The sequence below is a fragment of the Streptomyces sp. NPDC025273 genome (assembly GCF_040638585.1).
GTDB classification, from domain to species: domain Bacteria; phylum Actinomycetota; class Actinomycetes; order Streptomycetales; family Streptomycetaceae; genus Streptomyces; species Streptomyces cinereorectus.
In genome coordinates this window covers 284608-340414 of record NZ_JBEZYP010000004.1, presented here as the reverse complement: position 1 = coordinate 340414, position 55807 = coordinate 284608, and the positions used below count along the sequence as shown (strand labels likewise).

Here is a 55807-nt window from a genome sequence, read left to right as displayed (position 1 = left end):
CAGCACGACCGGGTCGGAGGGCCGGGCGGAGCGCTCCGTCTCCTGCTCGCCGACGGGCCGGTGCAGCGCGATCCGCACGGCGTCGCGCGCCTCCGATGCGCTGCGGGTGCGATGCGCCCTCCGGGGTACGGGCAGCCCGCAGCCCGCCCGTACGAGGTCCTTGAGCGTGAGGCCGTACCTCCCCGCGAACGTCTCTCCCGGACTCTGGCCGTGGTCGGACAGCAGCACGATCCGGTAGGTGCGCGGGGCCTGCGCCGCGACCTTCGCGATGAGGCCGAGCGAGCGGTCGAGCCGGGTGAGGACCTTGGCCGCGTCCTTGCTGTGCGGCCCGGAGTGGTGCGCGACCTCGTCGTACGCCACGAGGTCGGCGTAGACGGCGGTCCGCCCGGCGAACATGTCGCCGATGACCGCCGCGACGACCACATCGCGCTCTACGACGGTCGCGAACGCCCGGATGAAGGGGTACAGCCCGCCGCGCTTGACCCGGGGCGACTCCTTCCGCATCCGGGCCAGGGTGGACTGGCCCATCTCGCGGCCCACCTCGGCGACGAAGGACAGGGCGGTGCGGACGGCGTTGGCCGGGTCGGAGAAGTAGGCGAAGTACCCGGCGCGCGACCGTCGCCCCTTGCCGCGCCGCGCGGCCATCGACAGGACGAGCGCGAGCTGGTCGGCGCCACCGCTGAAGAGGTTGCCCCGGCTCGCCCCGTCGACGGTGAGCAGGCCGCCGTCACGGGTGCGGGCGATGGCCCTGCGCTGCAGTTCCAGTGCGCTGGCCGGGCGGCTGGAGACCATGACGGTGCCGGTCTCCTTCTCGTACCAGCGGAACGCGGGCACGTCGAAGTTGCTGCCGTGCAGGATGCCGAGCTGGCTGGCACCGGTCTGGCTGGACCAGTCGGTGCTCCAGGGGGTGAGCCGGTGGCCGGCCTCGTCGGCGAGCAGGCCGGCCACGGTCGGCATGACGCCGTCGGCCGCCGCCTGCCGGAGCACGTCGTGACCCACCCCGTCGAGCTGCACGAACACGATGCCCGGCGGGCCGCCGCGGCCGCGGTCCGGGCCGCCGGGTGTGCCGCTGCGGCGGCGCCGCCGGTCGGCGAGGCGGGAGAGCCTGCGCCGGTAGGCGTCGTCGTCGCGGACGGCGAGGGCGGTGGAGGTGGCGGAGGCCACGGCGGACATGACGGCGGCGACCACGACGGCGGTCCGCGGGTCGGCCGCCCCGCGTCCGTCCGGGATGAGCCGCAGCGCGATCAGCAGCAGCGAGCCGTTGAGGAAGAAGACCAGCGCGCCCAGCACCAGCGCGGGCACGACGAGCAGCGCCCGTACGAGGACGGGCCACACCAGTGCCGAGAGCAGACCGAAGGCCCCCGCGCCCCAGGCCGCGGTGAACGCGGTCCGGGTGACGGTGTCACCGTCGTCGGACTGGAGCTGGAAGTCGGGCAGGATCCCGGCGAGCGCCAGCATGGTGAGGGTGGAGACCGCCCACACCGCGACCACGCGCATCAGGGCGCGTCCTGCCGTACGCCATCGCCCGTCGCCCACGCCGTCCCACCTCGCGTCCGGCCCGGTGTCCTCGTGGGCCCGCGTCCAGCCTTTCACAGCCGGTCCGCGCCCCTGCCGGAGGTCAGCAGCCGTCGTACCCGGCGGTAGGCATGGAGAGCCTGCGGTGCACGCTCGCCTTGGTGCGCGCGGTGTACACGGGCTCCTCCAGACCGGCGAGCTCCAGCCGTACGCCGCGCCGCTCGCACTCCGCGGCGAAGTCCGGCACCGAGACGACGGCGCGGGCGAGCACCCGGTCGTTGGGCGCCACGAACAGCTCGACCTGCCCGCACTCCACGTCGGACCACAGGGCGCGGTGGTCGGGACGCAGCCCGTAGACGCGCAGCTGCCGCGTGACGACGTACCCCTGGTCGGCGGCCCAGCGGGCGCACATGGCGTGCTGACTGCGGGTGTCGACGAGGAACGGGTCACCGTCGAGCTCTTCCAGCGGTGTGAGACTGGCGATGGCCGCCACCCGTACGTCGCCGATGACGTCCCCCATGAACGGATCCCCCCGCACTCGGATGCTGCGCCCGACCCTACCCCGGCCGTAGCCCTGTGTAGCCGTCCGTACCCGTGCGGAGACCGGCGGACGGGAGCACACCGGCGTGGGAACGGAGCGCGGCGCCTACGCTCGTACGGGTGAGCGCGCACGGGTGCGCCGGCCGACGGAGCGAGGAGGCGGAGCGGTGGAGGTCACCTGGTGGGGTCATGCCACCTGCACGATCGAGGACGCGGGCGTCAGGGTGCTCACCGATCCGCTGTTCGTACGGCGCTTCGCTCATCTGCGGCGTCGCCGGGGCGAGGTGCCGCCGCCGGAGGCCGCGGTCGCGGACGCGGTCCTGATCTCCCATCTGCACTCCGACCATCTGCACCTTCCCTCCCTGGTCCGCCTCTCCCCGGGCACCCTGCTGATCGTGCCGCTGGGCACGGAGGCGGCCGTCCCGGGTCTGCGGAGGCTGCGCCGGGCGCGTGGGCTGCGGATCGCCGAGGTGGCGCCGGGCGACGGGGTCCGCGTGGGTGAGGTGCTGGTCCGGGCGGTTCCGGCACTGCACGACGGCCGCCGGCTGCCGGTCGGCCCGCACCGCGTCCCCGCCCTGGGGTATGTCGTGGAGGGCGCGGCGCGCACCTATTTCGCCGGGGACACCGGGCTGTTCGACGGCATGGCCGATGCGGTGGGGCCGGTGGACGTGGCGCTGCTGCCGGTCGGTGGCTGGGGTCCGCGTCTGGGACACCACCATCTGAACGCGGCACGCGCGGCGCAGGCCCTGGCGATGCTGGGTCCGCGGTCCGCGGTGCCGGTGCACTACGGCACGTACTGGCCGATCGGGATGGACGGGATCAGGCCGCACGAGTTCTACGCGCCGGGCGACGAGTTCGTACGCCAGGCGGCACGGCTGGCACCGGAGGTGTCAGTGCACCGGCTGGGGCACGGCGAGCATGTGCGGCCGGAGGCCCGTAGATGATCCAGGAAGTGGTGCGGCAGCTGCCGGCGGAGTCGACGCAGCAGGTTGTCGGCTATCCGTCGCTGTTCCTGCTGGTGACCCTGGGTTCGCTGGTGCCTGTGGTGCCGACGGGGGCGCTGGTGAGCTCGGCCGCCGTGGTGGCGTTCCATCAGACGTCACCGTTCGCCCTGCTCGTGGTGTTCGCCGTGGCCTCGGCCGCCGCGTTCCTCGGGGACGTATGCCTGTACTGGCTGGGGCAGCGCGGGGTGCGGTCCAGGAACGGCTCGAAGTGGCTGGAGGCGATCAGCGGCCGGGCTGCTCCGGAACGGCTCGCTCAGGCGCAGCGGAAGCTGGACGAGCAGAGCGGGACGGTGCTGGTGCTGTCCCGGCTGGTACCGGCCGGACGGATACCCGTGATGCTGGCCTGTCTGCTGGGCGGGATGCCGCTGCGGCGGTTCGCCCGCGGTGACGTGCCCGCGTGTCTGGCGTGGGCTGCGACGTATCAGCTGATCGGGATCCTGGGCGGTTCGCTGTTCCCCGAGCCGTGGCAGGGGGTGGTCGCGGCGGTCGCCCTGACACTGCTGATCAGCGGGGCGCCGGCCCTGTGGCGGCGTCTCCGGGCGCCTCGGAGCAGCTGACCCGTCCGCCCAGGACACGTGAGCCGCCGACCGGCAGGTCCCAGAGGTCGCCGCGCGGGTATCCGGCCCGCTGCCAGGCGGTACGGAGCCGGGTGAGCGGTTCGAGGACCGGTTCGGCGGAGAGCAGGAACGTCGCCCAGTGCATCGGCGCCATCGCGCGCGCGCCGAGGTCCGCGTACGCCTGCACGGCCTCCTCGGGGTCGGTGTGCACGTCCGAGAGCCACCAGCGCGGCTCGTACGCCCCGATCGGCAGCATGGCCAGGTCGAGCCCCGGGTAGCGGCGTCCGATCTCCTCGAACCAGTGCCCGTACCCGGTGTCCCCGGCGAAGTAGATCCGCGCCGCCCGCGCGCCGAGCACCCAGCCGCCCCACAGGGACCGGCAAGTGTCGAGAAGGGTGCGCTTGGACCAGTGGTGCGAGGGCACGAAGTCGAAGCGGACACCGCCCAGTTCAGCCGATTCCCACCAGTCGAGCTCGGTGACGCAGCTGAACCGGCGGCGCCGGCACCAGCGGCCGAGTCCGGCGGGGACGAACAGCGGGGTGTCCCTCGGCAGTCTGCGGAGTGTAGGGGCGTCCAGATGGTCGTAGTGGTTGTGGCTGATGAGGACCGCGTCGATCTTCGGCAGCTCCTCCCATCGGACGCCGACCGGGGTGATCCGGGCCGGGGTGCCGAGGATGCGACGGGACCAGACCGGGTCGGTGAGGACCGTGAGCCCACCGATGCGCACGATCCAGCTGGCGTGTCCGGCCCAGGTGACGGCCAGGGTGTCCGCGCCCGCGGCGGGCAGCGGCGCGGGTGCGTACGGCAGCCGGAGGAGGCCCCGCAGCCCCTCGGCGTTGGGCCGCAGGGCGCGCTCCCTGGCCAGGCGGGTCATGCCCCTGACACCAGGGAGTGGTGCGGTGAGCCGGTCCGCGAAGCTGCGCGGCCAGACCCGGACCTCACCGAGCGGACGCGCCGCCGCCACGGGGTGGCCCGCGGGCGCGCGGCCGGCGTGCGGTCGCTCGGTCTGTTCCGTCATCGAGAGGCTCCTGTCATCGGAGTTCATCGAGGGCTGCTGCGAACATGCTCAGCGCTTGGGCGACATGGGGCAATTCCAGGGGCTCCACCGCGGTGAGGGACCGCAGCTGCTCCTCCGGGGTCGATCCGAGCAGCGGGCCGGTGCTCAGCCGGACCCTCAGCGCGCCCAGCTCGTCCCCGAAGCGGTGGCCTCCGGGAGCGGGCGCGCCGAGACGTCGTGTCAGGTACTCCTCCAGTTCCATGGAGTCCGTGACCCCCCGGGCGGCCAGCCGGGTGCGGAGCGGGCCGAGGTCGGCGTAGAGATGCCGTCCGGCCTGCGGTGGTCTGGCCAGAGCGCCCACGGTGAGTACGGCGCGGTGGGCGGCGGAGGCGACCTGGGCCTGGAGGCCGGCGGCCTGCCGGATCCTGTCCGTGACGGCCTCCGGTTCGTGCAGCGCGTGGGCGGCGGCCCGGGCTACGGGTTCCGCGACGAAGGCACCGAGGGCGGTGAGGATGTCGAGCACCCTGGCCCGGCGGGCGGCGGCCCGCGCGGTGGCCGGGAACCGTGCGACGGCCACCGGCCAGGCGGACGGGGTCAGCGCTCCGGCCAGGTCGCCGATCACGGTGACGTCGTCCGGGCACATCTCGGCGGGGCTGAGCAGGACCGTGTCGTGGGGGCGGTGCAGGGTGTCGCGCCAGGTCTCGTCGCTGACGATGTGCAGCCCTTCGTCGACCGCCGCCTCACAGGCCTCACGGACCAGCTCCGGCGGGGCGACGGTGGCGGTCGGGTCGTCGGCCACGGAGATCAGCAGCAGCCGGGGCCTGCCGCCCTCGGCACGCACCCTGCGCACGGTCTCCAGCAGGGCGTACGGGTCGGGGATGCCGCCGCACTCGGCGGGGGTCGGCACGAGGTAGGCGGGCCGGCCCAGCAGCCGTGCCTGCGGCATCCAGGTGGCGGGGCAGGGCCGCGGCATGAGCACGTCGCCGCCGTACGCCGCGATCAGGGCCAGCAGCAGGGGCTGGGTGCCCGGGGCCGCGGCGATGTCCTGCGGGCCCCCGTGCAGGCCCCGCCGCCGCCAGTAGGCACAGGCGGCCTCGCGCAGGATCGTTCCGCCACCGGGTGGCTCGGGCAGCGTCCGGGCGGCCGAGGCGGCCAGGACGCCGGCGAGCTCGGGCAGCACGGGAAGACCGGGGTCCGGGGCGGGCGGGCCGTACCGGACCGGGCCGTGGTCCTCCCGGGCGGGGCGGGGCCGCTTACGCTCGCTCCAGTGCATCCCGGGGCCTCCTCCGCTGCGTCACCCTCAGGCCCCTTTATACGGAGGTTCCCCGGGGCCCGCCCCCGCACCGGGTCCGGCAGGGGCGGCCGCCGGACCGGAAGCGGGCGCTCCGGCCGGTGCCGGGGACAGCTCCGCGCTCACCCCGCGAACGGCACGCCCGGCAGCCCTCTCCCCGCGTCCGGCAGGACCAGCAGGGATCCCGACAGCGGGTGCGGCGCGTCCAGCCCCGTGCGGGCGGTGGTGATGTACAGGTCACGCAGGTCCGCCCCGCCGAACGCGCACGCCGTGGGCCGGCCGACCGGCAGGGCCACGACGCGGTCCACCCGGCCGTCCGGGGTGTAGCGGCGCACCGCGGCACCGTCCCAGAAGGCGACCCACACACAGCCGTCGGCGTCCACCGTCAGCCCGTCGGGCCATCCCGAGCCCGGCTCGACGACGGCGAACGGCCGTCGGTTCAGGACGCGCTCACCGTCCACGTCGAAGACGTCGATCCGCAGCGTGGGGGTGTCGACGTAGTACATGAGCCGGCCGTCCGGACTCCATCCGGTGCCGTTGCTGACCGTCACGGCGTCCAGCACGCCCGTCACCGTGCCGTCCGGTCCGACCCGGGACAGGCTGCCGCCGCCCTCGGCCTCGTCGTACCGCATGGTGCCCGCCCACAGGGCCCCGTCCGGCGCCACGGCCGCGTCGTTGCCCCGCCGCCCGGGAACGGGTTCCCGGGCCTGCCACGAGAAGGCGCCGTCGGCGTCGTACAGGCCGATGCCGTCCCGCAGGTTGACCACGAGCCCGCCGCCCGCGCGCGGCTTCGCCGCGCCGACGTGCTGCTCGGTGGCCAGGACCGTGCGGCGGCCGCTGGACGGATCGTAGGTGTGCACCCGGCAGGAGAGGATGTCGACCCAGATCAGCCGTCCGGCCGACGCGTCCCAGGTCGGGCCCTCCCCGAGCTCGGCCTGTTCCCGGACGGCGGCCTGCGGGGCGTACCTCATCCCTGGCTCCGGTGGTGCCCGAGCCGGCCGGACAAGGCGTCCGCACCGCCCGCGGCGAGCCGCGCGAGCTCCGCCTCGCGCTCCTCGCTCCAGCGGATCATCGGCACGGAGATGGAGAGCGCGGCGACGACCCGTCCGGACCGGTCCCGGACCGGTGCGGCCACACAGCTCACGTCGGGGTTCGACTCCCGGTGCTCGACCGCGATCCCCCGCTTGCGCACGACGGCGAGCGCGGCCCGCAGTTCCGCCGCGTCGGTGACGCTGTTGTCGGTCATCGCGACGAGTTCGCGGCCGTCGAGCCGGGCGTCGAGCTCCGCCTCCGGCAGGGCGGCGAGCAGCAGCTTGCCGACGGAGGTGCAGTGGGCGGGCAGTTTGCGGCCGGCGGCGGAGACCATGCGGACCGCGTGCGTGGAGTCCACCTTGGCGATGTAGATGACCTCGGTGTCCTCCAGGATCGCGACATGGACGGTTTCGCCGCAGGTCTCGGCCACCTCGCGGGCCACCTGCTGGCCCTCGGCCGCCAGGTCGAGCTTCTCCGCGTACCGGCTGCCGAGCTGGTAGGTGCGCACGCCGAGCCGGTAGCGGCCCGGCTGCTCGGGGACCGTGACCAGGTAGGAGCGTGCGGCAAGGGTGGTGAGCAGTTCGTGGACGGTGGTCCGTGGCAGTTGGAGCTTGCGGGTGACTTCGGGCGCGGAGAGCGTTCCCTCGCCCTGGAGGAAGAGCTCGAGTACGTCCAGCGCCCTGGTCACCGCGGGGACGAGTCGTCCCATGATCGCCCACCCATTCGTTCGACACTCCGGTCAATGACCGGAATCACGAACGCAGGCTAACGTCAGGGGACTTGTCCGGGCAACGCCGGGGAGGGGGCAGAGAGGCCGGAGCGGGGGGAAATCCACCGGATTCTCCGCGTCTCGGCGGATTTCAGGCAGAGCTCTGTGCGCGCGCCTCCTGGTTCACCGGCCACCGGCAGGGTAGTCGCTGTGCCATGTCGACATCGAGCCCTCTCCCCTCCCCCGACCGCTGGCGGACCTGGTTCCGCCGGCGCGACCTCGCCGCGTTCCAGAGCGTGGCGAGAAGACACTGGCCGGGCGCCGAGCCCGTACTGCCCCGGCTGAGCCGCAGCGCCAACCACGGGCTGCTGTGGTTCGGGGCGGCGGCGGGCATGGCGGCGCTGGGCACCAGTGCCCGCTCACGCCGCGCCGCACTGCGCGGCATCGCCTCCCTCGCCGTCGCCTCCGCCGCGATCAACACCGTGGGCAAGGGCGCGGTCCGCAGGGAGCGTCCGCTCCTGGACATGGTCCCGGTGATGCGTCAGCTCAAGCGGCAGCCGTTCACCACGTCCTTCCCGTCCGGGCACGCGGCGTCCGCCGCCGCGTTCGCGACGGGCGTCGCCATGGAGTCCAAGGGCTGGGGCGCCGCCGTCGCCCCCGTCGCGGCGGCCGTGGCAGCGTCCCGCGTCTACACCGGCGTCCACTATCCGAGCGATGTGCTGGCCGGTGCGGCGCTCGGCATAGGGGCGGCGTTCGCGCTGCGGGGCGTCGTACCCACCCGTGGCCAATTGCCCGCACCGGGCAGACCGCGGACCGGCGCCCCGGCGCTGCCCTCCGGACAGGACCTGGTGGTCATCGTGAACCGGGAGTCCGGTTCCGCGGCCGCGGCGGCCGGCCTGGTGCGCGACGCGCTGCCGCTCGCCGAGGTGCTGGAGTGCGCGCCCGCCGACCTGTCGGGCGCGCTGGACAAGGCGGCGCGACGGGGCAAGGCCCTGGGCGTCTGCGGGGGCGACGGCACGGTCAACATGGCGGCGGCCGTGGCGGCGACCCACAGCCTGCCGCTCGCGGTGTTCCCCGGCGGGACGCTCAACCACTTCGCGTACGACCTCGGCATCGAGACGGTGCACGACACGATCACCGCTCTCGCCGTGGGAGACGCGGTCCGGGTCGACCTGGGCCGTTTCCGGCCCGGACCGCAGGGGCCGGGCGGTGCCCACGGCTACTTCCTCAACGCCTTCAGCCTCGGGGTCTATCCGGAGCTCGTACGGACGCGGGAGCACTGGGCGCCGAGGATCGGCGGCTGGCCCGCGGGAGTGCTGGCGGCCTTCCACGCGCTGCGCGGCGAACGCCCACTCACCGCCGAACTGCAGGGCCGGAAGCGGCCGTTGTGGCTGCTCTTCGTGGGCAACGGACTGTTCCAGCGGGTGGGCCCCGCGCCCGGCCGCCGGCACAACCTGGCCGACGGCCTGCTGGACGTACGGGTGGTGCACGGCGGTCGCACCCCGGGGCTGCGGCTGCTCGCGGCGGCGATCGCCGGACCTCTGAGCCGCTCACCCGTCCATGCGGCGGTCCGGCGCCGCCAGGTCCGGATCTCCGGCCTCACCCCGGGCACTCCGTACGCCTACGACGGTGAAGTGGCTCACTCCGGAAGCGAGTTGATGATCGACAAGCTGCCGGAGGCGCTCACGGTCTACTGCCCGATGCCGGTCTAGTGGTTCCACATAGCAAGACGCGTGTCTCAGGATGCGACATCTCGGCGTACCGTGGCGTCACCGCTCACTGGAGCCCGAGCAGTCCGAAAGTCCGGGGAGGACACACGGCCATGCCGAAAGAGACCGCGACCTACACCCACGGCCACCACGAGTCGGTGCTGCGCTCGCACCGTTGGCGGACCGCCGCCAACTCGGCGGCGTATCTGATCGACCGGCTCGCCCCCGGCCAGCGGGTGCTCGACGTCGGCTGCGGTCCGGGCACCATCACGGCCGACCTCGCGGCGCTGGTCGCACCGGGCCGGGTGACGGCGGTCGACACGAACCAGGGGATCCTCGACCGGGCGGCCGAGACAGCGGCCGGACGCGGCCTGGAGAACGTCGACTTCGCCACCGCCGATGTGCACGCGCTGGACTTCGCCGACGACTCCTTCGACGTGGTCCACGCCCATCAGGTGCTCCAGCACGTGGGGGACCCGGTGCGGGCACTGCTCGAGATGCGGCGGGTGTGCAGGCCGGACGGCGTCGTCGCGGTACGCGACAGCGACTACGCGGCGATGGCCTGGTACCCGGAGGTACCGGGGATGACGGAGTGGCAGGAGCTGTACGGACGGGTGGCCCGCGCCAACGGGGGCGAGCCCGACGCCGGACGCCGACTGCTGTCCTGGGCCAGGCAGGCCGGCTTCGCCGACATCACGCCGACCGCGGGGGCCTGGTGCTTCGCCGGGGAGAACCGCGCCTGGTGGAGCGGTCTGTGGGCGGACCGTACGACGGCGTCGGTGTACGCGAAGCTGGCGGTGGACGGCGGGCACGCGCGCCCCGAGCAGCTGACGGCGATCGCGGACGCCTGGCGCGCCTGGGGCGAGGAGGCCGACGCGTGGTTCCTGGTCCCGCACGGCGAGCTGCTCTGCCGGGGGTGAGCGACCGGCCGGAAGGCGCCCGCAGGCCGGGATTCTCTGCGAAGATCAGGGGATGGAGATCCTGGGAACCACGCTGCGCATCTGCGTCGACGACCTGGAGGCCTCGGTGGCCTTCTACGAGGGCCTGACCAGCACTCAGGCGCTGCGCTTCGAGCGCGGCGGGGTCTCGGCCGCCGCGATCGGCTGCTTTCTGCTGATGAGCGGCCCCGAGTCGGAGCTGGAGGTGCTGCGCAAGGTGTCGGCGACGATCGCGGTCAAGGACGTCGACGAGGCGAACGCGGCACTGACCCGGGTGGGCGCGAAGGTCATCGCCGGCCCGGTGCCCACCCCGGCGGGCCGTAACCTGATCGCCCTCCACCCGGACGGCTCGGTCTTCGAGTACGTCGACCGGAAGGCCGCCGCCTGACGGAGTCCGGCGGACGGCGCCCGGCCGCGATATTCCGCATGCGTCCGGGCCCCGTCGTCGTAGCCTCGCCTCGGTTGTTGTCGAGCAGAGGGCGAGCAGGACGATGGGCACGCAGCACACGTACCGGGTGATCGTGCGGGGCACCTGGGAGGGACTGACGGACGGGTGCAGGGAGCGGCTGCTGGCCGAGGTGGAGGAACACGGCCTGGCGGCCATGCAGTTCACCGAGGAGGGCACGCTCACGTACGACACCGCGCTGAAGCACTTCAGTTTCCGGTACGTGCTGGCCTCGGACCCCGCGGACGGGGACGAGATGGCCGCGGCGATCGCCGAGGACCGCGCGGAGACGGCCCTCGCGGCGCGAGGCCTCGGACACGGCGGACTGCGCTGTTCCGTGACGGACATGGACACCATGAAGATCAACTACAAGGGACGGCGGGGACCGGCGGCATGACGCCGGACCACGGGCCGGCACAGAGGCGCCGACCGGCCCGCTCCCACCGTTTCCCGCACGACTTCCCAGGAGCAGCGCGATGAACCGACGCACCCGTCTGGCACTCGTGCTGGCGATGGGCGGACTGCTGAGCGGATGCGGCTCCGCTCCGGCGGACACGCACGCTCCCCCGGCCGGGGAGAAGCCCTTCTGGCGGGCCGAGTTCGACGGGGCGGCGGCCACCCGCCCGTCGGAAGGGTCCTGGAACACCGAAACCGGGAACCGGGATGCCGAGGGATGGGGCAACAACGAACTGCAGTACTACACGGACGACGTGGCCAACTCCTCCCTCGACGGTGCGGGGCACCTCGCGATCTCGGCGCGCCCCGCCCCGTCCGGGTCCGAACTCCCCTGTCACACGCAGCGGTTCTGCCCCTGGACGTCCGCCCGCCTGACCACTGAGGGAAAGGTCGCGCTCACCCGCGGACGCGTGGAGGTCCGCGCCAGGCTACCCACCGGCACGGGGCTGCTGCCGGCGATCTGGATGCTGGGCGACAACGGGGCGCAATGGCCCGGGCAGGGTGAGATCGACATCTGCGAGGTGGTCGGCGCGGAACCGCGAACGGTGTACGGCACCGCGCACGGGCCGACCTACTTCAACGAGGAGGGCATCGGTGGCTCCACCACTCTTCCGGCCGACGCGTCGCGGGCGTTCCACACCTACTCCGTCGACAAGCAGCCGCGCCGCATCACCTGGTCCGTCGACGGGAAGCCGTACTTCACCCTGACTCCGTCGAAGCTGCCCGCACCAGGCGACTGGGTCTTCGAACAGGACATGCACCTGCTGCTCAACGTCGCCGTCGGGGGCGACTGGCCCGGCCCTCCCGACACCTCGACGCCGTCCCCCGCGACGATGACGGTCGACTACGTGCGGTTCTACGGCACGGGCCGCGCCTGACGGCCCGCGGCGCGCCCGAACCGGCTCCGGCCGCTACCTGACGCGGCGGCGGTGCATCGCGTAGCCCCCGCAGAGGAGTCCGGCCACGAACACTCCCAGCAGCGCCGCCCAGAGCGGCATCGTGACCTTCGGGATGATGACGCGGATGGTGACCTCGGCGGTGTTGACGCAGATGAAGACGATCGCGAGGACCGCCAGGATGATGACGGCGATCCGCGCGGGGCTGAAGGCGCCCGTGGAACCGCTGTGTACGTCCTTGGGGCTCATGTGCCGCCCTTTCCGCTGGGTCCTGTTACCGGGGGCCGGGAACGGCCGTCCCCGGACCTCAGGTTCCCTCCGTTCCGGGCCCGGGGGCAGTGGAGTGCGGCCGTTCGGGTGACGGTCGGCCGACGACGGGGAGCATCAGGACCCCGGTGTCCCGCGGGGCGCTGACGACCGTGACGGGCTTGACGCCCCGGTTGCCGAAGTACGCCGTGTCGCCGGCGGCGATCACGAACCGCAGCCGGTGCCCTGCCTCGTACCGGTGCACGATGCCCGGAAGCTCCACGGTGAAGGGGCGGGCGACGTCGGGGACGCGAACCGGTGCGACCAGGCGGTTGACCAGCCGCTGCGTCCCGTCGGGGGCCACGTCGTACACCTTCGCGAACAGGACCAGCTTGTCCGCGGCGTCACCGCTGTTCTGGACGCGCTCCGCCGCGGGCGAGTTCACCTTCAGGGTGGCCCTCGGCGCGCCGACGACGTCCACCGGTGCGGTCAGCGGGGCGCTGGTCCAGCCGAGGTGGGTGCCCCTGGTGTCGTACGGTGCCGGATCCGTGAGGCCGATGAGTCCGGCCAGGGAGCTCTCGGAGTGGCTGGTCGGCAGGAGCCGGTTGGTGTACCGGCGGCTGCCGTGGGTGACCTCCGCGCGGCTGTCCACCAGGGTGCCGTCGCCGGAGAGGTACATCGTCCGGGAGAGGGCGGGCACGGCGGGCGCGGTGCCGTAGCCGCTCGTCCAGTCCCGGTAGTACGCGAACGCGGGCCCGGTGTCGGTGTCCTCCTCGTGCCGGAGGTAGCGGTCGAACCAGGCGAGGATCCGCTGCCCGACGTAGCTGGTCTCCAGATTGCCCGTGGCGAGGTCGAGTTCACCCGGCGCCTGGCCGCCGCTGTGGCCCCAGGCCTGCCAGATCATCTTCGTGGTGGTGCCCTGCGCCCGGAGTGTCCGGTAGGTGGCGGTGGCCTCGTTGAGGTTGAACAGGCTGTCGGCCTGCCCCTGGACGAGCAGCGTGGGTGCGGTGACCGCGGGCAGGTAGGCGGCGGGCGAGACGCTGCGGGCGTACGCCAGCATCGCTTCGGTCCGGTCGGCCGGATAGCGGCCGGAGTTCAGGAGGCGGATGGTGTCGCAGGCCCGCGGCGCGAAGTGCAGGCAGGTGAGGCTGCCGGACCGGGACGGGTCGAGGCCGGGGACGAGGAGCGGCTGCACCTCGCCCATCAGGTAGAACCCGTTGGTCCACTGCCACTTGAAGACACCGGGCGTGTCGGAGGAGACGCCCCGGACGGCTCCGGTCGCGTTGGGCGAGAGCGCGTAGGCCAGGTCGTTCCAGGTGACGAGCGGGACGAGCGCGTCGACCCGGTGGTCGACGGAGGCGGTGGCCAGCTGGACGGCTCCGCCGTAGGACCCGCCGATCATGCCGACGCGCGGGTCGCCCGGACCGTCACCGGTGACGAAGTCCGCCTCGGTGCCGTCGTCCGCGGCGCGCGTCCCGGCGAGGAAGTCGACGAGCCCGGAGGCCGCCCTGCCGTCGACGGCGGGGTCGTCGAGCGTGATGAGGCAGCCGGACTCGCCGAAGCCGAGGCCGGAGTAGACCAGGCCCACGTAGCCCCGGGCGGCGAAGGCCTTGCCCATCGCGGCGGTGGAGCCGTCGGACTTGCTGCCGCCGAAGCCGTTGGTCACGAGGACCGCGGAGGCGGGGTGCTCCGCGTCGACACCGGCCGGCCGGTAGAGGTCGGCGTCCACGGTGCAGGTACCGTCGCCCGCGGGCACGGTGAACTCCAGCGGGGTCACGGTGAATTCGAGGGCCGCGGAAGCGGGACCCGCGCCGAGCAGGGCGAGCGGGGCGATGAGTGCCGCTCCGGCGACGAAGGTGAGCGGACTGCGGAACCTGGGGACAGCACGCGACACATGGACCTCCACGCCGAGGACGCCTTACCGACTGGTAAGCACCGAGCCGGGCCCATGCTGTGACACGCGTCACAGCACTGTCAACGCACAGGGGTGGGGTTCACCGACAGCTGTTCACTCCCCGGCGCGGTACGGGCCGTCAGAGCAGCGCGGGCACTTCGGCGGTGAGCGTGCAACGGCCGCCGTCCGCCGGGGCGTCCAGCACGGCGGGCACACCGAGCGGAACGGTCAGCGCCGTGGGACCGTGGCCGAAGCCCAGCTCCTCGACGACCGGTATCCCGAGCCCGCCGAGCCGGTCGGCGAGCACGGCGCGCACGCGCCCGTACGGTCCGCAGTCCTGCCACGAGCCGCACGCCACCCCCGCCACGCCGTCGAGGGCCCCGATGCGCAGCAGCCGGGTGAGGATGCCGTCGAGCCGGTACGGGTCCTCGGTGATGTCTTCGATCACCAGCAGCCCGCCCCGGGCGGAGGTCCGGGCGTGCGGGGTCCCCGCGTCCGCGGCGAGCAGACTCACGCAGCCGCCGTAGGTGATCCCCCGGGTCCTGCCGGGGACCAGCGGGGCCGCCGTGTCCAGGCCGAGCGTGCGCACCGACTCGGGCTCGAACAGGGTGGTGCGCAGCGACTCCTGCGTGGCCGCGTCCTTGAGGAAGACCTCGGTGGCGACCATCGGCCCGTGCAGGGTCGAGAATCCGGCCCGCAGGGCGAACGCCTCGTGCAGCACGGTGATGTCGCTGTAGCCGACGAACGCCTTGGGCCCGGCCGCCCGCAGGGCCGGCCAGTCCAGGAGGTCGACCATGCGGTGCGCGCCGTACCCTCCCCGGGCGCACAGCACGGCGTCCACGGACGGGTCGCACCAGGCCTCCTGGAGATCCCGGGCGCGGTGCTCGTCGGCACCGGCGAGGTGGTCGAGCTCCGGGTGCGTGTCGAGGACGTGGGGGGCGACCACCGGCTCCAGGTCCCAGCCGCGCAGCAGGTCGAGGCCCCTTTCCAGGCGGTCGGCCGGCACGGGACCGCTGGGCGCGACGACCGCGACCCGCGCACCGGGGCGCAGCCGGGCCGCCCGGGCGAGGGGGTGAAGGGTTCCCGGCGTCACTTCTTCAGCTCCAGGTGCGGTACGTCGGTGCGTTCGATGCCGAACGTCTGTGTGTAGAGGGAGAGTTCGGCCTCCAGCGCGCGGATCACGGTTTCCGCGCGCCGGAATCCGTGGCTCTCCCCCTCGAACGCGAGGTAGGCGTGCGGTACGCCGCGGCCCTCGATCGCGGCGAGGAACCGCTCGCACTGGACCGGTGGGCAGATCGGGTCGTCGAGTCCCTGGAGCAGCACGAACGGCGCGGTGAGCCGGTCGGTGCGGTTGATGGGCGAGCGCTCCCGGTAGCGTTCGGGCACCTCGGCGAGCGGGCCCACGAGCGATTCCAGGTACTGCGACTCGAAGTCGTGAGTCTCGCCGGTGGCCCATCCCGCCAGGTCGAGGATGGGGTAGCTGATCGCCCCGCAGGCGTACACGTCCGTGCCGGTGAGGGAGGCGGCCGCCGTCCAGCCGCCGGCGCTGCCGCCCCTGATGGCCAGCCGGTCGCGGTCGGCCGAGCCCTCCTCGGCCAGTCCGAGGGCGACGGCGGCGCAGTCCTCCACGTCGACGACGCCCCACTGTTCGCGGAGCCGTTCGCGGTAGAGCCTGCCGTAGCCGGTGGAGCCGCCGTAGTTGACTTCGGCGACGCCGATGCCGCGGGAGGTGAAGTAGGCGATCTCCAGGTCGAGCACGAGCGGATCGCGTCCGGTGGGTCCGCCGTGCACCCAGATCGCGTAGGGCGGCAGTTCGTCGTCGGGGCCGGTGCGGTCGGGGTGGTGCGGGGGGTAGACGTGGGCGTGGATCTCGCGGCCGTCCGGTCCGGTGAAGGTGCGGATCTGCGGCTCGGGGTAGTACGCGGGGTCGACGGCGTCCTGGTGGGGCGGGCCGATGGTCCGGGTGTGCCCGGTCGCGGTGTCGAGCTCCACCACCTCGTACGACGTGTGCGGGCTCGCGGCGATGCCGATGACCCGGGTGTCCTGCACGGCGAGCGTCTCGGCCCACGCGGTCCAGGGGCCGACGGCATCGACGAGTTCGCCCGTCTCCGGGTCGAGCACGCCGAGCCGGGTGGTGCCCCGGCCGTGGATCACGGCGATCAGCCCGTTGTCCAGCAGCCGGAACCAGCGCAGGCCGATCTTCCACAGCGGCCCGCCGAACTCCTCGGCGCGGCCGGAGCAGAGCCGGCTGCTGGGTACGACGGCGCCCGCGACGGCGTCCGGCCGGACCCGCTGGAGCTCCCACCAGCCGCCGATGTCCGACACGAAGAGCAGCGAGCCGTCCCGGTCCCACTCGACCTGGACGACCGATTCGTCGATGTCGCCGACGAGGGGCCGCACGCCGGTGAAGGAGCCCTCCGCGGTGACTTCGGCGATCATGACGACGGTGCCGTCCCACGGCATCCGCGGGTGGTCCCAGGCGATCCAGGCGGCTCTGCGGCCGTCGTGCGAGACTCTCGGACCGGTGACGAACCGGTGGCTCTCGTCGGTGAGTTCACGGACCGCGCCACGATCGGAGGCGGCCGAGCCGTCCAGCGGGACCGCGGCGATCACCCGGCGCACGTCGGTGGGCGATTCGCCGGTGAACTCCTCCAGGACGCACCAGACCTCACCGCCGGCGCCGCGGTCGAGGTGCAGTTCCGGGTCCACCCAGCGCAGCCCGCCGCCGACCTCGGACACCGGGGTGAGCGGCCAGGGATCGGCGGGCCCGTCCGGCGCGTACGCGTAGAGCCGCTGGTCGGGGAAGTGGACGAAGACGACCAGGGGTCCGCCCGCCTCGCGGGCCTCCCCCGCCCACGGCGCCCCGCCGTACTCGATGACGCGGCTGCGGGGGTTCCACGGCTCGGGGAGCACCGATGCCGTGGTGCCGTCGGCCCGGCGGCGCACCAGGGCCCGGCGGCCTCCCTCGGCCGGGCGCGGTTCCGTCCACCACACCTCCTCGCCGACGCTGCCGACGAACTCCGGCCGGCCGTCGTGCGAGGCGGCGAGCGCCGCGTCGATCGGTGACGGCCATGTGCCGTACGCCGCTGTGGACACCATGGGCGGTTCCCCCCGTAGTCGGTCAAACGGTGCGCAGGAAGTGGTCCAGGACCCGGACGCCGAAGTGCAGGGCGTCGACGGGGACCCGTTCGTCGACGCCGTGGAAGAGCGCCTGGTAGTCGAAGCCGACGGGCAGCTTCAGCGGTGAGAAGCCGTAGCCGGTGATGCCGAGGCGCGAGAACTGCTTGGCGTCCGTGCCGCCCGACATGCAGTACGGGACGGCGTGGGCGCCCGGGTCGAACAGCTCGACGGCGGCCCGCATCTTCGCGTACGTCGGTGAGTCGACCGGCGCCTGGAGGGGCACCTCGCGGTGGTGGAACTCCCACTCGACGCCGGGCCCGGTCAGCCGGTCCATGGTCTCGATGAACTCGTCCTCGGCGCCCGGCACCATGCGGCCGTCGATGTGGGCGGTGGCACGGCCCGGGATCACGTTGACCTTGTAGCCGGCGTCCAGCATGGTCGGGTTGGCGCTGTTGCGCACGGTCGACTCGACCAGCGCGGCCGCCGGGCCGAGCTTGCCCAGCAGTTCGTCCACGTCGAATCCGGGCGCGTCGAGGTCGACGCGGATGTGGTGGAGCGCGGCGATCTCGGTGAGGGCGGCCCGCACGGTCGGGGTCAGCCGCACCGGCCACTCGTACTCCCCGATCCGGGCGACGGCGGCGGCGAGGGCGCTGACGGCGTTGGCCCTGTTGACCTTGGATCCGTGTCCGGCCCTGCCCTCGGCGGTCAGCCGCAGCCAGCCGGTGCCCCGCTCGCCCGCCGCGATGGGATAGAGCGACATACCGGGTCCGGCGTGGAAGGTGAAGGCCCCGGACTCGCTGATGCCTTCCGTGCAGCCTTCGAAGAGCTCCGGGTGCCGGTCGGCGAGGAAGCCGGAGCCGTCCTCGGCACTGGCCTCCTCGTCAGCCGTGTAGGCGATGACGATGTCCCGGCGGGGGCGGACCCCTGCGCGCGCCCATCCACGGACGACGGCGAGGATCATCGCGTCCATGTTCTTCATGTCGACGGCGCCGCGTCCCCACACGACGCCGTCGCGGACCTCGCCGGAGAAGGGGTGCACGGTCCAGTCGGCCGCTTCGGCGGGCACCACGTCGAGGTGGCCGTGCACGAGCAGGGCGTCGGCGGACGGGTCGGTGCCCTCGATCCGGGCGACCACGTTCGTTCGTCCGGGCGTGCGCTCCAGCAGCGTGGGCTCCAGACCGGCGGCGGCCAGCCGCTCGGCCACGTACTCGGCCGCCGGGCGTTCCCGGCAGCTGCCGTCGCCGCTGTTGGTGGTGTCGATCCGGATCAGTTCGGAGGTGAACGTCACGGATTCGTCGAGCGCCAGGTCGTCGACGCCGGGCGGGTTGGTCGTCTCAGCCATACTGTTCCTCCACGGCGGACGACACGATCGTCGTCACCGCCTTGAACGTGCGAATACCTTCGTACATCGTCCCGCTGGTGTAGGCGACGCGCCGCTCGCCGCTGGGCGCCACGCCGGGCACCACGGTCGCGGCCGCCGCCAGGTGCTCGGCGTCGAACTCCAGCTCCACCGTGTACCCGCCCCCCGTCACGGGTGCGTGGCGCACGGCGAGTGCGGTCGCCTCCTTGGCCGCCGCCCTGATGTCGGCGGCGGTACGGGCCGGGGTGCGGCACACGGCGGCGTACCGCGACACATGGTCCTTCACGGCGACCTTGCGGGCGGCGGGGGCGTAGAGGTCTGCGTCCTTGCAGGTCAGGTCGTCGCCGGTGACGAGGATGACGGGGACACCGTACTCGGCCGCGACATGGGCGTTGAGCAGGCCCTCACTGGCGCGGACACCGTTCAGCCAGACCCCGGTGATCGAGTTGGCGAGATAGGTGTGGGCGAGCACGCCCTCCGTGCCGGCGCCGGTGTGGTAGCCGACGAACGCGACAGCGTCGACGTCCCCGTGCTGGATCCCCTCGACCATGGAGAGAGACTTGTGCCTGCCGGTGAGCATCTGGACGCGGTCGTCGAGCCGCTCCAGGAGGAGGTTGCGCATCGACCAGTGGGCCTCGTTGACGAGCACCTCGTCGGCGCCCCCGTCGTAGAAGCCGAGGGCCGCGGCGTTCACGTCGGAGGTGAACAGCGAGCGGCACCTCTCCCACTGCGGGGTGCCGGGCAGCACGTCGGCCGGCCACGTCACGCCGGTGGCGCCTTCCATGTCGGCGCTGACGAGGATCTTCACGGTGCTGCGGTCCTGTCGCTGGTCGGTCGGGTGCGTGACGTACGGTCACCGCATCCCTCGTGCGACATCGCTACCCGTACGGCTGACGGATATCCCCCGCCCGCTCTCCGGGAAGAGGATCTTCGTGCCGCATCACGGTACGCGCCGGGACGGCACGGGACCAGAGCCGCCGCGATCTGTCACTGGTCCAGTCCGGTGACGTGGGGGTGGGAACCGGCCGGTGGGCGAGGGTGGCACACTGGCCGCCGATCGTGCGAAGGAGTCCGCAGTGCCGATGATCCGCAATCTCCGCCGAGCGGTCCGCCGTGCCTACCGCGGCACGGTGGACCTGAGCCATCCGGCACGCTCGCCGCTCGGCAGCGCGGTGGTCAACTGCGTCGTGTACGACGAGGACGGGCTGCGGCATCCGTCCGACTGCCCGGCGGACGAGGCCCTGCGGCGGGTCCGGTCCTCGGGCCGGGGCTTCGTCTGGCTCGGTCTGCACGAACCGACCGCGGCCGAGGTCGCCGGTTTCGCCGACCTGTTCGCGCTGCATCCGCTGGCCGTCGAGGACTCGGTGCACGCCCGTCAGCAGCCCAAGGTGGAGCGGTACGACGGAACGCTGTTCGCGGTCTTCAAGACGTGCCGCTACGTCGAGCACGAGGAACTCACCGCGACCAGCGAGGTGGTCGACACCGGCGAGATCATGGTCTTCACGGGTGCCGACTTCGTGATCACCGTCCGGCACGGCAGCCACGGCTCGCTCGGCCCGCTGCGTGAGGACCTGGAGGCCACGCCGGAGCGGCTGGCCCAGGGACCGGCGGCCGTGCTGCACGCGATAGCCGACCGGGTGGTCGACGACTACCTCGTCGTGGCCGACTCCATGCAGCACGACATCGACGCCGTGGAGACCGCGGTCTTCAGCGAGCACGCGGGCCGGGGCGACGCGGGCCGCATCTACCAGCTGAAGCGCGAACTCCTGGAGTTCAAGCGGGCGGTGTCCCCGCTGGACCGGCCGCTGCAGGCTCTGGCGAGCCAGGTCATGGAGCCGGTGGGCCCCGGCTTCCAGCCGTACTTCCGTGATGTGGCCGGGCATCTGGCCCGCACGGCCGAGCAGATCGCCTCGTTCGACGCGCTGCTCGACTCCGTGCTGCAGGCCCATCTCGCGCAGGTGACCGTCGCCCAGAACGAGGACATGCGCAAGATCACGGCATGGGCCGCGATCGTCGCGGTGCCCACCATGGTGTGCGGGGTGTACGGCATGAACTTCGACCACATGCCGGAGCTGCGCTGGACCTACGGCTACCCGGCGGTCCTGGGTGTGATGGCCGTGGCGTGCTTCGTCATCCACCGCGGGTTCCGGCGCAACGGCTGGCTCTGACCCGCCGGGCCGTCAGTCCTCAGGGGCGGCCCGTGCCCTTGAGGAGCTCGTCGATCCGGGCGAGTTCCTCCTCGCCGAACTCCAGGTTGCGGACCGCCGCCACGCTGTTCTCCAGCTGGGCGACACTGCTCGCGCCGACGACGGCGGAGGTGACCCGGCCGCCGCGCAGCACCCAGGCCAGCGCCAGCTGGGCCAGGGACTGCCCGCGCTCCTGCGCCAGTTCGTTCAGCGCGCCCAGCCGGCCCACCAGCTCGGGGGTGACGGAGTCGGCCGACAGGAACGGGCTGGCACCCGCGGCGCGCGAGCCCTCCGGAATGCCCCGCAGATAGCGGTCGGAGAGGATGCCCTGCTCCAGCGGCGAGTAGGCGATGGAGCCGGTGCCGAGCTCGTCCAGGGCGTCCAGCAGCCCGTCCTCCACCCAGCGGTCCAGCATCGAGTAACGGGGCTGGTGGATGAGGAGCGGGGTGCCCAGCTCGTTCAGGATCCGGGCAGCCTCGCGGGTCTGTCCCGCGGAGTAGTTGGAGACGCCCGCGTAGAGCGCCTTGCCCTGGCGCACCGCGCTGTCCAGCGCACGCATCGTCTCCTCGAGCGGCGTGCCGGGGTCGAAGCGGTGCGAGTAGAAGACATCGACGTAGTCGATGCCGAGCCGGGTCAGGCTCTGGTCCAGCGAGGAGCGCAGGGACTTCGCGGACCCCCACTCCCCGTACGGACCGTCCCACATGTGGTAGCCGGCCTTGGTCGAGATCACTATCTCGTCCCGGAGGCGGGCGAAGTCCGTCTTCAGGGCGCGGCCCATCGCGACCTCGGCCGAGCCGGGCGGCGGCCCGTAGTTGTTGGCCAGGTCGAAGTGGGTGATGCCCAGGTCGAAGGCCCTGCGGAGGATCTCGCCCTGGCTCTCCGGGGTCCGGTCGCCTCCGAAGTTGTGCCACAGCCCGAGCGACAGCGCCGGGAGCAGCAGGCCGCTGCGGCCGGTGCGCCGGTAGGGCATGACGGTGTAGCGGTCGGCGGACGGAACGTACATGCGAGCACTCCACGGGAGAGGTCCGGGGGAGCGCGCCAGGTCTGGTGCGCGTGTCCAGACTGGCGGAGATCGATCCAGCGGTCCAACAGGAGATTCCACTGGGATTCATCGACTAGATTGCTCAATCATGGAACTGCGTCAGCTGGAGCATTTCGTCGCCGTCGCCGAGGAGCGGCACTTCACCCGCGCTGCGGAACGCCTCGCGGTGTCCCAGTCCGGGCTGTCGGCGTCCGTACGGGCGCTGGAGCACGAGCTGAGGACTCCCCTGTTCAGCCGCACCACGCGCACCGTGCGGCTCACGGAGGCGGGGCAGGCGCTGCTCGTGGAGGCGGAGCGCACGCTGGCGGGGGCCAGGGCGGCGCGGGAGGCCGTCGACGCCGTACGGGGGTTGCTGCGCGGCACGCTGACGCTGGGGGTCGAGCAGTGCGTGGCCGGCGTCAGCCCGGCCCGGCTGCTCGCCGCCTTCCACCGGGCGCATCCGCACATGGAGATCCGGCTCCGTCAGGAGGGCACCTCCAGCCTGCTGGAGGGGGTGGCCGGCGGCCGTCTGGACCTGGCGTTCGCCGCCACCGTCAGCCCGCTGGAGTGGCGGGGCGAGCTCATGCCGCTGGCGCGGGAGCCCATGGTCGTCCTGTGCGCACCCGGTCACCGCCTCGGCGAGGCGTCCCGGGTGGCGTGGACCGGGCTGCACGGTGAGCCGTTCATCGACTTCCACCCGGACTGGGGGCCGCGCCGCGCGGCGGACGAGGCGTTCGCCGCGGCGGGGGTGCGCCGGACGGTGGCGCTGGAGGTCAACGACGTACACAGCCTCCTGGAGCTGGTCCACGAGGGCCTCGGCATCGCGGTGGTGCCGCACCACTTCTCCCGCAAGCAGGAGGCCCGGGGGCTCGTGGTGGTGGAGCTCGACGGCACGCACCGGCCGGTCTACGAGAGCGTGGTGCTGCTCCCGCCCTCCCGGGCCATGAGCCCGGGGGCCCGGGCGTTGATGGCGCTGGTCAGGGAGGACCCGCCGCGCTGAGACCGCCGCACCGCCCGACCGGCCTTCCGGCAGCGCAAGGCCCGCAGGGCGCACGGCCCCGTCGCGGTACGGCTGTTCAGCCCTCGTGACCCAGCTGGAGATCGCGTGCGGCACACAACCGGCCGTCCCGGAGAACCACCCGTTCCGGTGAGGCCGGTTGCGGAGCCGGTGAAGTCAGCGCACGGGCTACTTCTCGACCTCGGCGGCGAGGTTCTGCAGCAGCTCGTCGTAGATGCGGCCGAGCCCCTTCGGGGCGAAGGTCCTCTCGAAGAAGCCGCCGATGCCTCCGGCACCGTCCCAGACGGTCGTGACGACGGCCTTGGACCTGCCCTCACCGGCCGGCGTGACGATCCAGGTGGTGACCATCGAGGAGTTGCGGTCCTTCTCGACCAGCTGCCCGTCGGTCGGCTCGGTGACCTCGAGCAGGCAGTCGCGCACCCGCTTGCTGGTGGCCTGGAGCTTCCAGTGCACGAGGGTGCCTTCGCCGTCTCCGCCCTCGCGCACCTCGTACTCGCTGAAGTGCCCGGTCAGCTCCTTGCCCCGGACCTCCTTGTAGTCGGCCAGCGCATCGAACACCGTCTCTGCGTCCGCCGCGATGATTCGCTCTGTCGTGGCCTCGACCTGCGCCATGCCTGTTCCTCCAGCACTCGGATGTTCGGGGTGAGGCTGAGCCAACCACCTCCGGTGCGACCCCTCAAAATCGGGCCCCGCGTTCTTGCCGCACACACTTACGGGAACAAGTGTTCTATTCTCTGCGCAGTGCCACCAAGGAGGCGTCCATGCGCTGGGACAATCTGGCCGAGAACACCGCAAAGACCGGGAACGGTGCGCTCTTCGCCGCGGACGCGGTGACCACGCGCACCTTCGACACACACCCGAATTCCAAGGGATCACCTTCTGCGGAAGCTGGCGGCCGAATTCGGCATCGGCCCCGCGCACCGGGGCGAGGCCCGCCGGATCTCCGTACCCGAGGCGCCCCTCCCGTTGCCGGACGGCACCGGCCCCACCCAGCTGACCCCGCTCCGACCGCGTCCGCGCGCCCGCTCGAACGGGTCAACTCTCGGTGGAATCCGTCCTGCCGTGCCCGGATTCGGGGAGCATCCGGCGGGGGCCGTGCCGCTCACCGGCGCGCTCCCTCCACCACGGGAGGCCATATGACGAAACGTGCAGGAATTCTGGTCGCGGTCGGCGCCACGGTCGCGGGCCTGGTGACCGTGGCCCCGTCCGCGGCGTCCACCACGTCCGACGGCTCCGCTGTGACGACTGCCGCCGCGGCGCCGCTGACGTGGACGGCCTGCGGGACGAAGACGTATCCGCGGCTGCAGTGCTCGACCATCCGCGCGCCGCTGGACCACGACCGCCCCTCGGGACGGCAGGTCACCCTCGCCCTGTCGCGGATCCCGCACACGGCGAAGAACACCCAGGGGCCGCTGCTGGTCAACCCCGGCGGCCCCGGCGGCAGCGGACTCTCGATGGCCGGCTTCGTCGCGGCCTCGCTGCCCGCCGGACTCGCCGCCGGGTACGACGTGATCGGCTTCGACCCGCGCGGAGTGGGGAGGAGCACCCCCGCCCTGGACTGCGTACCGAAGCACTTCGACCCGGTACGCCCCGACACCGTGCCGGACTCCCACGAAGCCGAGGAGGCCAACCGGGACCGGGCCGCGTCCTTCGCCGCCGCGTGCGGCGAGAAGCACGGCGACCTGCTGCCGTTCATGGACACCGTCAGCGCCGCGAAGGACCTCGACGTGATCCGCCGCGCCCTCGGCGCCCCGCGGATCAACTACTTCGGGTACTCCTACGGCACCTACCTGGGAGCGGTGTACGCCAAGCTGTTCCCCGAGCGGGTGCGGCGTCTGGTGCTCGACTCGGTCGTCGACCCGGACGGCGTCTGGTACGAGGACAACCTCGGCCAGGACCACGCCTTCGACGCCCGCCACAAGGCGTTCGCCGCCTGGGTCGCGAAGAACCACGCCACCTACGGCCTCGGCACCGGCCCGGCGCGGGTCGAAGCCGCCTGGTACCGGATGCGCGCCGCGGTGAAGGCGCATCCCGCGGGCGGAACGGTGGGCCCGAGCGAGCTGGAGGACACCTTCCTGCCGGGCGGGTACTACGACGGCTACTGGCCCCACCTGGCCCGGGCGTTCGCGGCGTACGTGAACGACGGGGACGAGGACGCGCTCGCCGCCGCCCACGAGGACTTCGCCGGCGGCGGCTCCGGCGGCGACAACGGGTACGCGGTCTACACGGCCGTGCAGTGCCGGGACTCCGCCTGGCCCCGGACCTGGACCACCTGGCGCAACGACACCTGGCGGGCGCACCGCAAGTCGCCCTTCATGGCGTGGAACAACACCTGGTACAATGCCCCCTGCGCGACCTGGCCGGTGGAGCCGCTGAACCCGGTGCGGGTCAGCAACCACGAGATCCCGCCGGCGCTGCTCCTCCAGGCCACCGACGACGCGGCCACGCCGTACGAGGGCGGTGTCACCCTGCACCGCAAGCTCAAGGGTTCCGCCCTGGTCGTCGAGCAGGGCGGCGGCAACCACGGCATCAGCCTGAGCGGCAACGACTGCCTGGACGCGTACCTGGTGGACTACCTCACCGACGGCACCGTCCCCCGGGGCGGCGGCAGCGGTGCCGACGCGGTCTGCGACGCGCTGCCGGAGCCGAAGCCGCTGACGACCGCGAAGTCGGGGACGAAGACCAGGGGCAGCACGCTGCACGGACTGCTCGGCTTCCGCGGCTGAGCCCCGGCACGGCCTTCCGCCGGGGCGTGCGCCAGGATGGACCGCATGACCACCCGGCCCACTCCCGCGTGCGCCCCCGGCGTACGAGTACGCGACATGGTGCCGGGTGACTGCGACGCCGTGGCGGAGATCCGGGTGCGCGGCTGGCGGTGGGCGTACGCCGGGATGGTTCCGCAGGCGTATCTGGACGCGATGGACGTCGCGCGGGACGCCGAGCAGCGCCGTCGCTCCCTCGCGGCGGGCGGCACACAGGTGCACGTGGTGGCCCTGACGCCGGACTCCACGGTGACCGGCTGGGCGTGTTACGGCCCCTGCCGTGACGCCGGTGCACCGCCCGGCCGCAGCGAGCTGTACGCGATCTACGCGCACCCGGACCGGATCGGCACAGGTGCGGGCCGCGCGATGCTGACGGAGCTGACCGCCCGCGCCGCCACGGCCGGATTCCGCGAGATGGCTCTCTGGGTGCTCAGGGACAACGTGCGGGCCCGCCGCTTCTACGAGCGGGCCGGGTTCCTGCCGGACGGTGCCGAGGAGTCCTTCGAGGCGGGGCGCGCCTCGGTGCCGGAGGTCCGGTACGTGCGCACGCTCACCCGGCAGGGAGCTGGCTGAGCGCCTCGGCCGCCGCAGCCCCGAGGCGCGGGTGCGCCAGCGCCGCCTCCAGGACCGGGCGGGCCCCGGCGTCCCCCAGAGTCCCCAGGCCCTCCACGCACGCGAGCGCGACGCGCCAGTGCGGCTCCCCGGGTGTCAGCAGTCGTCGCAGGGTGCCGGCCAGGGCGGGGACGGACTCGGGTGCGCGCAGGGCGGTCAGCAGGCGCACCGGGTGCAGGGCGTAGGCGGTGCGCAGGGTGTTGCCGGCAAGTGCCGCCGCGGCGGCGGGGGTTCGCGGGTCACCCAGGATCAGCAGGGCGTGCGCGGCCGAGACGCAGCGCTCGGGATCACGGTGGTTGAGGAGGAGGACCAGCGCCTCGAAGGCCCGGCGGTCACCGCGACAGGCGAGCCGGAACGCCGCGATCTCGCGGGCCCACAGCGGGCGTTCGCGCGCGACGAGGACACCGGCCAGCTCCTCGTCGTCCTCCGTGCCGAGGAGTCGCCGGAAGGCCGCCGACTCCCCCGCCTCGGCCCGCAGCCGGTCCGTCAGTGAGCGGAACTCCTCATCCATGACCGTCAGTTTATCGGTGCACACGGACCGTGTCGGGCAGAAGTGTGGGCCAGTGCACAGCGGCCCGGGACTGGCGCGCTCGTTACTCGCCGGTTAATCTCAAGTGAGCGGGACACACACCCCGTCGGCTCCGGTGGCCTGGTGACGCAGCCACCCGGAGTGCTTGTCGGTTCGGCAGCTTTGTGAGACGCGACTCGGGACAGAGTCCGTCACCCTTTCCCGGTTCCGGCGTGCTCCACGCACGCGGGGCCTGTGCACCACGACACGCATCTTCCGCACGCCGAGCGCCGGTCGGTCCCGACCACGGCGCCGCCGTGCTCCTCACAGTCGTCACTCACCCTGGAGTCCCGTGATGGACACCCCGCTCAGCACCATTGCCGTCGTCGGCCTCGGCACCATGGGAACCGGCATCGCCGAGGTCCTGGCCCGCGCCGGCCGCGAGGTCATCGGCATCGACATCAGCGAAGCCGCCGCCCGTCAGGCCGTCGCCTCACTGGAGGCCTCCACCGCCCGCGCCGTGCAGCGCGAGCGGATCACGGAGCAGGAGCGGCGCGACGTCCTCGCCCGGTTCAGGACGTTCTCCGATCTGCAGGCCGCGGCGAACGCGGAGCTGGTCATCGAGGTCGTGCCGGAGACGTACGAGATCAAGCAGCAGGTCTTCCGGGAGCTCGACGCCGTGGTCTCCCCCACCGCGATCCTCGCGACGGGCACCAACGCCCTGTCCGTGACCCGGCTGGCAGCCGAGTCCCGGCACCCCGAGCGCGTCCTGGGCCTGCACTTCTTCAATCCGGCACCCGCGATGAAGCTGGTCGAGGTGGTCTCCTCCGTGCTGACCGCGCCGCCCGCCGTGGAGAGCGTGACCCGGCTGGCCCGTGAGCTGGGCAAGGAGCCGGTCGCGGTCGGCGACCGGCCGGGATTCGTCGCGGACGGGCTGCTGTTCGGCTACCTCAACCAGGCCGCCGCGATGTACGAGGCGAACTACGCCTCCCGTGAGGACATCGACGCCGCGATGAAGCTGGGCTGCGGGCTGCCGATGGGCCCCCTCGCCCTGCTCGACCTGATCGGCATAGACACCGCCCGCACGGTCCTGGAGGCCATGTACTCGGCGTCGCACGACCGGCTGCACGCCCCCGCCCCCGTGCTGGGACAGCTCACCGAGGCGGGCCTGACCGGCCGCAAGACGGGCCGGGGCTTCTACACGTACGACGCCCCCGGCGGCCAGAGCGTGGTGCCGGACGCCCTGACCCCGCGGGAGAGCGCGGGCCGGGTGGCCGGGCGGGAGGTGTCCTCGGTGGGTGTCGCCGGGTCGGGGACGATGGCCTCGGGCATCGCGGAGGTCTTCGCGAAGGCCGGGTTCACCGTGGTCCTCGCCGCGCGCAGCCAGGAGAAGGCCGACACGGCCAGGGCCCGGATCGGAAAGTCGCTGGAGCGGTCGGTCGCCAAGGGGCGGCTGACGGCCGAGGCCCGGGACGAGACACTCGCCCGGATCACGGCGGCCGGTTCGCTGGACGCCTTCACCGAGGTCGATCTCGCGGTCGAGGCGGTCGCCGAGGACCTGGAGATCAAGCAGCAGCTGTTCAGGACGCTGGACAAGGTCTGCAGGCCGGGCGCGGTGCTGGCCACCACGACTTCGTCGCTGCCGGTCGTGGCGATCGCCAAGGTCACGTCGCGCCCCGAGGACGTCGTCGGCATGCACTTCTTCAACCCGGCGCCCGCGATGAAGCTCGTCGAGGTGGTCCGCACGGTGCTGACCGCCGACGACGTGCACGCCACGGTCCGCGAGGTCTGCGTGAAGGTGCGCAAGCACCCGGTGGACTGCGGTGACCGGGCGGGCTTCATCGTGAACGCGCTGCTGTTCCCCTACCTCAACAACGCGATCAAGATGGTCGAGGAGCACTACGCGACCCTCGACGACATCGACGCGGCGATGAAGCTGGGCGGCGGCTACCCGATGGGACCGTTCGAGCTGCTGGACGTCGTCGGGCTCGACGTGTCGCTCGCCATCGAGAAGGTCCTGCACAACGAGTTCCGCGACCCGGGCCTGGCCCCGGCTCCGCTGCTCGAGCACCTGGTGGCCGCCGGCTGCCTCGGCCGCAAGACGGGGCGCGGCTTCCGCGAATATGCCCGCCGCTGAGAGGGTCCGGCAGCGGTCGGCGCGGATGAAGGAGCGGGGCCGGGGTGCGTGCATCGCGAGGCGGAGGACCGAGGCATGGCGGACGGGTGACTGACGACGACGCGGCGAGGTGCGTGCCCCGGTCCCGCCACGCCGCGAAGCCCGCTGCCGGACCCTCCGCGCCGGGTGCCGGGTGGGGCGGGCTGCTGGGGCCCTCGGACGGCCCGCCCCCACAGGCGCACGCTCCCGCGCGGATGGGTTACGTTCACACCATGTCCCAACCCGCCAAGTCCCCCCGTTCCTCCGCCGCGTCCGACGCCACGGAGAGCGCCGCGGGCACCCGCGCCGCCGCCCAGCGGCTGAAGATGCGCCGCGAGCTGGCCGCCGCGGCCATGGAACTGTTCGCCACGAAGGGGTACGAGGCGACGACGGTCGACGAGATCGCGGGGGCTGCCGGGGTCGCCCGGCGCACGTTCTTCCGCCACTTCCGCTCGAAGGAAGAGGCCATCTTCCCGGACCACGACGACACCCTCGTCAGGGCCGAGGCCGTCCTCAACGCCGCTCCCGCGCACGAGCACCCGCTCGACACGGTGTGCCGCGGCATCAAGGAGGTCATGAAGATGTACGCGGCGAAGCCGGCGGTCTCCGTGGCGCGCTACAAGCTGACCCGCGAGGTCCCCACGCTGCGGGAGGCCGAGATCGCCTCGGTGGCCCGCTACGAGCGGCTGTTCACCCGCTACCTGCTGGGCCACTTCGACGAGCGCGACCACCACGTGGGCAATGACGACCCGCTGCTGGCCGAGGTCGCCGCGTCCGCCGTGGTGACCGCGCACAACCACGTCCTGCGGCGCTGGCTGCGGGCGGACGGCCAGGGGGACGTGGAGTCGCAGCTCGACCACGCGTTCGCGATCGTGCGGGACACCTTCGGGACCGGGATCGGCGCCGGCCGGACCGCGGACAGCGAGCCGGCGAAGGCCCCGGCCGCCTCGGTGGCCGCAGGGGGTGAGGTGCTGGTGGCGGTGGCCCGGACCGACGCACCGCTGGACGAGGTCATGCGGACGATCCAGCAGGCCCTGACGGACCGCTGAGAGGGCGCTCACCTCTCGACGGGCTGTGCGGCCTCCGCGGCGTGCCAGGGCGGGGGAGCGCCGTACTCGCTCCACGCCGTGAGTCCGTCGAGGTCGACGCACACGATGCCGCACCGCTCCGCGTACTCGAGAGCCGGTTCGGTGAAGGCGCTGGTGGTGACGAGGACGGCCGTCCCGGCCTCGTGCACGGCGTAGCAGGTGCCGCCGAAGCGCTGGAGGTCCTGCGAGCCGACCTTGTTCTCGGCCGTGTACCTCTTGCACTGGACGACCAGGCGCCGGCCGTCGGGCGTGGTGCCCACGACGTCGGCCCCGAGATCCCCGGCACCGCCGACGACTTCGGCGTCCGTGCAGCCGTCCCGGCGGCACAGGGCGGCGACGGCCTCCTCGAAGTCGTACGGGTCCATGCCCTGCCAGTCGACCGGCTCAGGGCGCTGTACGGGCTCGGGGGCGGGCCGCTCCTCCAGTGTGGTGTCCACCACCTCGTACACGGCCTCCAGAGCCGCCGCCGCGGCCCTGGCGCCCGCCTTGCGGTTGCGGCGGCGACGCAGGAGCGCCACGGCCCCGGCCACCAGCGCGAACACCGTGACGCCGGCCACCCCCGGGTGCCGTTCGGCGCTCTCCAGGGCCGTGCGCAGCGTCAGCCCGGCACCACAGAGCAGTACGGCGACGAGAACGAAGCCGAACGCCGTCCGGCGGACGCTGAATTCGGACCGGCGGTCTCTTCGGACGCGTCCGCGCACCTGTATCGGCATCGGGTACCCCACCCCTGTTCGTCGTGACCGGTTCAAGATCACTTCCGTCTGCCCCCGCCGGCCGCGTTGACGCACGCGCCCGAGGAATACCCGATGGCCCGGCCGCGCTCCCCGTGTTCGGATGCGCGGATGGAAACCTGGAGCACGCTGACCCTCTTCGACCGCGAGATGCGCGAACACGCCCGCCCCGACGGCCCCGGTGTACGGGTCGAACGGGTGGGCGACGTCGTGCGCCAGACCGGCGCCGCCGACGACTGGAACGGCGTCGTCTGGACGGCTCCGGACCTGACGCCCGTACGGGCCGAGGCGGAGATCGCGGCGCAGGTGGAGCACTACACCGCGCTCGGGCACGACACGTTCGAATGGAAGCTGTACGCACACGACAGCCCCACCGACCTGGGAGAGCGCCTGACGGCAGCCGGTTTCGAGGCCGAGCCACCGGAGACACTGCTGGTCGCGCCCGTCGCGGACCTGCCCAGGGACGTGGCGCTCCCCGCGGGCGTCCGGCTGCGGACGGTGACCGACCGGACCGGGGTGGAGCTGATGGTCCGGGCTCATGAGCTGGCCTTCGGCACGGACGGCTCGCGGCTGCGCCACCAGACCCTGGCCCGGCTCGACTCCGCCCCGGACACCCTGGTGGCCGTGGTGGCACTGTCGGACGGCGAGCCTGTCTCCTCGGCCCGCATGGAGCTGCACCCGGGCACCGGCTTCGCGGGCCTCTGGGGCGGTGGGACCGCGGCGCCCTGGCGGGGCCGGGGCATCTACCGGGCGCTGATCGCGCACCGCGCCCGTATCGCCGCCGAGCGGGGCTACCGCCATCTGCAGGTCGACGCCACGGATCAGTCCGCTCCGATCCTGCGGCGGATGGGCTTCACGGCGCTGAGCACGACCACGCCGTACGTCTACCGCACCACGCCGCAGGTGCTCACCCGACGGCATTGATCGGGCATACCGCCCATGATGTTGCTCATGCGTGCCCAGCAGATGACAAGTGAGAGAAATTGTTGGCACTCGGTGCCTTGCGACCTGTCACGGAGTGCCATACGTTGAAGGAGTCCGGGCGGCCGGCGTGCAGAGACCTCTCGTACGCCGGCTGTCCCCGCAAACCACGTGTCTGCGCGCCCGGGCGCCTGCGTCACAGGCAACCTTCTGCTCCACCGAGCAGGCCGAAGCACCACCCGCCGAACCGACGGCACACCTCCAGACCGCACCGCTCCCCCCTTGTCCACAGGGGTCTCTCCAGCGTTCCTCGGCGCTGGGGACCCGATCTGCCGGAGGCATCACCGTGAAGGAAATCCTGGACGCGATCCAATCGCAGGACAGCACCGCCGCGGACTTCGCGGCCCTGTCCATCCCCGAGTCGTACCGCGCGGTGACCGTGCACAAGGACGAGGCGGAGATGTTCGCCGGGGTCGCCAGCCGCGACAAGGACCCGCGCAAGTCCCTCCACGTGGAGGACGTGCCGGTGCCCGAGCTCGGCCCGGGCGAGGCCCTGGTCGCGGTCATGGCCAGCTCGGTCAACTACAACTCCGTGTGGACCTCGATCTTCGAGCCCGTCTCGACCTTCGGCTTCCTGGAGCGCTACGGCAAGCTCAGCGACCTCAGCAAGCGCCACGACCTCCCGTACCACGTCATCGGCTCCGACCTCGCGGGCGTCGTGCTGCGCACCGGGCCCGGCGTCAACGCCTGGAACCCGGGCGACGAGGTCGTCGCGCACTGCCTGTCCGTCGAGCTGGAGTCCTCCGACGGTCACAACGACACGATGCTCGACCCCGAGCAGCGCATCTGGGGCTTCGAGACCAACTTCGGCGGCCTGGCGGAGATCGCCCTGGTCAAGTCGAACCAGCTGATGCCGAAGCCGAAGCACCTCAGCTGGGAGGAGGCCGCGTCCCCCGGCCTGGTCAACTCCACCGCGTACCGCCAGCTCGTCTCGCGCAACGGCGCCGGCATGAAGCAGGGTGACAACGTGCTGATCTGGGGTGCGAGCGGCGGACTCGGTTCGTACGCCACCCAATTCGCGCTGGCCGGCGGCGCCAATCCGATCTGCGTCGTGTCCAGCGACCAGAAGGCGGACATCTGCCGGAAGATGGGCGCGACCGCCATCATCGACCGCAACGCCGAGGACTACAGGTTCTGGAAGGACGAGCACCACCAGGACCCGCGCGAGTGGAAGCGGTTCGGCAAGCGCATCCGTGAGCTGACCGGCGGCGAGGACGTGGACATCGTCTTCGAACACCCGGGCCGCGAGACCTTCGGCGCGAGTGTGTACGTGACCCGCAAGGGCGGCACCATCGTCACCTGCGCCTCGACCTCGGGCTACAACCACGAGTACGACAACCGCTACCTGTGGATGTCCCTCAAGCGGATCATCGGCTCCCACTTCGCCAACTACCGCGAGGCCTGGGAGGCCAACCGCCTGATCGCCAAGGGCAAGATCCACCCGACGCTCTCCAAGGTCTACTCCCTGGAGGACACCGGCCAGGCGGCGTACGACGTGCACCGCAACCTCCACCAGGGCAAGGTCGGCGTCCTCGCGCTGGCGCCCCGCGAGGGCCTGGGCGTGCGCGACGAGGAGCTCCGCGAACAGCACATCGACGCCATCAACCGCTTCCGCAACGTCTGAGGTTCATCGATGACCGAACGTCAGAAGGACCGTCCGTGGCTCATGCGGACGTACGCCGGTCACTCGACCGCCGAGGCGTCCAACGAGCTCTACCGGCGCAACCTCGCCAAGGGCCAGACGGGTCTGTCGGTCGCCTTCGATCTGCCGACGCAGACCGGGTACGACCCCGACCACATCCTCGCCCGCGGCGAGGTGGGCCGGGTCGGCGTGCCCGTCTCGCACCTCGGTGACATGCGGCGGCTGTTCCAGGACATCCCGCTGGAACAGATGAACACCTCCATGACGATCAACGCCACCGCGATGTGGCTGCTGGCGCTCTACCAGGTCGTCGCCGAGGAGCAGGGGGCCGACCCCACGAAGCTCCAGGGCACGACGCAGAACGACATCGTCAAGGAGTACCTGTCGCGCGGGACGCACGTCTTCCCGCCCGGTCCTTCGCTGCGGCTGACCACCGACATGATCACGTACACGGTCAACCACATCCCCAGGTGGAACCCGATCAACATCTGCAGCTACCACCTGCAGGAGGCGGGAGCCACTCCGGTCCAGGAGATCGCGTACGCGATGTCGACGGCCATCGCGGTCCTCGACGCCGTACGCGACTCCGGGCAGGTTCCCGAGGAGAAGTTCGGCGACGTCGTCGCCCGTATCTCCTTCTTCGTGAACGCGGGCGTCCGCTTCATCGAGGAGATGTGCAAGATGCGCGCCTTCGGCCGCATCTGGGACCGGGTCACCCGCGAGCGGTACGGCATCGTGAACGCCAAGCAGCGCCGCTTCCGCTACGGCGTGCAGGTCAACTCCCTCGGGCTGACCGAGGCGCAGCCGGAGAACAACGTGCAGCGCATCGTCCTGGAGATGCTGGCGGTCACCCTCTCCAAGGACGCCCGCGCCCGCGCGGTGCAGCTGCCCGCGTGGAACGAGGCGCTGGGGCTGCCCCGCCCCTGGGACCAACAGTGGTCGCTGCGCATCCAGCAGGTCCTCGCGCACGAGAGTGACCTGCTGGAGTACGAGGACATCTTCGCCGGGTCTCATGTCATCGAGGCCAAGGTGGAGGAACTGGTCACCGAGTCACTGGCCGAGATCGACCGGATCCAGCAGATGGGCGGCGCGATGGCCGCCGTCGAGTCCGGCTACCTCAAGTCGGAGCTGGTCTCCTCGCACGCCGCCCGGCGGGCCCGGATCGAGGGCGGCGAGGAGAAGATCGTCGGCGTCAACATCTACGAGACGACGGAACCGAACCCGCTGACCGCCGACCTGGACGCGGCGATCATGACCGTGGACCCCGCCAACGAGGCCCGGGTGGTCGCCGCCCTGCACGAATGGCGCGACAACCGTGACGAGGCCCGTGCCTCCGAGGCGCTCGCCGCGCTGAAGAAGGCCGCCGCCGGCACCGAGAACATGATGGAGGCGACCGTCGAGTGCGCCCGCGCCGGTGTCACCACCGGCGAGTGGTCCTGGGCGCTGCGGGACGTGTTCGGCGAGTTCCGGGCGCCGACGGGTGTCTCGTCCGCGCCGGTCGCCGTGTCCGCCGAGGCCGGCACCCCGCTCGCCCTGGTCCGCGAGAAGGTCGCCCGCACCGCCGACGACCTGGGCGCGGGCCGCCTGCGCCTGCTGGTGGGCAAGCCGGGCCTGGACGGGCACTCCAACGGGGCCGAGCAGATCGCCGTCCGGGCCCGTGACGCGGGCTTCGAGGTGGTCTACCAGGGAATCCGGCTCACCCCGGAACAGATCGTCTCGGCAGCCGTCGCGGAGGACGTGCACTGTGTCGGTCTGTCGATCCTGTCCGGATCGCACGCCGAGCTGGTGCCGGACGTACTGACCCGGCTGCGCGAGGCGGGCGCCACCGACATCCCGGTGATCGCGGGCGGCATCATTCCGCCCGCCGACGCCGCCGCACTGATCGGGGCCGGCGTCGCCGCCGTGTTCACCCCGAAGGACTTCGGTATCACCGAGATCATCGGCCGTATCGTCGACGAGATCCGGAAAGCGAACAAGCTCGACCCTCTGGAGGTCCCCGCATGACCACGCCCTCGTCCCCCGTGAACCGGCTGCGCCCGCGCCGCTCGTGCCTGGCGGTCCCCGGCTCGAACCCGCGGTTCCTGGAGAAGGCCCAGGGCCTTCCAGCCGACCAGGTCTTCCTGGACCTGGAGGACGCCTGCGCGCCGCTCGCCAAGGAAGGCGCCCGTCACCACATCGTCGACGCGCTCAACAACGGCGACTGGACGGGCAAGACCCGGGTCGTGCGGGTGAACGACTGGACGACGCACTGGACGTACCGCGACGTCATCACGGTCGTCGAGGGCGCGGGCCCGAACCTCGACTGCATCATGCTGCCGAAGGTCCAGGACGCCCAGCAGGTCGTCGCGCTGGACCTGCTGCTCACCCAGATCGAGAAGACGATGGGCTTCGAGGTCGGGAAGATCGGCATCGAGGCGCAGATCGAGAACGCCAAGGGCCTGGTGAACATCGACGACATCGCCGCCGCCTCGCCCCGCCTGGAGACCCTGATCTTCGGCCCGGCCGACTTCATGGCCTCGATCAACATGAAGACCCTGGTCGTCGGCCAGCAGCCGCCCGGCTACCCGGCGGACGCGTACCACTACATCCTGATGCGCATCCTGATGGCGGCCCGTACGCACGACCTCCAGGCGATCGACGGACCGTTCCTGCAGATCCGCGACGTGGACGCGTACCGCGAGGTCGCCGGCCGTGCCGCGGCTCTGGGCTTCGACGGCAAGTGGGTGCTGCACCCCGGTCAGGTCGACGCGGCCAACGAGGTGTTCTCGCCCTCGCAGGAGGACTACGACCACGCCGAGCTCATCCTCGACGCGTACGACTGGTGCACCTCGGAGGAGGGCGGCAAGAAGGGCTCGGCCATGCTCGGCGACGAGATGATCGACGAGGCCAGCCGCAAGATGGCGCTGGTGATCGCGGGCAAGGGCCGCGCGGCCGGCATGCAGCGCACCTCCAAGTTCGAAGCACCGGAGGCCTGATCATGCAGTTCGGACGGACCTATGAGGAGTTCGAGGTCGGTGCCGTCTACAAGCACTGGCCCGGGAAGACGGTCACGGAATACGACGACCACCTCTTCTGCCTGCTGACCATGAATCACCACCCGCTGCACATGGACAGCAACTACGCCGGGAAGACGACCGATTTCGGAAAGAACGTCGTTGTCGGCAACTACATCTACTCGCTGCTGCTCGGCATGTCGGTGCCGGACGTGTCCGGCAAGGCGATCGCCAATCTGGAGGTGGAGTCGCTGAAGCATGTCGCGCCGACCTTCCACGGCGACACGATCTACGGCGAGACGACCGTGCTCGACAAGACCCCGTCGAGGTCCAGGAGCGACCGCGGCATCGTTCATGTCGAGACGAGGGGCTACAAGCAGGACGGCACGCTGGTCTGCGTGTTCCGTCGCAAGGTGATGGTCCCCACCGAGACGTACATCACGGAGCGTGGCGGCGAGCAGCCCGGCCGCCCTGAGCCGATCCAGCCGCCGCAGAAGAACGTGGAGAAGTAGCCATGAGCCGACTCGCGCAGACCGCCGGCCTGACGGACGTCCAGCAGGAAATCCTCTCCACGGTCCGGGATTTCGTCGACAAGGAGATCATTCCTGTCGCGACCCGCCTGGAGCACCGCGACGAGTACCCGACGGAGATCGTCGAAGGACTCAAGGAACTCGGTCTGTTCGGGCTGATGATTCCCGAGGAGTACGGCGGTCTGGGCGAGTCGCTTCTCACCTACGCCCTGTGCGTCGAGGAGATCGCCCGCGGCTGGATGAGCGTGTCGGGCATCATCAACACGCACTTCATCGTGGCGTACATGCTCAAGCAGCACGGCACGCAGGAGCAGAAGGACACGTTCCTGCCGCGGATGGCGCTCGGCGAGGTGCGGGGCGCCTTCTCGATGTCCGAGCCGGCCCTGGGTTCCGATGTCTCCGCGATCACGTCCAAGGGCGTGAAGGAGGGCGACGAGTACGTCCTCAACGGCCAGAAGATGTGGCTGACGAACGGCGGAACGTCCACGCTGGTAGCCGTCCTCTGCAAGAGTGACGAAGGACACCCCGAGGGCACCGCGCCCCACAAGTCGATGACGACCTTCCTGGTGGAGAAGGAGGCGGGCTTCGGCGAGGTCCGCCCCGGTCTCACCATCCCGGGGAAGATCGACAAGATGGGCTACAAGGGCGTCGACACGACCGAGCTCATCATGGACGGCCTGCGCGTTCCGGCCAATCGTGTACTGGGGGGCACGACCGGCCGAGGTTTCTACCAGATGATGGACGGTGTGGAGGTCGGCCGGGTAAATGTCGCAGCGCGTGGTTGTGGCGTCGCGCAGCGTGCATTCGAGCTGGGTGTCTCGTACGCGCAGCAGCGTCATACCTTCGGAAAGCCGATCGCCCAGCACCAGGCGATCCAGTTCAAACTGGCTGAAATGGCCACCAAGGTCGAAGCCGCCCATGCGATGATGGTGAATGCGGCACGCAAGAAGGACTCCGGGGAGCGAAACGACCTGGAGGCAGGGATGGCGAAGTACCTCGCCTCCGAGTACTGCAAGGAAGTCGTCGAGGACGCCTTCCGTATCCACGGCGGTTACGGCTTCTCCAAGGAGTACGAGATCGAGCGCCTCTACCGTGAGGCCCCGATGCTGCTGATCGGTGAAGGTACCGCCGAGATCCAGAAAATGATCATCGGTCGCCGGCTCCTCGAGGAGTACCGGTTCCAGGGCTGATTGTCCCCTTCAAGGTGATTTGGTGGCGAAGAACATCACACCGAGTCATCCTCGTCCGGAGCCTTTCAGCTGTCCGACTCGGCTGCTGGCTTGCCCAGTTGCCGCTCGCACCCGATAGCATCGCCGGAAAGCCGCCGTCCCCCCGTTGCCTGCGCGGCATCATCCGCTACGAAGGTCATCCATGCCCGACAGTCAGAACTCTGCACCACGCGGCGGGGTCCGCCTTGCCCGCGGAGCATCGCCGTGGCTCCTCCCGACCGTCGCCACCGCGGCACTCAGCCTCGCCCGGGCCCGCAGGTCCGGACGCTGGGCCGCCGTGGCCGTGCCCACCACCGCGCTCGCGGCGGGCATGCTGTGGTTCTTCCGCGACCCCGAGCGCGAGATCACCCAGGGTCGCGTCATCTCGCCGGCCGACGGTGTGGTGCAGAGCATCATGCCGTGGAAGGACGGGCGCACCCGCGTCGCGATCTTCATGAGCCCGCTGAATGTGCATGTGAACCGGGCGCCACTGTCCGGCACCGTGACATCGGTCGAGCACATCCCGGGCGGGTTCGTGCCGGCGTTCAACAAGGAGAGCGAGAACAACGAGCGTGTTGTCTGGCACTTCGACACGGAGCTCGGCGACATCGAGATGGTGCAGATCGCGGGAGCGGTCGCCCGTCGCATCGTCCCCTACATCCCGCAGGGTACGAAGGTGGAGCAGGGCGAACGCATCGGTCTGATCCGGTTCGGCTCGCGCGTCGACATCTACCTTCCGGAAGGTATCGATGTCGCGGTCGAGGTCGGCCAGGCCACCACCGCGGGGGTGACTCGAATTGACCGTGATTGATCCTGATACACAGGCCGGCTGGGTGCCGGAGGCCGTCGAGGACGAGGACTCCGACGGCACGGAGGACATGCCGCTCTCCATGCGGCTGTCGATAGCCGACACGCTCACCCTCGGTAACGCCACGTGCGGATTCATGGCGGTGTACTTCACCACCACGGGGATCCTCATCCCGCATCTCACGGGCAGCGACGAGACGGGCATGGCCCGGCACTCCGCGGCCACGGCGGTCATCCTCATGCTCCTGGCCGCCGTGTTCGACCTCTTCGACGGGCTCGTGGCGCGCAAGCTGCGTTCCTCGCCGATGGGCGCGGAGCTGGACAACCTCTCCGACCTGATCAGCTTCGGGCTCGCCCCGGCGTACTTCGTGCTCGTGTACGGGATGGTCGCGGACGACGCGCACCAGAGGGTGTCCGCGCTCGCGGCGATCGTGGTGCTGCTGGCGGTGGTGCTCAGGCTTGCCAGATTCTCCTGCGTGACCCTGAAGGACGGCATGTTCCAGGGCATGCCGAGCCCCTTCGGAGCGCTCACGGTCGTCTCGATCGTGCTCCTGGAGCTGCCTTTCGTGCCGACGCTGCTCGCGATCGTCGGAGTGGCGTGGCTCATGGTCAGCCGGGTCGAGTACCCGAAGCCGCGGGGTGTCCTCGCGGTGGCGATGCTCAGCTGGATCGTGGCCGCGATGGGGCTCCTGGCCGCATGGGCGTTCGACGCCCCCGGCGGCCAGCTGCTCCTGCAGACCGGCTGTGCGCTGCAGGTCGTGCTGGGTGCGGTGATCCCGCTCTTCGCCACGGCGCGGCGGGTGAACACCTTCCGCGACAACCGGCGCGAGGCACGGGCGGCACAGCTCCCGTAGCCGTACGGAACGGACAGTGACGAGGGCCCGGATGCTCCCCAGCGTCCGGGCCCTCGCGCGTGCGGGATGATCACGATGTCCCTGACGCACGGTGGGCGTATCGTCCCTTATAAGCCGTTCCAACCGGATGCCCGGACAAGCCGTCGTCACCGGATGCCCCGCCGCTCGTCACCGAGAAGGGTTGAGAGGGTGCAGGACCAAGCTGCCTCCACCACCGCAACGGGTTCCGGCACGGAGCTCCTGGACAGTGCGGTGGCCCACCTCGTGCGGGAGGCCGGGGCCTCCGTGGCCATGCTGTACCTGCTGCCGAGGAACGAGACCACGCTGCACCTCGCGGTGCTTTCCGGGGTGCCCTGGCAGCTTGCGACCCCGTGGAACCGGGTCACGCTGTCCGCCCCGATCCCGGTGGCCGACGCCGTACGGCACCGGTGCCTGATCTGGCTGGGCAGCCAGGAGGAGCTGGCCCGCCGCTATCCGCGGCCCGCGCTCGTGATGCCGTACCGCTTCGCGCTGTGCGCCGCCCCGATCCGGACCGGCGGCGTCGACCGGGGCGGGATCGTGCTGCTGTGGCCCGGCTCGCACCCGCCACAGCTGTCGCCCCGGGAGCGCGATGCCTTGACCGCCGCCTGCCACGGCATCGGGATGCTGCTCCAGCAGGCCGAGAGCGGTGGCTTCCCTGTGCTGCCGGGCATCCAGCCGCGGATGCTCGCCCCGCCGGAGCCGCCCGTACCGGAGCCCGCCGAGGCCGCGGCCGCCATGGAGTTCGTCCGGCGGCTTCCGGGGGGAAGCTGCGCGCTGTCCCTGGACGGGTCGATCACCTTCCTCAACGAGGCCGCCGCGGACCTCCTGGGCGTCCGTGCCGCGGACGTACTGGGCACGCTCCCCTGGGTGTCCCTGCCGTGGATGGACGACCCGGCCGTCGAGGACCACTACCGGGCCGCGGTCATCGGCCGCCAGCAGACCTCCTTCACCACGCTCCGGCCGCCGGACCGGTGGCTGTCCTTCGAGCTCTTCCCGAACGCCTCCGGCATCAGCATCCGGATCACCCCCGCCGCGGGGCCGGAGGCCAGGACGCCCCCGGCGCCCCAGGGGTACACCCCACGAACCGTTCCGAGCAGGGCGACCGCCCTGTACCACCTGATGCACCTGGCCGCGACGCTCACGGAGGCCGTCGGCACCCAGGACGTCATCGAGCTGGCGGGTGACCAGCTGATGCCCGCCTTCCGGATCCAGTCCCTCATCGTGATGACCTCGGTCGCGGGGCGGCTGCGGATCGAGGGCCGGCGCGGGCTCCATCCCACACTCATGGACCGCTTCGACGGCGCCCCGCTGAACTCGGACACGCCCGCGGCGCACGTGCTGATGACCGGCGTTCCCGGCTTCTTCGCCGACTTCTCGGAACTGGAACGCGCCTACCCCTCCGCGGGCATGCGCGATGCCGTGGCCGCCAGCGCCTTCCTCCCTCTCATCGTCTCCGGGCATCCGGTCGGCTCGCTGGTGCTCGCCTACGACCAGGGTCACGTCTTCGAGCCCGAGGAACGCGCCCTGCTCACCTCGATCGCGGGGCTGCTCGCCCAGGCCCTCGACCGTGCCCGCCTCTACGACACCAAGGACCGGCTCGCGCACAGTCTGCAGGCCCATCTCCTCCCCCACACCCTGCCGCGGATCGAGGGCCTGGACGTCGCGGCCCGGTACCTGCCGGCCACCCGCGGCATGGGCATCGGCGGGGACTTCTACGACCTGATCCGCCTGGACGACAGCACGGCGGCGGTGACCATCGGCGACGTGCAGGGGCACAACGTGAACGCCGCCGCGCTCATGGGGCAGGTCCGCACCGCCGTGCACGCCTCGGCGGGCGCGCCGCCCGACGAGGTCCTCGGCCGCACCAACCGGCTGCTCACCGACCTCGACCCGGGCCTGTTCACCAGCTGCCTGTACGTCCATCTCGACCTCGCCGGGCACCGCGCGGTCCTGGCCACCGCCGGCCATCCGCCGCCGCTGGTGCGGCAGCCCGACGGGCAGACCGAGGTGCTCGGCCTGCCGCCGGGTCTGCTGCTCGGCATCGACCCGTCGTCCCGCTACCCGACGGCCGAGATCCCGCTGCCCCCGGGCGCGGCGCTCGCCCTGTACACCGACGGACTCGTGGAGGCGCCGGGCGTGGACTTCGACGACGCCGCCGCCGAACTGGCCGAGCACTTCGCCCTGGCACTGGACCAGACCATGGACGAGGTCGCCGACACGCTCGTCCGGTACGCGAAGCGGTCCACGCCCGGCACCGACGACATCGCGCTGCTCCTCGTCAACGCACTGCGGACAGGGAGCTGAGAGCGGGCTTCGGCCGCCGTACAGGTCGCCCGGACCGACGCCCGTGGTGCTGTCCGCGCCGCCGGGCCCGGCGTGGCGGTCGCGGCCGACGAACCTGCCGGCTGCCCAGCCGTCCGAGCTGGACGCCCGCATCAGCTGACCGCGCACGCGGACGGGCCCGGCCTCACCGGCCGGGCCCGTCCTTGTGTGCGGCGGGGTCAGGACTTCGTCGCGAAGGACTCGGCGGCCGGGGCCACCTCGGCCGGGCGGACGACCTTCAGACCGCCGGGGGTCTTGGCGTCCGGCTTCATGATGACGGTCTCCCTGGTGGAGGGGGCCGCCGGGTCGGTGAAGTCGTGCGAGATCCCGAAGTCGCTGCCGAAGCCCTTGATCGTGAGCAGGGCCTTGTCGACACCCTCACGGGTGAGGTCCTTGGACTCGCAGGCCTTCTTCAGGGCTTCGCCGAAGACGGACGCCGCGTTGTATCCGGCGATGACCCCGTTGTCGAGGCCGTCCTTCGGGTACTGGGCCGCATACGCCTTGGCCAGCTTGGCCGGGCCCTCGGCCGAGTCGCCGATGGGCAGGGTGGAGGAGCCGATGTAGTAGTCCTTCTGCAGGGCCGCGCCCGCCTGGGTGGCCAGGAGCTGCGGGGCGTAGGCCGAGTTGTTGCCCACGACGGGGACGTCGAAGCCCGTGGCCGCGGCGACGCCGACCAGCGAGGCCGCCTGACGCGGTCCGGCGCTGATGACGATCGCCTTGACACCGGCCTGCTTGAGCGCGGAGACCTGGGCGGTCATGTCGTTGTCGGTCGGCTTGATCTTCTGCTCGACGACCGTGAGGCCCGCCTCCTTCGCCGCGTGCTCGGAGCCGGCCAGGGCGTTCTCGCCGTAGTCGCCCTCGAAGTAGACGTGACCGATCTTGTCGCCCTTGGCGATGCGCTTCTCGGCGAGGAGGAAGTCGATCAGGTTGATCGTCTCGACGTCGTACGTGGCACCGATGACCCGGACGTACTCGGAACCCAGGAGGTTCGCGGACCATGCCTGCGGCAGGACGATGCCCTTGTCCTGGCCGTCGATGCGCTGTTCGACGGCGGCGACGAACGGGGAGCCGATGAACTGGGCGAAGCCCAGCACGTCCGGTTCCAGCTCGGTGTAGGCGGCGATGGCCTTCTGCGGGTCGTAGCCGTGGTCGCGGACCGTCAGTTCGATCTGCCGGTCGCAGATGCCGCCCGCGGCGTTGGCCTCCTTCACCCACAGTTGCTGGGCCTGGGTGACGCTCTTGCCCAGGGAGGCGTACACACCGGTCATGTCGGTGAGGGCGCCGAGGGTGATCTTGGAGTCGGTGACCCCCTCACCGGTCTTCACGCCGCTCTTGTCCGTCCCGGCGCCGCCCCCGGTGTCGGCTTTGCCGCTGCACCCGACGAGGGTGAGGGTGAGGGCCGCGAGGACCGCTCCGTACACACGCAGTTTCATTTCTTCTCCCCTGGTTTCTTCAGACGCGTAAGGCCGCCGGGCAGGAACAGGACCACCGCGACCACCGCGGCGCCGTACAGGTAGCGGGACGCCTCGCCCGGTGTCAGCCCGCCCGTACCGGGGGCGGACACCAGGGGCAGGGAGTCGCTGTAGTGGGTGAGCACCTGCGGGAGCAGCGTGACGAACGCGGCGCCGACCACGGCTCCGGCGACGCTGCCGAGCCCGCCGATGACGATCATGGCGAGGTATTCGAGGGACAGGACCATGCCGAAGTACTCGGGCACGGTCCGCTGGAAGACCAGCGCGAGCAGGACACCCGCGAGGCCCGCGTACATGGAGGACAGGACGAACACCCCGGCCCGGTACCGCGCCACCGGTACCCCCATCACGCCGGCCGCGATCCGGTGGTCCCGGATGGCGTTGAGTGCCCGGCCGGGCCTGCCGCGCAGCACTCCGCGGGCGAAGAGCGCGCTGAAGGCGAGGGCGGCCAGCGCCACGTACCAGAGCTTCTCCGAAGCCTGGAAGGGCACCGCGGCGACGACCACCTCGGTGTCGTCGAAGGTGAACCCGAACAGTGAGAGCGGGGGCACGGCACGGCCGTTGAAGCCGCCGGTGAGCGAGCCCGCGTTGAACAGCACGTGCTGTCCGATGAAGATCAGCGCGAGCGTGGCGATACCGAGGTAGGCGCCACGCAGCCGGCCTGCGATGGGGCTGAACAGTCCGCCCGCCGCTCCCGCCAGCAGGACGGCGAGGATCGCGGCGAGCCAGGTGGGCAGGCCGAGGCCGTTCAGTTCGTGGCCGTTCTCGGTGCTGCTCTCCCCCGCCAGGACGCAGTAGCCGTAGGCGCCGACGGCGAGGAAGAAGGCATGGCCCATGGAGAGCTGGCCGGTGCTGCCGGTGAGCAGGTTGATCCCGATCGCCCCGATCGCGGCGGCCATCGCGAAGAGTCCGGCCTGGAGCCAGAAACGGTCCAGATAGAACGGAAGGAGGAGGAGCAGGACGGATCCGGCGAGCCAGAGGTACGTGCTCAGGCTCCGCAGCGGTCCGGTGAGCGATCGCCCGCCGCCGGCCGGGGCGGCCTCGGGGCCGGGTCCCACGGACGGTTCCTTCACGGTGTCGGGCATGGCTTCAGACACGGGCGAGCTCCTTCGTGCCGAAGAGTCCCGCGGGCCGGATGAGCAGGACGATCACCATCACGAGGTAGGGCGCGAGATCACCGATGCCGCGTCCGAGGAAGGAGAGATCGCTCTGGTATCCGGTGGCGAGGGACTCGGTGACCCCGACGACGAGGCCCCCGACCAGTGCTCCCGTCGTCGAGTCGAGGCCGCCGAGGATCGCGGCCGGGAAGGCCTTGAGCGCGGCGAAGGACGTGGCCCGTTCGAGGCCCGGGGTCGGGAAGACGGTGAGGAAGAGCGCGGCGACGGCGGCGAGTGCCCCGGCGACCGCCCAGGCGGAGAGCGAGACCCGGCCGAGCCGGATGCCCATGAGGGCGGCGGTCTGCGGGTTCTCGGCGGCGGCCCGCATCGACACACCCCAGGAGGTGTAGCGGAACGCGAGCAGGAACACCGTGATCAGGAGCGCCGCCGCGACGAACGCGGCGATGCGGGTCTCGGCCAGGGTGACCCCGCCGACGGTGACGACGTCGTCGCCCCACGGGTCGCCGAGCGAGAGGACCTCGGTGCCCATCCGCCGGACGAGTTCCGTCGTGATGACGATGTCGACGCCGATGGTGACGATGGCCAGGACGCTGTGGTCGCTGCCCCGGTAGCGGCGCATCACGAGGAACTCGACCGCGGAGCCGACGACCGCGGCGCCCGCGATCCCGACGCCGAGGGCCGGCCAGAAGCCGATGTCGTCGTGCAGCACGGCGGTGACGTAGCCGCCCGCCAGCAGCAGGGAGGCGTGGGCGAAGTTGACCACCTCGGTGGCCTTGAAGATGACGACGAAGCCGAGCGCGATCAGTGCGTAGACCGAGCCGATGGAGAGTCCGCCGAGGAGGAGTTCGATGAAGGTGGTCATTCCTGTGTCCCCAAGTAGGCCTGGACGACGGCCGGATCGTTCTGGACCTCGGCGGGGCTGCCGCCCGCGATCCTGCGTCCGAAGTCGAGTACGGTCACCGCGTCCGCGAGCCGCATCACCACACCCATGTCGTGTTCGACCAGCACGATGGAGATGCCGAGGCTGTCGCGTACGTCCGCGACGACAGCCGCGACGCGGCGCCGTTCGTCGGCCGTCATGCCGGCGATGGGTTCGTCGAGCAGCAGCACCCGCGGCTCCATGCAGAGCGCGCGGCCGAGCTCCACGAGCTTCTGCTTCCCGTACGGAAGGATCCCGGCGGGCAGCTCCAACTCCTTTTCCAGGCCGATGAATTCGGCGATCTCCCGGACCCGTTCCCGGTGCAGCCGCGCCTCGCGGGCCGCCGAAGGCAGCCGCAGTCCGCTGGCGAGGAAGCCGGAGCGGGTGAGGCGGTGCCGGCCGAGCAGGAGACTCTCGGCGACGGTGGCGTGCGGGGGCAGCGCCAGGTTCTGGAACGTGCGCGCGATGCCGAGGCCGGCGATCTTGTGCGGGGCGAGCCCGGTGAGTTCGGTGTCGCCGAGGTGCACCGTGCCGGAGGTGGCGCGGTACACGCCGGAGAGCACGTTGAACGTGGTCGACTTGCCGGCGCCGTTGGGTCCGATGACGGCGTGCACACTGCCCGGTTCGACGGTGAACGAGACCGCGTCGAGGGCGGTGAGCCCCGCGAAGCGTACGGTCACGTCGCGCACGGCGAGTGCGGCAGGGGCGGTGACGGGCGCCGTGGTGGCCGGAGCGGTGGTCATGCGGACCACCTGCTCAGCGAGCGCGAGGGTCCGGCGACGGCCTGCGTGGCGTCCTCGGCGGCCGTCTCGTCGACGACGCCCAGGTAGCGGCGGCGCACCTCGTCGGAGGCGGCGAGATCGTCGGCGGGGCCTTCGAGGGCGACCTCGCCGACGTCCAGGACGTACGCGGTGGAGGCGAGCCGCAGGGCGATGGCCGCGTTCTGTTCGACGAGCATGACGGAGGTCCCTGTCGCGTTGATCTCCTGGATCGTCTCGGCGATCCTGGCCGCCATCAGCGGTGCGAGGCCGAGGGAGGGTTCGTCGAGCAGGAGCAGGCGGGGCCCTGCCATCAGGGCCCGTCCCATCGCCAGCATCTGCTGCTCACCGCCGGACAGCAGTCCGGCCCGCTGGTGCGCGCGCTGGGCGAGTACCGGGAACAGTTCGTGGACACGGTCGAGCGCGGCGGTGGTCTCCTTGCGTCCGCCGCGGGCGCCGAGCGCGCCCGCCCGGAGGTTGTCCGCCACCGTCATGCGGGCGAACACCTGCCGCCCCTCCGGTACCTGGATCACTCCCGCCGCCACCACCTGGGCGGGGCGCAGGCCGTCCAGGGGCTGTCCGTCGAAGCGGATGGTGCCCGTGCCCGTGCCGCGGTGGAAGCCGAGGGTCCGCGATACGGCCCGCAGCAGCGTGGTCTTGCCGGCGCCGTTGCCGCCGAGTACGGCGGTGATCGCGCCGGGCGGCACGTCGACGGAGACGTCGCGCAGGGCCCGTACCGGGCCGTAGCCCACGGACAGTTCGCGGATCTCGAGCGTTGCCATGCGTCCTCCTCCTTCCGACTGGTCGTTGTGGTGCCACAGACCAGCAGGGGGGCCCACCGTGCGTCCACGGTCCGTCGCGCACTCGCTGCGGGTGACCAGCGTTCGAACGGCCGTGTTGTGCACGCGCACAGAGGGGGGTGATCCGCTGCCGCCGCCACCACGACGGATGGCATCGTCACCAGCCATGAACGGCCCGGTCGCGAAACGGAGCGAACACATGCAGCTGCGCGGTGACGAGCGGGGCGAGGTGCTGCTCGACGCCCTGCTGGACGGCCGGTCCGCACCGGGCCTCGCGGCACGCGCGGCGGCGGGTCTGGACGTGCCGGAGCAGGGCCGTTACGCGGTGGTGGTGCTGCGGCGGGGCGCTCCGGCCGGGCAGGTCATGGACGCGGACGGCCTGCGGTTCTTCCGGCGGGTGCGGGCGGACGGCGAGCTCGTCGTCGTGGCCCTGGGTGACCGTGATCCGGCCGGGCTCGCGACGCTGATGGCGCGGTGGTGTCCGGGTCCGGGCGGGATCGGCCCGGTGGCGGACGGCCTGGCGGGGCTGGGGACGGCGCGCCGGCTGGCCGAGGTGGCGCTGCTGACGTGTCAGCCGAACGAGGAGGGGATCGTGCGGCTGGAGGAACGGATGCCCGCGGCGCTGGTGGTGAGCCAGCCGGAGCTCGCGGCGCGGCTGGTCGCGGACGTCTTCGGTCCGCTGCTGGCCCTTGATCCGGCGGACCGGGCCCTGCTGGTGCGGACGCTGGACGCGTGGCTGGAGTGCGGGGGATCCGCGGGCCGGGCGGCGGGACGGCTGTACTGCCACCGCAACACCGTGCTCAACCGGCTGCGGCGGCTGGAGCAGCTGACGTCGCGGTCGCTGTCACGGCCGCGCGAACTGGTCGAGATGATGCTGGCCCTGGACGCGTTCCGGCTCTCTGCGTCCCCGCCGTGAGGTACGGCCCGCGGGCCTGTGTGAGGGGGCGGTGTGGAGGGGCGGGTGTCCCGCCCCTCCACGGGGGGCCTCAGACCAGGAAGTCGCGGGCGATCGACTCGGCCGCACGCTCCAGCAGGGGCCCCGCCTGGGCCATGCAGACCGCCGGATCGGGTTCCAGCTCCGTCAGGGCGTAGGCCCGCCGGATCCCGGCCCCCTCCAGCGCCTCGGGCGGCAGGGCGAGGCGTCCGCAGACGGCGACGACCTCCACCCCGGCGGCCCGGGCCGCCGCGGCGACGCCCGCCGGTGCCTTGCCGTGCAGCGTCTGCTCGTCGAGCGATCCCTCGCCGGTCACGACGAGGGTGGCCCGGGCGAGCGCCGGGGCGAAGCCCAGGACGTCGAGCATGACCTCGATGCCGGGCCGGAAGCGGGCTCCCAGCGCGACGAGCGCGCCGTAGCCGACGCCTCCGGCGGCGCCCGCGCCGGGAAGCGCGGCGTGCCCGGGTCCCAGCACGGAGGCGTAGTGGGCGAGCGCCGCGTCGAGGACAGCGATGTCGTCCTCGGTGGCGCCCTTCTGCCGCCCGTACACCTCGGGGGCCCCCTTCGCGCCGGTCAGGGGGTTGTCCACGTCGCTGGCCAGGATCAGGTCGATGTCCGCCAGCCGGGGGTCGAGCCCCGACAGATCGGCCTCGGCGAGGTCGGCGAGCCCGCCGCCGCCGGGTCCGGCGGGCTTTTGGTCCGCGTCCAGGAAGCGGGCCCCCAGTGCGGCGAGCATGCCCGCTCCGCCGTCCGTCGTGGCACTGCCGCCGACCCCGAACACGATCGTCCGGGCGCCGGCGTCGAGCGCGGCCAGCAGCAGCTCGCCGGAGCCGTACGTGGTCGCCGTGAGCGGGGCGAACTCCCCCGCGGGGAGGCGCTGGAGGCCCGAGGCCTCCGCCATCTCCACCACGGCCGTGGTGCCGCGCACCGCGTACGCGGCGTCCACCGGCATCCCCAGCGGCCCGGTCACCCGGGCCTCGCGGCGGTCGAATCCGGCAGCCACCGCCGCCGCGACCGTACCGTCGCCGCCGTCCGCCACCGGCAGGGTCTCGACCCGCACACCGGGGACGACGCGCCGCAGTCCGGCCGTCACCCGTTCCGCGACCTGCACGGCCGTGAGCGAGCCCTTGAACTTGTCCGCCGCGACGAGCACGCGGGCGGTCTCCATCACTGCTCCGTCCGTCACCTTGCATCCTTTGCTTTCGAACAGGCAGTCGCGCCGCCCCGACCCTATCCGGACCGCACCTGGTCTGCCCATGGCCGTCCGCCCGTCGGGCCACGACCCGGCGCGGCCCCTGCCGATGCCTCTACGCTGCCCCGGTGACCACCACTGACTACGCCACCTACATCGCAGGGCTGCCCCGGGTACTGGCCGCGGCGGCCTCGCTCTTCCGGGACGAGCACGGCCGGCTGCTGCTCGTCGAGCCGAACTACCGGGAGGGCTGGGCACTGCCCGGCGGCACGGTCGAGTCGGACGGGGGCGAGAGTCCCCGGCAGGCCGCGCGCCGGGAGACGGCCGAGGAGATCGGGCTGGATCTGGAGCCGGGCCGGCTGCTCGCGGTCGACTGGGCCCGCGGTGCGGGGCGTCCGCCGATCGCCGCGTACCTGTACGACGGCGGCGTGCTGTCCGGTGAGCAGTTCGGGGCGATCCGGCTGCAGGAGGAGGAACTCCTGTCCTGGCGGCTGGTGGACCGCGCGGACCTCGGCGGATATCTGCCGCGACGGCTCGGACGACGGGTCCTGGCGGCACTGCGGGTGCTGGACACCGGAGCGGGTACGGCCGAGCTGGAGGACGGTGAACCGCCCGTCGGCGCGAGGCCCTGAACCGGGTCGCCGTTCACGGCGCCCTCGGGCGATCGCGGACGGCACGGGGTCCTGCGTACGCTCGGCCCATGACTCTCGTCGCGATCCTCAGCGGCGCCGGCATCTCCACGGACTCCGGCATCCCCGACTACCGCGGGCCGCAGGGCCTCTGGCGGAAGGACCCGGAGGCCGAGAAGCTCGTCACGTACGACTTCTACATGGCCGACCCGGAGATCCGGCGCCGCTCCTGGCAGATGCGCCGCACCAGCGCCACCTGGAACGCGCAACCGAACGCGGCCCATCGTGCCGTGGCCGCCCTCGAACGGTCCGGGACGCCGGTGCGCGTGATCACGCAGAATGTGGACGGGCTGCACCAGCGGGCCGGGCTGTCCGCCCGTAAGGTCGTCGAACTCCATGGCACGGCACGCGAGGTCGTCTGCACACGCTGCCACGCCCGGTCCGGCATGGAGCGGGCGCTGGCCCGTGTCGAGGCGGGCGAGGCTGATCCGCCCTGCACGGTCTGCGGCGGGATCCTGAAGTCGGCGACGGTGATGTTCGGCGAGCGCCTGGACCCGCGGGTGCTGGGTGAGGCCATGGCCGTCACCAAGGCGAGCCAGGTCTTCATCGCGGTGGGCACGACGCTCCAGGTGCAGCCCGCCGCCTCGCTGGCGCGGATCGCGGCGGAGCACGGGGCCCGGCTCATCGTGGTGAACGCCGAGCCGACCCCCTACGACGGGCTGGCAGAGGAGACGATCCGCGAACCCATCGGGACGGCCCTGCCCGCGCTGCTCGCACGGCTGGCCCCGTCCGCGGAGGACTGACCGGTCCGCACACGGGCCCCCGGGTCTCCGCCGTCCGTCGGGCTCATCCCTCCAGACCGCCCTGGATCCGGCGCGACGGCTTGAAGGTGTACAGGTCCAGGATCTCGGGCACCTCGGCGAGGCCCGGTCCGCCCTCCCCCGCCCAGACGGCTATGTCCGCGACGGCCTGCGGATCGTTCACCAGCCCGAGCCAGACGGGGCGGCCGCCCGCGTCGCGGCCCTCGGCGGAGGGCTGTACGACCATGACGTTGCCGTGCTCGCACGCGTCCAGGCACTCCACGGCACGCACGGTGGCGATCCCGTCGAGGGACTGCCGCAGCTGCGCCAGCTGGCCGGCGTGGTCCACGCCGGGGATCTTCGGGGTGCCGCAGCAGCAGCCCCGGCAGACACTGACGGTGGGCCGGGACGGCCCCGGCCCTGCTGCGGGCTTGCGGGTGCGGCGGCTCATGCGGGGGCACTCCCGGTGGTGGCGCGGATGATCACCGTAGGACTGTACCGAGCGGCTCCCCCGCGGATCCCGGCCCCCGGGTGGGGTAGTGTTGACGGCTGCGAAGGGGAGTAGCCCCGAAAACCGGTCGTCGACACACTGGAGCCCACGGGTTCCCGGTGGCCGGGCCCGTGGATCCTTGCGGGTGGGCGAGACCTTCGGTCAGGTATGACACGCCCGTGCCCTGCGGGCGCTGCCGTCGTGCCGGGCCGAGTGGTCCTCCGAAACGCCCGAACGGCACTTCGCGGATGGCCCGGGGCCCGGCTCTCACAGAAAGCCACCCGGAATGCATCTCGACCCACTGGCGATCCTCACCGCCTTCGGGCTGATCTTCCTCGCGGAGCTCCCCGACAAGACGATGTTCGCCTCGTTGGCCATGGGCACGCGCATGCGCCCCCTGTACGTCTGGTTCGGCACGTCGTCCGCCTTCGTGGTGCACGTCGCCATCGCGGTCGGGGCGGGTGGCCTGATCGGTCTGCTGCCCGACTGGACCGTCAAGCTGGTCTCGGCCCTCCTGTTCGGCTTCGGCGCGTTCATGCTGCTCCGCAGCGGTGGCGACGACCAGGACGACGAGGACGAGATCAAGACCGTGACCGGTTTCTGGCCGGTCTACTCGACCGCCTTCATGGCCGTCTTCATCAGCGAGTGGGGCGACCTGACCCAGATCACCACCGCGAACCTCGCCGCGAGCAACGGCGCCTGGTCCACGGCCGTCGGATCGGCCGCCGCTCTCATGTCCGTGTCCGCGCTGGCGCTGCTGGCCGGACGGTTCATCGCCAAGCGGGTGCCGCTGAGGACCGTGCAGCGCATCGGCGGGCTGTGCATGCTCGGGCTCGCGATCTGGTCGGTGGTCGAGATCTTCACCGCCTGACCGGCCGAGGCGGGCAGCGGCCTGACCGGCCCGCCCGGTACCGGCTGTCCGGCGTGCCGGCCCTTCAGAACAGGGCCGGCACGTCGCTGTCCGTCCCCCGCTCGAAGGCGAGCAGCCGCTGCTTGCGGTCCAGCCCGCCGCCGTACCCCGTGAGGCTCCCCGAGGCTCCGACGACCCGGTGGCACGGGACGATGATCCCGACCGGGTTCTTGCCGTTGGCGAGGCCGACCGCACGGGAGGCACCGGGCTTTCCGAGGCATTGGGCCAGTTCGCCGTACGAACGGGTCTCGCCGTACGGGATCCGTTCCAGCTCGGCCCAGACGCTGCGCTGGAAGGGCGTGCCGTCCAGACGCAGCGGCAGGTCGAATTCCGTCAGCTCGCCCGCGAAGTAGGCGTCCAGCTGCCGGACGGCCTCGGTGAAGGGCCGCGGATCCGGTGCGCCGAAGGTCTCCTGAGGCGGGCGGTGCCGCTGGGCGGTCATGTACAGACCGGCCAGGACACCGTCGGTCGCGACCAGCGTGAGGTCTCCGTAGGGGCTGTCGATGACCGTGTGCTGCCTGGTCGCCGCAGGTGTGGCTGTCATGGTTCGTCCTCGGTTGTCAGACGGGCAGGTGGTTGATGGGGTGGTCGTCGACGGTCCAGAGATACTGCACGGCGTACGCGCGCCAGGGCCGCCAGTCCGCGGCACGTGCGGTGAGGGCCGCGGGGGTGGCCGGAAGGCCGAGCCGCTCGGCCGCCCTGCGGATTCCCAGATCGGTGGGGACGAAGGCGTCCGGGTCCCCGAGGGCACGCATGGCGATCACCTCGACCGTCCAGGGGCCGAACCCAGGCAATGCGGTCAGCTCGGCGCGGGCCTGTTCCCAGTCGGTGCCCTCGCCCAGCCGGAGGGATCCCTCGGCGAGGGCGGTGACCAGGGTGGTGAGCGTGGTGCGGCGGCTGCGCGGCAGCGCGAGGGCCTCCGGATCGAGTCCGGCCAGCGCCTCCGGCGTGGGGAAGAGATGGGTCAGGCCGCCCTCGGGGTCCTCGACCGATACCCCGTGGGCGGTGACCAGCCGGGCCGCGTGGGTGCGGGCCGCGGCCGTGGAGACCTGCTGACCGAGCACGGCGCGTACGGCGAACTCCGCCGCGTCCACCGTGCGCGGCACCCGGCGCCCCGGGGCCCGGTCGACCAGCGGCGCGAGCAACGGGTCGGAGCGCAGCTGCTCGTCGACGGCGACGGGGTCGGCGTCCAGGTCGAGCAGTCTGCGGCAGCGGCTGATGGCCTGGGTCAGGTCGCGCGGATCGGTGAGGGAGAGCCGGCAGGCGATGTGGTCGGACCGCGGGGAGAGGGCCACTGTGCCGTGTCCGTGCGGGAGCGTGAGCGTGCGGCGGTAGACGCCGTCACGCCATTCCTCGACCCCGGGGACGGCGGTCGCGGCCAGGTGCCCGAAGAGGTTGCTGGGGTTGAGCGGGGCGCGGTACGGCAGCCGCAGGGCGATGATTCCGGAGGCCTCGGCCGCCCCGGCCCCGCGTGCCGCACGGGTGCGCAGCTCCCCCGGGGCGAGCGCGAAGACCTCGCGGACGGTGTCGTTGAACGTGCGGATGGAGGCGAACCCGGCGGCGAACGCCACTTCGGCCATCGGCAGCGCGGTCGTCTCGATGAGGACCCGGGCGGTCTGGGCCCGCTGCGACCGGGCCAGGGCGAGCGGCCCCGCGCCGAGCTCGGCGAGGAGCTGGCGCTCGATCTGCCGGGCGGAGTAGCCGAGCCGCGCCGCGAGACCCGGCACACCCTCCCGGTCGACGACCCCGTCCTGGATGAGGCGCATCGCACGGGCGACGGAGTCGGCGCGGGCGTTCCACTCCGGGGAGCCGGGGCTGGTGTCGGGCCGGCACCGCTTGCAGGCCCGGAATCCGGCCTGCTGGCAGGCGGCGGCGCTGGGGTAGAAGCTCATGTTGCGCACCTTGGGCGGCACGACGGGGCAGCTGGGCCGACAGTAGATCCCGGTGGTCAGGACCGCGGTGAAGAACCAGCCGTCGAAGCGGGCGTCCTTCGACTGTACGGCCCGTACGCAGCGCTCGGTGTCGGTGTGCATGGTTCAAGGATCGGGCACCCGGAACGGGAGGGCTGGCGGAAATCCGACATCAGCCTCGCGCGGGAATCCGACATCGGCCGCCCGATGACACCACTGCCCGGCCGGCCCGGGAGTGACACCCCGCACCGGCCGCGGCAGGACACCACGCCGTCAGGTCCCGTCCGCGGCAGCGGACTCGACGCGCACACACCGCGCCTGAGCACGGCGACCCGGCGCGGGACGACTGGGAGCGGCCGGATCTCACGCGGCCCGCAGCCGCCGCCGCACCGCCTTCGCCGCGTGGTGGCCGGACATGCCGTGCACTCCGGGGCCGGGCGGGGTGGCCGAGGAGCAGAGGAAGACCGCGGGGTGGGCCGTGGCGTACGGCACGCGGGCGAGCTTGGGGCGGAGCACCGTCTGCAGCCCGGCGAACGCTCCGGTCGCGATGTCGCCGCCGACGTAATTGGCGTTGCGCGCGGCGAGTTGGGGCGGCCCGGCGATCGCGCGGGCCAGGACGAGATCGCGGAACCCGGGCGCGAACCGCTCGATCTGCCGCTCGATGACCTCGGTCGCGTCCCCCTCCCAGCCCGCGGGGACGTGTCCGTAGACCCAGAAGACATGGCGGCCCTCGGGGGCCCGGGACGGGTCGACGAGGCTCGGCTGTGCGGTGATCAGGAAGGGGACGCTCGGGTCGCGGCCCTCCACGGCGGCGCGCAGGGCGGTGTCGATCTCCCCGGCCGTGGGCCCGACATGGACCGTACCGGCCCGCCGGGCCTCCTGCGCCGTCCACGGGACGGGGCCCGACAGCGCGTAGTCGATCTTGAAGCAGGAGGCCCCGTAGCGGTAGCGGCCGTAGGCGCTGCCGAGTCCGGCGATGCGGGCGAGCGAGGTGGGCGAGGTGTCGAAGATGTACGCGCGGGCCGGCGGGAGCTCGTCGAGGCGCTTGACCTCCACGCCCGTCCGGATCGTGCCGCCCTGTTCGCGCAGGTACGAGGCGAGGGCGTCGGAGATGGCCTGCGAGCCGCCGCGCGGCACCGGCCAGCCGTTCGCGTGCGCGGCGAGCGCGAACAGCAGGGCGATTCCACTCGTCGCGATGCCGCTGGTGGGCGCGATGGCGTGGGCGGCGAGCCCCGCGACGAGTCCGCGCGCCCTGGCACCCCGGAAGCGGCGGGAGAGAAACGTGGCGGGCGGCAGCGCGTCGAGCCCGAAGCGCATCCAGCGGTACGGGTCTCGGGGCAGCCCGTCCCACGGGGTGCGCAGGAAGTCCGCGGCGAGTGTGTCCCAGTGGCCGGTGTAGGGCGCGACCAGCCTGCGGTACGCGCCCGCGTCCTGCGGGCCGAGCGACATGGCGCTCTCCCCCACGGACCGCGTGAGCACGGCGGCCGATCCGTCCGGGAAGGGGTGGGCGAGCGCCAGTTCGGGCTGCAGCCATTCCAGGCCGTGCCGGGCCAGTGGCATCGCGTTGAAGGCGGGCGAGCCGATGCCCAGCGGGTGTACAGCGGAACACGGATCGTGGCGGAACCCGGGCAGGGTGAGCTCCTCGGTCCGCGCGCCACCGCCGACGGTCTCCTTGGCCTCGAAGACCTCGACGGCGAAGCCCCGGCGGGCCAGCTCGGCCGCGGCCG

Annotated in this window: 52 protein-coding genes and 1 pseudogene (2 of these 53 running past the window's edge); 27 read left to right on the top strand and 26 right to left on the bottom strand. The window is 72.1% G+C overall.

Going from position 1 to position 55807, the window contains the following annotated elements; genetic code table 11:
* Both AB0F38_RS10380 and AB0F38_RS10375 read right to left on the bottom strand, forming a co-directional pair.
* A protein-coding gene (locus tag AB0F38_RS10380; protein ID WP_361889863.1) for a phage holin family protein crosses the window boundary here: on the bottom strand, positions 1-1497 show its 5' portion. 642 nt of this gene lie to the left of the window's left edge; the window shows 1497 of its 2139 coding nt (coding positions 1-1497); it begins with the start codon at positions 1495-1497; its stop codon lies off the left edge, out of view.
* Positions 1498-1618: 121 nt separating this feature from the next.
* Entirely contained in the window at positions 1619-2035 is a 417-nt protein-coding gene (locus AB0F38_RS10375) for a hypothetical protein (RefSeq protein WP_361889722.1), read from the bottom strand.
* Between the two features lie 187 nt (positions 2036-2222).
* Here AB0F38_RS10375 and AB0F38_RS10370 point away from each other — a divergent pair, with 187 nt between their 5' ends.
* Positions 2223-2999, top strand: coding sequence for an MBL fold metallo-hydrolase (locus tag AB0F38_RS10370; protein ID WP_361889719.1), 777 nt, complete (start codon positions 2223-2225; stop codon positions 2997-2999).
* On the top strand, positions 2996-3616 hold the full coding sequence (locus tag AB0F38_RS10365; RefSeq protein ID WP_361889716.1) for a VTT domain-containing protein: 621 nt from the start codon (positions 2996-2998) through the stop codon (positions 3614-3616). The genes AB0F38_RS10370 and AB0F38_RS10365 overlap by 4 nt, the downstream gene beginning before the upstream one ends.
* Here the strand turns inward: AB0F38_RS10365 and AB0F38_RS10360 are convergent.
* The 4 genes from AB0F38_RS10360 to AB0F38_RS10345 all read right to left on the bottom strand — a co-directional run bounded on the left by AB0F38_RS10360 (position 3564) and on the right by AB0F38_RS10345 (position 7645).
* Positions 3564-4634 carry an MBL fold metallo-hydrolase gene (locus AB0F38_RS10360; protein ID WP_361889713.1) on the bottom strand — a complete coding sequence of 357 codons (1071 nt, stop codon included), beginning with the start codon at positions 4632-4634 and terminating at the stop codon, positions 3564-3566. The two genes, AB0F38_RS10365 and AB0F38_RS10360, sit on opposite strands and share 53 nt — an antisense overlap.
* A gap of 13 nt (positions 4635-4647) precedes the next feature.
* Entirely contained in the window at positions 4648-5886 is a 1239-nt protein-coding gene (locus AB0F38_RS10355; RefSeq protein ID WP_361889710.1) for an aminotransferase class I/II-fold pyridoxal phosphate-dependent enzyme, read from the bottom strand.
* 140 nt (positions 5887-6026) lie between these two features.
* Entirely contained in the window at positions 6027-6875 is an 849-nt protein-coding gene (locus AB0F38_RS10350; RefSeq protein WP_361889708.1) for an SMP-30/gluconolactonase/LRE family protein, read from the bottom strand.
* On the bottom strand, positions 6872-7645 hold the full coding sequence (locus AB0F38_RS10345) for an IclR family transcriptional regulator (RefSeq protein ID WP_361889705.1): 774 nt from the start codon (positions 7643-7645) through the stop codon (positions 6872-6874). Before AB0F38_RS10345 ends, AB0F38_RS10350 begins: the two co-directional genes overlap by 4 nt.
* A gap of 215 nt (positions 7646-7860) precedes the next feature.
* Here AB0F38_RS10345 and AB0F38_RS10340 point away from each other — a divergent pair, with 215 nt between their 5' ends.
* From AB0F38_RS10340 to AB0F38_RS10320, 5 genes are all read left to right on the top strand, one after another.
* The gene (locus AB0F38_RS10340) at positions 7861-9357 is read left to right on the top strand and encodes a phosphatase PAP2 family protein (RefSeq protein WP_361889702.1); all 1497 of its coding nucleotides are present in this window, start codon (positions 7861-7863) and stop codon (positions 9355-9357) included.
* Positions 9358-9467: 110 nt separating this feature from the next.
* A complete protein-coding gene (locus AB0F38_RS10335) occupies positions 9468-10274 on the top strand; it encodes a methyltransferase domain-containing protein (RefSeq protein WP_361889699.1) in 807 nt (268 codons plus the stop codon).
* 52 nt (positions 10275-10326) lie between these two features.
* The gene (locus AB0F38_RS10330) at positions 10327-10680 is read left to right on the top strand and encodes a VOC family protein (protein ID WP_361889697.1); all 354 of its coding nucleotides are present in this window, start codon (positions 10327-10329) and stop codon (positions 10678-10680) included.
* Between the two features lie 103 nt (positions 10681-10783).
* On the top strand, positions 10784-11134 hold the full coding sequence (locus AB0F38_RS10325; RefSeq protein ID WP_361889694.1) for a DUF6204 family protein: 351 nt from the start codon (positions 10784-10786) through the stop codon (positions 11132-11134).
* Positions 11135-11213: 79 nt separating this feature from the next.
* Entirely contained in the window at positions 11214-12071 is an 858-nt protein-coding gene (locus AB0F38_RS10320; protein WP_361889691.1) for a glycoside hydrolase family 16 protein, read from the top strand.
* Between the two features lie 33 nt (positions 12072-12104).
* On the opposite strand, the gene AB0F38_RS10315 is transcribed toward AB0F38_RS10320, so the two are convergent.
* The 6 genes from AB0F38_RS10315 to AB0F38_RS10290 all read right to left on the bottom strand — a co-directional run bounded on the left by AB0F38_RS10315 (position 12105) and on the right by AB0F38_RS10290 (position 19517).
* On the bottom strand, positions 12105-12338 hold the full coding sequence (locus AB0F38_RS10315; RefSeq protein WP_361889688.1) for a LapA family protein: 234 nt from the start codon (positions 12336-12338) through the stop codon (positions 12105-12107).
* A gap of 58 nt (positions 12339-12396) precedes the next feature.
* The gene (locus AB0F38_RS10310) at positions 12397-14229 is read right to left on the bottom strand and encodes a CocE/NonD family hydrolase (protein ID WP_361889685.1); all 1833 of its coding nucleotides are present in this window, start codon (positions 14227-14229) and stop codon (positions 12397-12399) included.
* Positions 14230-14368: 139 nt separating this feature from the next.
* The gene (locus AB0F38_RS10305; protein WP_361889682.1) at positions 14369-15322 is read right to left on the bottom strand and encodes an LD-carboxypeptidase; all 954 of its coding nucleotides are present in this window, start codon (positions 15320-15322) and stop codon (positions 14369-14371) included.
* Entirely contained in the window at positions 15319-17328 is a 2010-nt protein-coding gene (locus AB0F38_RS10300; protein WP_361889679.1) for a prolyl oligopeptidase family serine peptidase, read from the bottom strand. The genes AB0F38_RS10305 and AB0F38_RS10300 overlap by 4 nt, the downstream gene beginning before the upstream one ends.
* A 22-nt stretch (positions 17329-17350) precedes the next feature.
* Positions 17351-18691: a M20/M25/M40 family metallo-hydrolase gene (locus tag AB0F38_RS10295; RefSeq protein WP_361889676.1), complete on the bottom strand. Its 1341-nt coding sequence runs from the start codon at positions 18689-18691 to the stop codon at positions 17351-17353.
* The gene (locus AB0F38_RS10290; protein ID WP_361889673.1) at positions 18684-19517 is read right to left on the bottom strand and encodes a M55 family metallopeptidase; all 834 of its coding nucleotides are present in this window, start codon (positions 19515-19517) and stop codon (positions 18684-18686) included. The genes AB0F38_RS10295 and AB0F38_RS10290 overlap by 8 nt, the downstream gene beginning before the upstream one ends.
* Before the next feature lie 274 nt (positions 19518-19791).
* On the opposite strand from AB0F38_RS10290, the gene AB0F38_RS10285 reads away from it, so the two are divergent.
* The gene (locus tag AB0F38_RS10285) at positions 19792-20877 is read left to right on the top strand and encodes a magnesium and cobalt transport protein CorA (protein ID WP_361889670.1); all 1086 of its coding nucleotides are present in this window, start codon (positions 19792-19794) and stop codon (positions 20875-20877) included.
* A 19-nt stretch (positions 20878-20896) separates the two neighbouring features.
* Here AB0F38_RS10285 and AB0F38_RS10280 read toward each other — a convergent pair whose 3' ends face one another.
* The gene (locus AB0F38_RS10280; protein ID WP_361889667.1) at positions 20897-21898 is read right to left on the bottom strand and encodes an aldo/keto reductase; all 1002 of its coding nucleotides are present in this window, start codon (positions 21896-21898) and stop codon (positions 20897-20899) included.
* A gap of 127 nt (positions 21899-22025) precedes the next feature.
* Between AB0F38_RS10280 and AB0F38_RS10275 the strand changes: the two genes are divergently transcribed.
* Positions 22026-22916, top strand: a complete 891-nt coding sequence (locus AB0F38_RS10275) for a LysR family transcriptional regulator (RefSeq protein ID WP_361889664.1) — start codon at positions 22026-22028, stop codon at positions 22914-22916.
* A 186-nt stretch (positions 22917-23102) separates the two neighbouring features.
* On the opposite strand, the gene AB0F38_RS10270 is transcribed toward AB0F38_RS10275, so the two are convergent.
* Entirely contained in the window at positions 23103-23546 is a 444-nt protein-coding gene (locus AB0F38_RS10270; RefSeq protein WP_361889661.1) for an SRPBCC family protein, read from the bottom strand.
* 149 nt (positions 23547-23695) lie between these two features.
* Here AB0F38_RS10270 and AB0F38_RS10265 point away from each other — a divergent pair.
* From AB0F38_RS10265 to AB0F38_RS10255, 3 genes and pseudogenes are all read left to right on the top strand, one after another.
* Positions 23696-23814 (top strand): annotated as a pseudogene (locus tag AB0F38_RS10265) (radical SAM protein); the annotation flags it as partial.
* A gap of 256 nt (positions 23815-24070) precedes the next feature.
* On the top strand, positions 24071-25660 hold the full coding sequence (locus AB0F38_RS10260; protein ID WP_361889658.1) for an alpha/beta hydrolase: 1590 nt from the start codon (positions 24071-24073) through the stop codon (positions 25658-25660).
* Between the two features lie 45 nt (positions 25661-25705).
* Positions 25706-26269 carry a GNAT family N-acetyltransferase gene (locus tag AB0F38_RS10255; protein WP_361889655.1) on the top strand — a complete coding sequence of 188 codons (564 nt, stop codon included), beginning with the start codon at positions 25706-25708 and terminating at the stop codon, positions 26267-26269.
* Here the strand turns inward: AB0F38_RS10255 and AB0F38_RS10250 are convergent.
* On the bottom strand, positions 26247-26819 hold the full coding sequence (locus tag AB0F38_RS10250) for an adenylosuccinate lyase (protein WP_361889652.1): 573 nt from the start codon (positions 26817-26819) through the stop codon (positions 26247-26249). The two genes, AB0F38_RS10255 and AB0F38_RS10250, sit on opposite strands and share 23 nt — an antisense overlap.
* 352 nt (positions 26820-27171) lie before the next feature.
* Here AB0F38_RS10250 and AB0F38_RS10245 point away from each other — a divergent pair, with 352 nt between their 5' ends.
* Positions 27172-28953, top strand: a complete 1782-nt coding sequence (locus AB0F38_RS10245) for a 3-hydroxybutyryl-CoA dehydrogenase (RefSeq protein ID WP_361889650.1) — start codon at positions 27172-27174, stop codon at positions 28951-28953.
* A gap of 251 nt (positions 28954-29204) precedes the next feature.
* A complete protein-coding gene (locus AB0F38_RS10240; protein ID WP_361889647.1) occupies positions 29205-30020 on the top strand; it encodes a TetR family transcriptional regulator in 816 nt (271 codons plus the stop codon).
* An 8-nt stretch (positions 30021-30028) separates the two neighbouring features.
* On the opposite strand, the gene AB0F38_RS10235 is transcribed toward AB0F38_RS10240, so the two are convergent.
* Entirely contained in the window at positions 30029-30772 is a 744-nt protein-coding gene (locus AB0F38_RS10235; protein ID WP_361889644.1) for a restriction endonuclease, read from the bottom strand.
* A gap of 129 nt (positions 30773-30901) precedes the next feature.
* Between AB0F38_RS10235 and AB0F38_RS10230 the strand changes: the two genes are divergently transcribed.
* The 9 genes from AB0F38_RS10230 to AB0F38_RS10190 all read left to right on the top strand — a co-directional run bounded on the left by AB0F38_RS10230 (position 30902) and on the right by AB0F38_RS10190 (position 42130).
* Complete coding sequence (locus tag AB0F38_RS10230; protein ID WP_361889641.1) at positions 30902-31714, top strand: GNAT family N-acetyltransferase; 813 nt, start codon at positions 30902-30904, stop codon at positions 31712-31714.
* A gap of 343 nt (positions 31715-32057) precedes the next feature.
* The gene (gene ccrA, locus AB0F38_RS10225; protein ID WP_361889638.1) at positions 32058-33395 is read left to right on the top strand and encodes a crotonyl-CoA carboxylase/reductase; all 1338 of its coding nucleotides are present in this window, start codon (positions 32058-32060) and stop codon (positions 33393-33395) included.
* A gap of 9 nt (positions 33396-33404) precedes the next feature.
* Positions 33405-35417 carry a protein meaA gene (locus tag AB0F38_RS10220; protein WP_361889636.1) on the top strand — a complete coding sequence of 671 codons (2013 nt, stop codon included), beginning with the start codon at positions 33405-33407 and terminating at the stop codon, positions 35415-35417.
* Complete coding sequence (locus tag AB0F38_RS10215) at positions 35414-36388, top strand: CoA ester lyase (RefSeq protein WP_307124077.1); 975 nt, start codon at positions 35414-35416, stop codon at positions 36386-36388. The genes AB0F38_RS10220 and AB0F38_RS10215 overlap by 4 nt, the downstream gene beginning before the upstream one ends.
* 2 nt (positions 36389-36390) lie before the next feature.
* Entirely contained in the window at positions 36391-36918 is a 528-nt protein-coding gene (locus AB0F38_RS10210; protein WP_361889633.1) for a MaoC family dehydratase, read from the top strand.
* A gap of 2 nt (positions 36919-36920) precedes the next feature.
* Entirely contained in the window at positions 36921-38126 is a 1206-nt protein-coding gene (locus AB0F38_RS10205) for an acyl-CoA dehydrogenase family protein (RefSeq protein WP_361889630.1), read from the top strand.
* A gap of 181 nt (positions 38127-38307) precedes the next feature.
* Positions 38308-38955: a phosphatidylserine decarboxylase gene (locus AB0F38_RS10200; RefSeq protein ID WP_361889628.1), complete on the top strand. Its 648-nt coding sequence runs from the start codon at positions 38308-38310 to the stop codon at positions 38953-38955.
* 22 nt (positions 38956-38977) lie between these two features.
* Positions 38978-39805, top strand: a complete 828-nt coding sequence (gene pssA, locus AB0F38_RS10195; RefSeq protein ID WP_361889860.1) for a CDP-diacylglycerol--serine O-phosphatidyltransferase — start codon at positions 38978-38980, stop codon at positions 39803-39805.
* Positions 39806-39994: 189 nt separating this feature from the next.
* The gene (locus AB0F38_RS10190) at positions 39995-42130 is read left to right on the top strand and encodes a SpoIIE family protein phosphatase (protein WP_361889625.1); all 2136 of its coding nucleotides are present in this window, start codon (positions 39995-39997) and stop codon (positions 42128-42130) included.
* Positions 42131-42327: 197 nt separating this feature from the next.
* Here AB0F38_RS10190 and AB0F38_RS10185 read toward each other — a convergent pair whose 3' ends face one another.
* From AB0F38_RS10185 to AB0F38_RS10165, 5 genes are read right to left on the bottom strand one after another with little or no spacing between them, the layout of a single operon-like run.
* The gene (locus AB0F38_RS10185; protein WP_361889622.1) at positions 42328-43581 is read right to left on the bottom strand and encodes an ABC transporter substrate-binding protein; all 1254 of its coding nucleotides are present in this window, start codon (positions 43579-43581) and stop codon (positions 42328-42330) included.
* Positions 43578-44705: a branched-chain amino acid ABC transporter permease gene (locus AB0F38_RS10180; protein ID WP_361889857.1), complete on the bottom strand. Its 1128-nt coding sequence runs from the start codon at positions 44703-44705 to the stop codon at positions 43578-43580. Before AB0F38_RS10180 ends, AB0F38_RS10185 begins: the two co-directional genes overlap by 4 nt.
* Before the next feature lie 4 nt (positions 44706-44709).
* Positions 44710-45600, bottom strand: a complete 891-nt coding sequence (locus AB0F38_RS10175) for a branched-chain amino acid ABC transporter permease (protein ID WP_361889619.1) — start codon at positions 45598-45600, stop codon at positions 44710-44712.
* Positions 45597-46400 carry an ABC transporter ATP-binding protein gene (locus AB0F38_RS10170; protein WP_361889616.1) on the bottom strand — a complete coding sequence of 268 codons (804 nt, stop codon included), beginning with the start codon at positions 46398-46400 and terminating at the stop codon, positions 45597-45599. Before AB0F38_RS10170 ends, AB0F38_RS10175 begins: the two co-directional genes overlap by 4 nt.
* A complete protein-coding gene (locus AB0F38_RS10165) occupies positions 46397-47197 on the bottom strand; it encodes an ABC transporter ATP-binding protein (RefSeq protein ID WP_361889613.1) in 801 nt (266 codons plus the stop codon). Before AB0F38_RS10165 ends, AB0F38_RS10170 begins: the two co-directional genes overlap by 4 nt.
* Here AB0F38_RS10165 and AB0F38_RS10160 point away from each other — a divergent pair.
* Positions 47196-48131, top strand: a complete 936-nt coding sequence (locus AB0F38_RS10160; RefSeq protein ID WP_361889610.1) for a helix-turn-helix domain-containing protein — start codon at positions 47196-47198, stop codon at positions 48129-48131. The genes AB0F38_RS10165 and AB0F38_RS10160 overlap by 2 nt on opposite strands.
* Positions 48132-48201: 70 nt before the next feature.
* On the opposite strand, the gene AB0F38_RS10155 is transcribed toward AB0F38_RS10160, so the two are convergent.
* On the bottom strand, positions 48202-49317 hold the full coding sequence (locus AB0F38_RS10155; protein ID WP_361889854.1) for a glycerate kinase: 1116 nt from the start codon (positions 49315-49317) through the stop codon (positions 48202-48204).
* Between the two features lie 152 nt (positions 49318-49469).
* Between AB0F38_RS10155 and AB0F38_RS10150 the strand changes: the two genes are divergently transcribed.
* Positions 49470-49973, top strand: coding sequence for an NUDIX hydrolase (locus AB0F38_RS10150; protein ID WP_361889607.1), 504 nt, complete (start codon positions 49470-49472; stop codon positions 49971-49973).
* Between the two features lie 68 nt (positions 49974-50041).
* The gene (locus tag AB0F38_RS10145; protein WP_361889604.1) at positions 50042-50773 is read left to right on the top strand and encodes a Sir2 family NAD-dependent protein deacetylase; all 732 of its coding nucleotides are present in this window, start codon (positions 50042-50044) and stop codon (positions 50771-50773) included.
* A gap of 43 nt (positions 50774-50816) precedes the next feature.
* On the opposite strand, the gene AB0F38_RS10140 is transcribed toward AB0F38_RS10145, so the two are convergent.
* The gene (locus AB0F38_RS10140; protein WP_361889601.1) at positions 50817-51221 is read right to left on the bottom strand and encodes a (2Fe-2S) ferredoxin domain-containing protein; all 405 of its coding nucleotides are present in this window, start codon (positions 51219-51221) and stop codon (positions 50817-50819) included.
* A gap of 325 nt (positions 51222-51546) precedes the next feature.
* On the opposite strand from AB0F38_RS10140, the gene AB0F38_RS10135 reads away from it, so the two are divergent.
* Entirely contained in the window at positions 51547-52131 is a 585-nt protein-coding gene (locus tag AB0F38_RS10135; RefSeq protein WP_361889598.1) for a TMEM165/GDT1 family protein, read from the top strand.
* 64 nt (positions 52132-52195) lie between these two features.
* Here AB0F38_RS10135 and AB0F38_RS10130 read toward each other — a convergent pair whose 3' ends face one another.
* The 3 genes from AB0F38_RS10130 to AB0F38_RS10120 form a co-directional block, all read right to left on the bottom strand.
* The gene (locus tag AB0F38_RS10130) at positions 52196-52714 is read right to left on the bottom strand and encodes a methylated-DNA--[protein]-cysteine S-methyltransferase (protein ID WP_361889596.1); all 519 of its coding nucleotides are present in this window, start codon (positions 52712-52714) and stop codon (positions 52196-52198) included.
* 16 nt (positions 52715-52730) lie between these two features.
* Positions 52731-54203, bottom strand: a complete 1473-nt coding sequence (locus AB0F38_RS10125; RefSeq protein WP_361889593.1) for an AlkA N-terminal domain-containing protein — start codon at positions 54201-54203, stop codon at positions 52731-52733.
* Positions 54204-54443: 240 nt separating this feature from the next.
* Positions 54444-55807 carry the 3' portion of an NAD(P)/FAD-dependent oxidoreductase gene (locus AB0F38_RS10120; RefSeq protein ID WP_361889590.1) on the bottom strand. It continues 52 nt past the right edge of the window, so the window shows 1364 of its 1416 coding nt (coding positions 53-1416); its start codon lies off the right edge, out of view; its stop codon occupies positions 54444-54446.

Bases quoted from the DNA above. Each gene is read 5' to 3' on its own strand.
- AB0F38_RS10375 (WP_361889722.1), bottom strand. From the start codon at position 2,035: ATGGGGGACGTCATCGGCGACGTACGGGTGGCGGCCATCGCCAGTCTC.
- AB0F38_RS10365 (WP_361889716.1), top strand. From the start codon at position 2,996: ATGATCCAGGAAGTGGTGCGGCAGCTGCCGGCGGAGTCGACGCAGCAG.
- AB0F38_RS10360 (WP_361889713.1), bottom strand. From the start codon at position 4,634: ATGACGGAACAGACCGAGCGACCGCACGCCGGCCGCGCGCCCGCGGGC.
- AB0F38_RS10355 (WP_361889710.1), bottom strand. From the start codon at position 5,886: ATGCACTGGAGCGAGCGTAAGCGGCCCCGCCCCGCCCGGGAGGACCAC.
- AB0F38_RS10350 (WP_361889708.1), bottom strand. From the start codon at position 6,875: ATGAGGTACGCCCCGCAGGCCGCCGTCCGGGAACAGGCCGAGCTCGGG.
- AB0F38_RS10345 (WP_361889705.1), bottom strand. From the start codon at position 7,645: ATGGGACGACTCGTCCCCGCGGTGACCAGGGCGCTGGACGTACTCGAG.
- AB0F38_RS10340 (WP_361889702.1), top strand. From the start codon at position 7,861: ATGTCGACATCGAGCCCTCTCCCCTCCCCCGACCGCTGGCGGACCTGG.
- AB0F38_RS10335 (WP_361889699.1), top strand. From the start codon at position 9,468: ATGCCGAAAGAGACCGCGACCTACACCCACGGCCACCACGAGTCGGTG.
- AB0F38_RS10330 (WP_361889697.1), top strand. From the start codon at position 10,327: ATGGAGATCCTGGGAACCACGCTGCGCATCTGCGTCGACGACCTGGAG.
- AB0F38_RS10325 (WP_361889694.1), top strand. From the start codon at position 10,784: ATGGGCACGCAGCACACGTACCGGGTGATCGTGCGGGGCACCTGGGAG.
- AB0F38_RS10320 (WP_361889691.1), top strand. From the start codon at position 11,214: ATGAACCGACGCACCCGTCTGGCACTCGTGCTGGCGATGGGCGGACTG.
- AB0F38_RS10315 (WP_361889688.1), bottom strand. From the start codon at position 12,338: ATGAGCCCCAAGGACGTACACAGCGGTTCCACGGGCGCCTTCAGCCCC.
- AB0F38_RS10300 (WP_361889679.1), bottom strand. From the start codon at position 17,328: ATGGTGTCCACAGCGGCGTACGGCACATGGCCGTCACCGATCGACGCG.
- AB0F38_RS10295 (WP_361889676.1), bottom strand. From the start codon at position 18,691: ATGGCTGAGACGACCAACCCGCCCGGCGTCGACGACCTGGCGCTCGAC.
- AB0F38_RS10285 (WP_361889670.1), top strand. From the start codon at position 19,792: ATGATCCGCAATCTCCGCCGAGCGGTCCGCCGTGCCTACCGCGGCACG.
- AB0F38_RS10280 (WP_361889667.1), bottom strand. From the start codon at position 21,898: ATGTACGTTCCGTCCGCCGACCGCTACACCGTCATGCCCTACCGGCGC.
- AB0F38_RS10275 (WP_361889664.1), top strand. From the start codon at position 22,026: ATGGAACTGCGTCAGCTGGAGCATTTCGTCGCCGTCGCCGAGGAGCGG.
- AB0F38_RS10270 (WP_361889661.1), bottom strand. From the start codon at position 23,546: ATGGCGCAGGTCGAGGCCACGACAGAGCGAATCATCGCGGCGGACGCA.
- AB0F38_RS10260 (WP_361889658.1), top strand. From the start codon at position 24,071: ATGACGAAACGTGCAGGAATTCTGGTCGCGGTCGGCGCCACGGTCGCG.
- AB0F38_RS10255 (WP_361889655.1), top strand. From the start codon at position 25,706: ATGACCACCCGGCCCACTCCCGCGTGCGCCCCCGGCGTACGAGTACGC.
- AB0F38_RS10250 (WP_361889652.1), bottom strand. From the start codon at position 26,819: ATGGATGAGGAGTTCCGCTCACTGACGGACCGGCTGCGGGCCGAGGCG.
- AB0F38_RS10245 (WP_361889650.1), top strand. From the start codon at position 27,172: ATGGACACCCCGCTCAGCACCATTGCCGTCGTCGGCCTCGGCACCATG.
- AB0F38_RS10240 (WP_361889647.1), top strand. From the start codon at position 29,205: ATGTCCCAACCCGCCAAGTCCCCCCGTTCCTCCGCCGCGTCCGACGCC.
- AB0F38_RS10235 (WP_361889644.1), bottom strand. From the start codon at position 30,772: ATGCCGATACAGGTGCGCGGACGCGTCCGAAGAGACCGCCGGTCCGAA.
- AB0F38_RS10230 (WP_361889641.1), top strand. From the start codon at position 30,902: ATGGAAACCTGGAGCACGCTGACCCTCTTCGACCGCGAGATGCGCGAA.
- AB0F38_RS10220 (WP_361889636.1), top strand. From the start codon at position 33,405: ATGACCGAACGTCAGAAGGACCGTCCGTGGCTCATGCGGACGTACGCC.
- AB0F38_RS10215 (WP_307124077.1), top strand. From the start codon at position 35,414: ATGACCACGCCCTCGTCCCCCGTGAACCGGCTGCGCCCGCGCCGCTCG.
- AB0F38_RS10210 (WP_361889633.1), top strand. From the start codon at position 36,391: ATGCAGTTCGGACGGACCTATGAGGAGTTCGAGGTCGGTGCCGTCTAC.
- AB0F38_RS10205 (WP_361889630.1), top strand. From the start codon at position 36,921: ATGAGCCGACTCGCGCAGACCGCCGGCCTGACGGACGTCCAGCAGGAA.
- AB0F38_RS10200 (WP_361889628.1), top strand. From the start codon at position 38,308: ATGCCCGACAGTCAGAACTCTGCACCACGCGGCGGGGTCCGCCTTGCC.
- AB0F38_RS10185 (WP_361889622.1), bottom strand. From the start codon at position 43,581: ATGAAACTGCGTGTGTACGGAGCGGTCCTCGCGGCCCTCACCCTCACC.
- AB0F38_RS10180 (WP_361889857.1), bottom strand. From the start codon at position 44,705: ATGCCCGACACCGTGAAGGAACCGTCCGTGGGACCCGGCCCCGAGGCC.
- AB0F38_RS10175 (WP_361889619.1), bottom strand. From the start codon at position 45,600: ATGACCACCTTCATCGAACTCCTCCTCGGCGGACTCTCCATCGGCTCG.
- AB0F38_RS10170 (WP_361889616.1), bottom strand. From the start codon at position 46,400: ATGACCACCGCTCCGGCCACCACGGCGCCCGTCACCGCCCCTGCCGCA.
- AB0F38_RS10160 (WP_361889610.1), top strand. From the start codon at position 47,196: ATGCGTCCTCCTCCTTCCGACTGGTCGTTGTGGTGCCACAGACCAGCA.
- AB0F38_RS10165 (WP_361889613.1), bottom strand. From the start codon at position 47,197: ATGGCAACGCTCGAGATCCGCGAACTGTCCGTGGGCTACGGCCCGGTA.
- AB0F38_RS10155 (WP_361889854.1), bottom strand. From the start codon at position 49,317: ATGGAGACCGCCCGCGTGCTCGTCGCGGCGGACAAGTTCAAGGGCTCG.
- AB0F38_RS10145 (WP_361889604.1), top strand. From the start codon at position 50,042: ATGACTCTCGTCGCGATCCTCAGCGGCGCCGGCATCTCCACGGACTCC.
- AB0F38_RS10140 (WP_361889601.1), bottom strand. From the start codon at position 51,221: ATGAGCCGCCGCACCCGCAAGCCCGCAGCAGGGCCGGGGCCGTCCCGG.
- AB0F38_RS10135 (WP_361889598.1), top strand. From the start codon at position 51,547: ATGCATCTCGACCCACTGGCGATCCTCACCGCCTTCGGGCTGATCTTC.
- AB0F38_RS10130 (WP_361889596.1), bottom strand. From the start codon at position 52,714: ATGACAGCCACACCTGCGGCGACCAGGCAGCACACGGTCATCGACAGC.
- AB0F38_RS10125 (WP_361889593.1), bottom strand. From the start codon at position 54,203: ATGCACACCGACACCGAGCGCTGCGTACGGGCCGTACAGTCGAAGGAC.